Below are 57,671 nucleotides of genomic sequence, written 5' to 3'. Positions count from 1 at the left end.
CAACTTCGTGAACGAATGAAGGTGACAAATGCAGAAGTAACAGCACATGTTACCAAACCCCCAAAGCCACATACAGAAAAAACATTACTTAGAGTTATGGAAACCTGTGGGAAAAGCTTTAAAGAGGACGATGATGTCGAATTTGTGGGAAGCATTTTAACTGGTTTTAGCATTGGAACACCAGCAACTAGGGCGGAAACGATAAAGAAACTAAAGGATGTTGGTTATATTAACACACAAGGTAAAAGCCTATTATGCACGGAGTTAGGTAGAAATCTAGTGGAAACATTTCCTGTAAAATCTTTATTTGACCTGGAGTTTACAGGTCGTCTTGAAAAATCCTTATCCGATATTCAAAAAGGGGCTGTACCGAAAAGAGAGTTTTTAAATACTGTCTTTCAATTTACGAAGCAATCAGTAGAAGAAATTAAACTGGACCAAGAGGTAACAATACAGGAGGTTACCACAACATCGAGCGCTTCTCAATCTCATGAAGTTCTAGGAGCTTGCCCAGCTTGCGGTGGCAAGATAGTAGAAGGCAGTAAAGGATTTGGCTGCAGTAACTGGAAAAACGGTTGCAAATTTGCAATTTGGAAAAATGATAAGTATTTGCGAGCATTAAAGAAAAAGCCCACAAAAACAATGGTAAAGAGCCTGCTGAAGAACCAAAAGGCCTATGTAAAGGGATTAACGAGCAAACAAGGTAAGAAATTTAATGCATATTTAAGCTATGAAAAAAATCCAGATAATCAGTATTATTCATGGAGTATGGAATTTGAGAAGAAATAGAAAAGAGCTTGCAGTTTCAGACTAACTGCAAGCTCTTTTCATGTTATTCGTTTGATAGCTTTAGGATGTCAAATATTTTAAACATGATACTAAGGATAATGCCCACGACAGTTGCTAGACCCATTCCAGATAGTCCAACTTCTTCTCCAATTTGTATTTTTGCTCCACTAATCCCAATTACTAGGATGACACAAGTTAAAATTAAATTTTGGGACTTACTATAATCTATTTTAGCTTCTACTAGCATGCGAATCCCACTTGCGGCAATGATTCCGAATAATAGTAAGGAAATTCCTCCAAGTACAGCTTCTGGAATTGAAGAAATTAGTGCTGAAAGCTTTCCAATAAATGATAGAAGAATTGCAATTATTGCTGCTCCACCGATAATCCATGTGGAGTATACTCTTGTGATGGCTAATACTCCAATGTTTTCACCATATGTTGTATTTGGAGTTGATCCAACAAAGCTTGATAAAATTGTTGAAATCCCGTTTCCGAGGAAAGAGCGATCTAGACCTGGGTCTTTTGCTAGATCCTTCTTCACGATATTACTTGTTACAAATAAATGCCCAATATGTTCTGGGATTAAGACAAGTGCTGCAGGGATAATAATTAGTATAGCTGACCAATCGAATTGCATGGAATAAAATTCAGGAATAGTAAACCAGTCTGCTTCTTTCACCTTTTCAAAATTAACTAAGCCGTACATGGCAGCAAGGATATATCCTGCAATAAATCCAATTAGAATTGGAATTATTTTGAAGAACCCTCGAAATGTTACCCAACCTATAACCGTAATTCCTAGTGTTAATAAGGAAACTGTAACAGTAGTCGAGTCGATGTTTTCACCAATAATCCCAGCTTGACCGGCCGCAACTGGAACAAGCTCTAACCCGATAACGGCAACAATTGCACCCATGGCAGCCGGAGGAAACAGTACATCTATCCATTTTGTGCCAGCAAATTTCACCAATATACCTACAAGTGTTAAGATAATCCCTACTGCTAGGAATCCTCCTAATGCATAGCCATACCCAAATTGATCAATAACGATGCCAACTGGTGCTAAAAAGGCAAAGCTCGAACCTAGATATGCAGGAATCCTACCTTTGGTAAGAAAAATGTACAGTAATGTTCCTATACCGTTCATTAATAGAATAGTAGATGGGTTTACCCCAAAAATAATTGGTACTAAAACAGTAGAACCAAACATTGCGAATAAGTGCTGAAAGCTTAATGGTAAACTTTGAAGGAATGGTAAACGTTGATCCACTTGAATTTCATTATATTTTGCCATGTTTCTTCTCTCCCTTATCTCTTTTGTTCATCAGTTACCAGGTGAGAGATATAAGAAAAGCACCTTGCCTAGTATATTAGGCAAGGTGCTTATAAGTAAGCATATAAAAACAGAATAATGACTAAAGATTTCTGCTTTTATGAAGACAGCCGCACTGTCTATTACACCTTGCCAGTCTCACAGGACTGATTTAAAGGTAACCGTATGAACTTAATATGATATTACACAATTCTACACAGATATGTCAATCAATTTTTTTTATGGATGAATAAACCGAGGATACCATGAAAAAATATAGTCATGAGACATATTACATTTCTAGTAACTTTTCTAGTTTTATTATTAATTCCAACGTTTGTAAGTGCAGAGAATATGGTAACTGTTAAGCTAGTCAATTATGTTGGGTCAACGGATGAATTATCCATTGAAATAAAAGGAGAATATTTTACACTAGATCCAACGCTAAGCATCCAAGAAGGAGTGAAATATCAATTACTTTTAGAGAACGGTAATCTCTATGTCAAACAAAAAGGGGAGAAAAAACAGGAGATTAGAGGGGGGTTAATTCTTGTACCACAAACATATGATTATGAGCATATTGTTTATGTGAATGATAGACCATACTTAGGTGCAATGGAATTTGTGGTAGAAGGGAAAAACGTAATAAGACCAATGAACCAGTTACCTCTTGAGGACTATTTAAAAGGTGTGGTCCCATTTGAAGTATTTTCTTCTTGGGGAATTGAAACGTTAAAGGCTCAGGCCTTAGCAGCAAGAACTTATGCGGTATCAAAGCTTGGCCAAATTATTGATGATACCGTTAGCTATCAAGCATACGGTGGGTATGAGTGGGATACAGGTACAACACAAGCAGTTGAAGAAACGAAGGGTGAGGTTGTTACGTATAATAATCGGTTAATTGAAACCTTTTATTCAGCAAGCAACGGTGGTATTACCGAAAACAATTCGAATGTCTGGGGCGGAAATGCCTTGCAGTATTTTCCAATAAAGAAGGATCCATACGATCCGAGGAACCCTTGGGATTTTTCACTGTACCAAAATCAAATTGAGTATGACCAGATTGATTTCGAAAAGAAAGATTGGTGGGGGAAATTAGAGGAAAAGGATGAAGATATCATAACAACGATGAAGAGTTGGTTAAATCGTAACGGATATCCAGGCGATATCAAAATATTATCGATACCTGAATTTGAATTGAATGGTTCCGTTCTTGATTCTGGTAGAAGTGTTAAAGGTTCTATTACAATTTCATTTATGAGACGGTTGTTTGAAGGACTTGTGTTATTTGAACAAGTTGAGCTTGACGATGTTAACCTAAATCAAATTCGACCGATGATTGGTGGAACAATCTTTAAGAGCTATCTAATTGATTCCTTAGAAAGAAATGGTGACGTATACACCATGAAAGGTAAAGGCTATGGTCATGGAGTTGGAATGAGTCAATGGGGGGCACATTTTATGGGGGTTCAAGGAAAGAGCTATCGAGAGATACTTTCGTTTTATTACCCAGGAACAACAATTATGGACATTTCAAGTGAAGCATTAAAAATAAATCAGTAGTAGTTTCGTTAAACAGAGGTGTATGAGCACCTCTGTTTTCTCTTTTGTTCGTTTAAAGACAATTATTTGTTTTTTACATATAGATTAATATCGTATTCCTCTTTCATAACTTTTTTTATTAATGCTACCTGTTCCTGTAAGTTCATATTCTTTGAATCATCAAGATAATCAATAACCTCAATCCTGACGGCGTTTAATTTGTCTTTCTCTTTCTTGAGCTTTTTTTGATAATAATTATGATAAACAAAAAAAAGCGCAATTAGTGCCATAATTATTAAGTAGAATGGATTTACGATTATATTAGCGAAGGTAGAAAAAGGATCAAAGCTTGCTTCAATTTCGGCAAAATTAAGGAAAGCAAAGAAACCCAACAATAGCAATAAACTAGCTATTAAATAGGTATTACGTAAGAATTCATAGCGATCTTTTTTCTTTTTCTTTTTTATAACAGCATGTAAGCGTTGCTCTGTTTCAATTGATAGGTTTTTGATGTTTGCAATTGGCATTAAGATCCCCCCAATTCATATATATGCTAGTCCAACTCAAAATAGGAGTTTTATTGATGAAATTTCTAATTGAATTAGTGTATTTGGGGTTAAATGGAAATAATTACAGCTTGCTTATAGCGGACAGTCATTATCTAGGAGAACAGAAAGAAAAAACTATCCGTCAATTAATCTTCATTGAGATATGAAAGAAATCTGACGCGGAATGAAGTTTCGCTTTATGCATAATACTATATAGAGTAATCTTTAGTGATGGGAACTGTAAATAAACGATTTTAAATTGGTGAAAAGGGTGAATCGATTCATGAGTACAAAGCCTAGAATCGTTGTGCTAGGTGCTGGTTATGCGGGCATGATGACAACGAAAAAATTGATGAAAAATCTTTCTCCTGAAGAAGCAGAAATAATTCTAGTCAATAAACATAACTATCATTATCAAACCACTTGGTTACATGAGGTTGCGGCAGGAACAATCAATCAAAACCAAGCAAGAATTATGATTAGTGATATTATTAGTCCTAATCGAGTTCGTTTAATCTACGATACGGTCGTAGAAATTGTAAAAGATGAAAATCGTATTGTGTTGGAAAATAGTGAATTAACCTATGATTATTTGGTAATTTCTTTAGGCTATGAAACGAATACTTTTGGTATTGAGGGTATGCAAGAACATGCCTTTTTCATCGAAAATTTTGAATCCTGTCAGCTAATCCGTGAACATATGGAGTACCAGTTTGCGAAGTATAAAAATGATCCAGATGCAGACGAATCAAGTCTTACCATATTAGTAGGCGGGGGCGGATTTACTGGTATCGAATTTGTTGGAGAATTAGTGGAAAAAGTACCGAAACTTTGTAGAAAATATGATATTGATAGAGGAAAAGCAAAAATTATTAATGTAGAAGCATCTCCAACTATATTACCTGGATTTGATAAGAACTTAGTCGCTTATGCTAGAAAGTCCCTACAAGAACGTGGTGCAGAGATACGAGAAGGTGCAAGGATTAAGAAGTGTACAGAAGAAGGTTTTTTTGTTGGCGATGATAATGAATTAATCAAGGCCGGTACAATAGTCTGGACTGGAGGGGTAACAGGAAATTCTATCCTTGGTAAGTCTGGATTTGAACTAACAAAAGGTAAAGTAACGGTTAATAGTGATTTACGAGCACCTGGTTATGAAAATATATTCATTCTTGGAGATTGCGCTTGGGTCATGAATAAGGTAGAAAATAGACCATATCCACCAACTGCACAAGCAGCAATGCAGCATGCATCTACATGTGGTAATAATATAAAAGCACTTCTAAATCAAGAACCACTGGAGGATTTTGTATTCAGTGATAAGGGAACAGTTGCGAGTCTAGGAGTAACAGATGGAATGGGGACTATTTTTTCTGGAACTAAGTTATTTGGTAAAACAGCTGCAGCCATGAAGAAAGTAGTGGATGATCGATATTTATTTTTGCTTGGCGGCCCGAAGCTCTTTTTGAAAAAAGGAAAGGTTCGTCCATTTTAGCTAACATATAGAGAGGTGTTGTATGTCATGAGAAGGATGCTCTATTGGATGGTAACGGGAATGGCTTCTCTTATAGGATATATGATCGTATGTAGAAGCCTAGAAAATAAACGAGATTTTAGATGATAAAAACCACCTTACTTAAATAGTGAGGTGGTTTTTGTATACATGAAATGCTGGCTTTTTCTAATAATAAGATAAGGAGGGATAGCGTATGAAAAGGACTATTCTATTCTTATTTTTATTATTATTACTATCAACAGATGTTGCTTTTGCTAATGAACTCATTATCACCGATGACAATGTAAATGAAACTATTATTCGAGAACATTTTTCCTTACATTACATAGATTCTGGATTTATTGATCAAGAGAAATTGCGGTTATTGCTTAATCGAATTGAGGAACAGGTTTACGAACCTGGGGTAAATGCCACTTTAGATGACTCTTGGACAATAGTCCCTGAGAAAAAGGGGGAAACGTTGGATCGTGAGGGCTTTTTACGGTTTTTTTATGCGTTTTTTTATAGTGATGTTACATTTGAAATGAAATTACCCAAGAAGGCTGTCTATCCGAGAGTAGATAGTGAATTATTATCCGACATCCGAACCAATGAATTGGGGCATTATTTAACCTACTACCGTACAAGTAATAAAGAGCGAGCACATAATATCCAATTGGCAGCTGATGCCATTAATAATCAAGTTGTGTTCCCTGGGGAAAGTTTTTCGTTTAATAAGGCTGTAGGAAAACGAACAAAAGAGAGAGGATATAAACGTGCTCCAGTTATAGTCAGGGGAGAGCTCTCAGAGGATATTGGAGGTGGAATCTGCCAAGTTTCATCTACATTATTCAATGCTGTTTCGATTGATGGGATTAAAATTGTAGAACGCTACTCTCATAGTAGGAATGTACCCTATGTTCCACCAGGTAAAGATGCGACTGTCAGTTGGTGGGGACCAGATTTTGTATTTAAAAATGAATACAGTCACCCTGTTTTGATCCGTGCTAAAGCTTTAGATGGAAAAATGATCGTACGCATTTTTTCCTCTGATTCTGTAGAGGTGAAAAATAATTGAAATGAATGCTAAAAAAGCGCCCGTTAGGACGCTTTTTAACCTTTATGCTTGTTTATGAGCTTCTAATTCAATGTTAATTTTAACATCTTCCCCAACAAGTACTCCACCAGTTTCAAGTGCAGCGTTCCATACTAAACCAAATTCCTTACGGTTTAGTTTACCTTCTCCGCTAAATCCTGCTACTTCATTACCCCATGGATCCTTGTGTACGCCTTCCACAGTGACTTCAAAAGTTACTGGTTTTGTAACCCCATGAATAGATAAATCACCAGTTACATCATATTCGTTCTCATCTGTTTTCTTGATATTGGTTGCTACAAATGTCATGTTAGGATAGTTCTCCACATCGAAGAAATCCGCAGAACGCAGATGATTATCTCGGTCCTCTTTACGTGTATCAATACTACTTAGATCCACTGTAAACTCAATTTTTGCGTCAGTTAAGTCATTAACATCAGCTTCCACTGTAGCATCAAACTCAGTGAATACCCCTTTAACTTTAGACATCATCATGTGTTTTACAGTAAATTCCAATGAACTATGTCCTTTATCTACTGCCCATACTGCTTTCGTCATGTTAATAATCCCCTCCAAAAATAATATTTAATACTTTAGTTACTTTATGTTACTAAGTATATATTGATAATTAACTTAAGTCAAGACTCTTTAATTAAAATATTATTAATTAAGAATATATGCTGCTAATAGAATAGTAATGCTAGTTTCGCTCCGTAATGAATAAATTATACGATTATAGGAGTGATGAACGTGAAATGGGTATACACCGTTCCCGTAGAAGTATTAGTTGAAGATAATACCGTAGAACAAAAAAGGAGGTGAAAGGGTGGATAAAGGTACAGTAATTCGCACATCAGTTTTGTTTTTAGCACTTATGAACCAAATACTTGTTATTTTTGGAAAGTCGCCACTTCCGATTGATAGTGAAACAGTAGAACAGTTAATTGCTTCACTTTTTACTACAATTACTGCACTAATTGCCTGGTTTAAAAATAACTATATAACAAAGAGAGGTAAAGAACAGAGGGAGACATTACGAGAAAAGGGATTAATTAAGGTAAAGGAGAGGAAAACAAATGGTAAGATCGATCTTAATCATTGATCCTGGACATGGAGGTAATGACCCCGGAGGTGGCACCAATCGATTTTGGAAGGAAAAGGACTTAGCATTAAAAATTTCTTTATATCAATATGAAAGATATAAAGAGTTAGGTGTTCCTGTAGCCATTACTAGAACTACTGACCGAACCTTATCTCCCGAACAACGTACTAGAATTGTAAGGGAAAGCGGTGCAAAATATTGCCACTCGAATCATCTAAATGCAGGTGGTGGAGATGGTGCAGAAGTGATTCATTCTATTTATGATGGTAAGGCAATGGCAGAAGAAATAGCTTCAGAAATTCGTAGAGCAGGTCAAAATGTTCGCCGTGTTTTTACAAGAACATTACCAGGTAACCCGAATCAAGATTATTATTTTATGATTCGCGATACCGGAACGGTTGTAACAAATATTATCGAATACGGCTTTGCGGATTCACCTGGAGACGATGTACAACAATTACGAGAAAAACACCTCGTATATGCGGAAGCAGTTGTGAAGGCGTTTTGTGAGTTTTCTGGTTATTCGTATCGAAATCCTTCAGGTGACTTTGAACATGTTGAAATGCCAGTAAACCCTAGTCCTAACCAAACGGATAGTGAACCAGGTGGAAAAACGGGTGAATATATTCACTTGCCAGCATCTGCAAATTCATGGAGGGTATACCCCTTAGATGTAGCACCAACAAAGGGGAATGAAGTTGGTTTCCTAAACCCAGCAAAATTTGGTGGATTAACCTATGAGGTATTAGGAAGAACAACTCCACATGTTTATATCATTGAAACAAAGGATTTTGGAAGCGTGCAAATATATGGTCACTCCAGTACAGGTGCTACTATTAATCGAAGCAGTAGTCAACAATCGAATAATAATATTGAGACTCCGAACAGTCCGACCACAGATAGTTCAACAGGAAAGCATTTACACTTACCTGCAAGTGAAAATTCTTGGAGAGTATATCCATTAGGTGTTACACCGACTAAAGGAAATGAAAAAGGATTCCTTAATCCGGCTAAGTTTGGTGGCTTAACCTATGAAATTCTAGGAAGAACACAGGCACATGTTTACGTCATACAAACAAGTGATTTTGGCAGGGTACAAATCTATGCACATCCTAGTACAGGGGCTAGTATCCGTGATGATGATAACCGAACGGAAACTACAGATTCTCAAGCTACAACTGATCAAAGAATATTAAACTTGCCAGCTACTGAAAATTCCTGGCGCGTTTATCCATTAGATGTTGAACCTGTTAAAGGAAATGAAAAGGGATTTTTAAATCCAGCAAAATTTGGTGGATTATCCTATAAAGTATTAGGTACTACTCAGGCACATGTATATATTATAGAAACAAGAGATTTCGGTAGGGTACAAATCTATGCGCATCCTAATACTGGTGCAACCATTACAACGAGTTAAAATAAGTTCCCTCCTCATTCCGAATGAGGAGGGATTTATTTCGGATAAATAATATTTCGAGAAAAAAATATTTCGGAATTCCAAATATATCTAGTGAAAAATGTTAAACTTATTGTTAATATAGAAATAATTCTAACTATAAAAAATTAAGGAGAGATTAGATGCAATACACGAGAGAATACGAGAAAACTTGGGATTTGGATGTGATATTTCCAGGAGGAAGCGATTCAAATGAGTTTCAAACTTATTTAGAAGATGTACAATCTAGAATGGAAGAATTATCTACATCTGTACAAGATTTTGATCCAAATGATATAGAAAATAATATGTCTACGCTATCTAACATTGTGACGCAACTAGAAACTGCGATGAAAAAACTACGTGAATCATTTGCTTTTATAAGCTGCTTGAGTGCACAGAATGTAAAAGACGCAAATGCTAAACTATTAGTTGGGAAACGTACGGCATTAGGAGCGAAAATGGGTGGTATTCGTACCGTATTAAATCAAAAGCTTGCATCCATACCAGATGAAGCATGGAAGAATGTGTTACAACATGATTCCTTACAAGAGGTTTCATTTGTATTAAATGAAACAAGAGAGGCAGCTAAGGAATTACTAACATCAGAACAAGAAGTGCTAATAAATGACCTTGCAGTAGATGGTTACCATGCATGGGGGCAAATGTATGAAACGATTGTAGGAAATATGTCGGTCGACATCGAAGAGGATGGCGAAGTAAAATCGTATTCGGTAGGACAAGCAGCAAATAAATTAAGTAATCCTGATCCCGAATTTCGTAAGCATGTATTTCAACAAATTAGCAAGGCTTGGGAAAGTAATGCAGATTTGTTTAGTCAGACATTAAATCATCTAGCGGGATTCCGCATCCAAAAATATAAACATCGTGGTTGGGATAATGTACTAAAGGAACCACTTTCAATTAATCGTATGAAACAAGAGACATTAGATGCAATGTGGAATGCTATTACAAATAACAAGAAGCATTTCGTTAATTATCTAAATAAAAAAGCAGAGCTTCTTGGAAAAGACAAGCTAAGCATATACGATATTGGTGCACCTTTATCGAATTCAGTGAAGACATCTTCCTATACAGATGGAGCAAATTTCATCTTAAAGCATTTTGCTGAGTTTAGTCCCAAAATGGCTGACTTTTCTAAGAATGCTTTTGAGAAACGATGGATTGAAGCGGAAGATCGCGCTGGAAAACGCCCAGGTGGATTCTGTACAAGCTTCCCAGATAGTGAACAAACACGTGTGTTTATGACGTATTCTGGAACTTCATCGAATATCTCAACACTTGCCCATGAATTAGGTCATGCCTATCATCAGCATGTTATGAATGATATTCATGGATTAAATCAAGGCTATGCAATGAATGTAGCAGAAACGGCTTCAACCTTCGCTGAAATGATTGTTGCAGATGCGTCCGTTAAGAGTGCAGAAAGTAAAGAAGAAAAAAGAGAATTGCTAGAGGACAAAGTACAACGCAGTATTGCTTTCTTTATGAATATCCATGCAAGATTCTTGTTTGAAACTAGATTTTATGAAGAAAGAAAACAAGGAATGGTATCTGTAAATCGTTTAAATGAATTAATGTTAGAGGCTCAGAAGGAAGCGTACTGTGATGCACTAGAAGAGTATGATCCAAATTTCTGGTCATCAAAACTACACTTCCATATAACAGGTACACCATTCTACAACTTCCCATATACTTTCGGTTATCTGTTTAGTTTAGGAATCTATGCACATGCACAAAAGAGTGATAAGAGTTTTGAAGATGACTATATAGCATTATTACGAGACACTGGTCGCATGGATGTAGAAGACCTCGCTAAGAAGCATTTAAATGTTGACCTGACTAAGCCAGACTTCTGGGAAGATGCCATTGCACTTTGTGTGAAGGATGTAGAAGAGTTTATTTCGTTATAAACGGATAATCTTGCAAGAATTGGAAAAGTAATATACAATAGCGTTAACAAAAAAAGTGAATGAATAAGCCCACAGGGGGAGCCAAATGGCTGAGAGTGAACAGAACATGTTCAGACCCTTAGAACCTGTTAGTTAGTACTAGCGTAGGGATGGTGGCTTTTTTGATGGATATGAAAGGCAATGTGAGCGGAATTCCCCATCAGGAAGCTTCCCCTTGGCATTGCTTTTTTTGTGTTTGAAAATCTATTAGTAGATTTTTAGATTACAACAGGGGAGGAATTGATGTGAGTTCAAAACGCACATTGTTCATGGTTGAAGTGGCAATCTTCGCAGCTTTAGCTTTATTATTAGATTTTATTCCATCTATTCAAATGCCTAACGGTGGATCAATTTCTTTTGCTATGATACCAGTATTTATCGTTGCTTTTCGTTGGGGATTAAAGGGAGGACTATTAACAGGATTTATCTGGGGAGCACTTCAATTAGCTTTCGGTCCTGATATTAAGACGCCTTTACAAGCATTTATTGAATACTGCTTTGCATTTGCGGCACTAGGAGTAGCTGGTATTTTTGCTAGACATGTACAGCAAGCAATTAAAGATGGTAAAGTAGGGAAACGTTTCGTCTATATAACGCTAGGAGTATTTCTCGGCACGGCGCTAAGGTTTTTAGCTCACTTTTATGCGGGTATCGTTTTCTGGGCAGAATATGCACCAGAAGGTCAAGCGCTATGGTTATATTCTTTAATATATAACGGTTCTTACATGTTACCTTCATTTATTATCACAACCATTGTCGTTTTCATTTTATTTATCAAACAACCAAAAACACTACTACAATCAGCATAATTATTTTCCGCTCACAAAAGGGTAATCTCTTAAAAAGAGGTTACCCTTTTTTGGATTTCTTTTATAATGGAGATAAGAGGTGAAGTAAATGAAAGAATTAGTTGGTCAGTGCACTACTTGTAAGAAGAATGTTTTTTGTGAAAACGGATTTCTAGACGGTGTATATGAGAACGGTGTTATCCACTGTCATGAATGCGCAGAGAAACTATAATAGAAACTATAGAAGACTGGACTGTAAATACTAAGTCTACTGGCTTTCGATTCAATTGCTTTTACATCAACATCCGCTATCTCCCATCCAGATAAGTAATAAACTCCGCCTTACATAAATTAATTCTAGCAATCTTAATAATAAATCATTAGATGATCACCGTAATACAAACCTCTTTCAAATATAGAAGCAGAAACTACATTATCGTACATCTCCCTTTCACCGCTATGATTGTTCACGCATAGGCTATAGCACAACGGTAAAGAAAGGAAGATGAATGTGGAGCTTACATTTGCCCATTGGTTATACGGATTCTTTACACTCGTTATTATCGTCACGATGATTTTTCGAAAAGGTGTCGTACTTCCCACATTGCTAGGAACATTTATTATTGCTTCGGTTTATAACGGAAATATTATTGATGGGTTCACCGCAATTTTTAATGCCAATCTGATAGCGGCACAAGAATTGTTTAGTATCTTTTTAATTATTACATTTATGCTTGCTCTGTTAAATTCGTTAAAGGATTTGGGCGCAGATGTCCGGATGATTCAACCAATACAAAAGGTGATGGTTAATGGGCATATTTCGTTTTTTGTTTTAGTAGGTGTTACTTTTGTAATCTCCTTATTCTTTTGGCCAACACCAGCCGTTCCATTAATTTGTGCACTTCTTGTACCTGCTGCTGTAAGGGCTGGTTTACCTGCCATTACTGCTGCTGTTGCAATTGCTTTGGCAGGGCAGGGGATGGCATTATCCTCAGACTATATTGTGCAGGTTGCTCCAAGTCTGTCAGCAGCTTCAGCAGGAGTTAATGCTGGTGCAGTGGCAGATAAAGCACTAGTTCTATCCGTAATTGCTGGTGGAGTAGCAATTCTACTCGCATATTTTATGTACCGGAAAACCATTCGTTCGAAAGATGACCCACAAAATGAAACAGAGTTACAAACATTGAATTCAATAGAGAGCTCGAATAATGAGGCAAAAACATCAAATCTATCAAGGTGGAGTAAAACATTTGCGGTAGTAGTGCCACTTACACTTCTGATTGTTGTCATTTACATGATGTACTCTAAATTATTTTCTGATAGTGGTGGATTAATTGGCGGAGACGGAGCAGCTTTTGTTGGTGGTGTTGCAGTTATATTACTATTAATGTCAACTATTGCCTTTGGAAAACACCATGCTTTAGATTATATTACAAACCATATTACAGACGGATTTGTGTTTGCATTTAAAGCAATGGGACCAGTAATTCCAATTGCGGGATTCTTCTTCCTAGGTAGTGGTGATTTTGCCGGAGGAATACTAGGTGTTGAAGAAGGTCCATCGTTTTTATTTGGTTTAGTAGAGGCAACGCAGGATTTTCTGCCACAAAGTGCATTACTTGTAGCTTTTAGCATCTTAGTAATAGGAATTATTACGGGATTGGATGGCTCAGGTTTTTCAGGGTTACCTTTGACAGGAGCGTTGGCTGCATCATTAGAGACGAATGGAATCGATACCGAAACATTAGCAGCAATTGGCCAAATGGGAGCAATTTGGACTGGTGGAGGTACGATTATTGCATGGTCATCATTAATTGCGATTGCAGGTTTCTGTGGTGTATCCGTTATGGATCTCGTACGGAAAAACTTTATTCCAGTAATGTTAGGATTAGTAGTTATGACAGTAGCTGCGGTTATTTTCCTGTGAGTTATAACCATGCAAAATTGGTATAAGTATTTGATTTTGTTACAATTATACTAAAGTAAAAAATAATGGTGGAGGTTATATTGTGGCAAATCAAACAGTAGATATCGTAAAAGATTCCTTACGTGCATTAATGGATGATAAGTCATTCTTACCGGAATTAAAAGGGGAAAGAAGAAAAAAAGCATCAATTTCGTTGCTTTCAATTCTATCCACTCCCAATCATGTGAATAAATCTTATCTTCGCGTTACACTTGAGAATGGGCAGGTTGTTCGAATCCCGGCATTTCGCGTCCAACATAATAATATTCTTGGACCATATAAAGGTGGGATTCGATTCCATGAATCCGTTAAGGAAGAAGAAGTAGTAAATCTAGCATCACTTATGACATTAAAAAATGCCCTGCATGAAGTGCCGTTTGGTGGTGGAAAAGGCGGGGTTGTCATTAATCCAAGAGATTATAGTGAAAAAGATCTCTACCGAATTTGTAAGAAGTATGTGCAATATTTTAGTGATATACTTGGCCCAGACAAGGATGTTCCAGCACCTGATGTCGGTACTGGCGAGCGAGAGATGGACTGGATGATGGGGGAATATAAGAGCATTCGACCTGGGGAATCCTATCGAGGTAGCTTTACAGGGAAAAGCGTAGCAAATGGTGGGTCACTGGGACGGAGAGAAGCTACTGGTAAGGGTGTGTATTACACCTTCCGTTACCTCATGCATGACTTTGTTCAGGATCAAGAGAAATGGTTGTCTGAGCGTGAGAATATGTTTGCGAAAACCGCACTAGCGTTAAAAGAGAAATCATTATCCATTGCGGTGCAAGGCTTTGGAAATGTAGGCTCTGTAGCTGCGTTGGCAGCATATCAATGTAATCACTTAAACAATAAAGTCGTAGCTGTGAGTGACCGAAATGTAACATTACACAATTCCGATGGGCTTGATATTCCTGGTTTAGTAAAATATATTTCTGCTAATAAAGGAGACCTCCCATTAACAGAGGAACAATTAGAAAAAGCAGATGTAAATGCAAAAATACTGAATCGTGAAGACGTGCTAACATTAGATGTGGATGTTTTGTTTTTAGCTGCACTAGAGAATCAAGTACATCAAGAGAATATGAAGGAAGTACAGGCCTCCATTATTGTAGAAGGGGCCAATGCACCTGTTACTTCGGAAGCGGATGCGTATTTAAGTGATAAAGGTGTTATTATCATTCCAGATATTCTAGCGAATGCTGGGGGTGTCATTGTATCCTATTTGGAATGGTTACAGGGTAGAGAGACACAGTTTTATAAAGAGGATGAGGTATTTGAGAAGCTTTATCGTAAAATGAAAGGAACCTTTGATTCTGTTTTACCACAGTTCTTTGGTGATCCCTTCCCGTTAAGGCAGAATTGTTATATACATGCTGTGATGAAGCTTTCTGAAATCCTGTATCGACAAGGGAAACTGTATTAAGCAAATAGGCTTACACATTTTGTGTAAGCCTTAATTTTATCTCAATACTGTAAAAAAGGGTGATACGGCGATAGCCAATGCTATGATTAACACAATTATTGAACCCGCTCTGCTCTTTTCTTTCCAAAGCGTAATGGAGAAGCCAATTGTGTACGTGAACATAATTAACATTACTGCCCAAATAAGTAGCTTCAATCTCGAACCTCCTCGAGTCTAGGTAAGTCGCTCTGTCTTCCAAACTTACCAAGTTTAAGCTGTACGGAAACCTCTATTTTCATACCTGGGTAAGTCTTCATCCAATCAAAATTCTCCCAAGCTTTAATAGTGCCGAATTGCTTTCTTGCGATTAAGGACCATCCGAAGGGCTCTGTTTTGTATTCTTCCTGTGTTTTTTTTACGAAATCCTCAAACTTTCTCGTTATATCTTCTTTTAACGACTCTTTCAGTTTTTTTCTTTTTTTAGCATCCTTTGGATAGTCTGTCATACTATGATTGGACATGACTTCGAGTAATAATGGAATTTTCACATGGATACTTGGCTTATTACCACCATTCAGCTTCATGTCAAATTTTAACGGGCCATTTGCTTCAATACGGGTAACAATTCGATACTTGTCATCAAAGGGATCTGGAAATGTACCTAAGAAAAATCCAGGCTTCAATGTTGGGTTCAATAAATATGATAATCTTGTTTCTTCGATGGTAAGTGTATCAATCATTTTTCCTTCCTTAAAGACAGCTGATCCAACAAATTGTGTTGTATTTGTCTCACCTTCATATTTGAATTCTCCTGCTGTAATCTCGTCTGGATCACCGTCAGACTCTTTTTTTTCGCCTTTCTCGGTTGTGCCATATATTCCTAAGAATAAATCTGCATCAGCTTCAGTAATTCGAAAGAAAGTGTTCAGTTCAGATGGAGGAGTTGTACCAATTTCATTACCAATATCGAGTATTTTTTCAAAGTATTCATGTGGTCTTGTTTCAAGTACAGGTTTATTATTTTGTAAGAAAGTAGCAGTATCCTCCTTTGACACTAATAACCTAATATCTCTTCTTATCTCCATGGATTTAGTTGCGTCATAAATCCACCTGATAAAATTCTCATCTCGAGCAAAATCCTCGGAAACTATAATCATCCGTAACAGGTCATATGTAACATGTTTCGTAATAACCGTATTGGCTAAATTTTTGGAAGAAATGAAGTCATCTGCTTCAAATGAAATTATTTCCCTAGGAGGTTCTTGGGAACCACCACCTTCTGCTGTTGAACCAGCTTCTGGGTTAGCAATTAAGTAGCTAATCTTCACACGATTCTCATGATCCTCTGCTTTATCAATTCCAACAGCAATTACGTAAGCTAATTCCTCTACTTCCTTTTGATCCCAGCAACCACATAGGAAAAGTAAAATGAATAGAAAAACGGTAAACTTACTTGCGTTTTTTCTTATTTGCATGTTTAAACTCTCCTTTAAACATTGCAACGACCCACATCAGAACGGGTAAAAAGAAAAATAGCGGTGTCGCAATTAATAATATTTTTTCCTTTAAGTTAAAAATCGTAAAGGTAGGGCTCTCCGGGATCAGCCCAAGAAATACAATAAGTGTTGCTAAAGAGGGAATTAAGTATTCAAAATGCCGAATCCTAAATAAATGTCCGATTAAGAGAGCATTGATATATAAATAAATACTGAATCTAACAAAGGAAGCAATTAACCAAAAAGGCAAGAAAAATGTTTCCATGTTCGTTAGAAAACCCATCGATATAGTTCGTATAACCTCATGATAGGGATAACTCAATTGCATAATAGTTTTATAGTCAAATAAAAAAACAAAGCAAGTCATGAAAATAGCTATATTCAAAACAATGAAAACGAGCCCAAGCCATGTCCCCTTTATAAAATCCTTTTTGCTTTTAATAAGTGGAAAAAATAAAAATAGATAAAAGAAATCAGCGTATATTGATAGTCTGAGGGAGCTTTCTTTTGCAATCTCCCATGGTCCAGGGCCAAATAAAGGAAATAAAAACGCCGTATTTCCCTCTCTAATCGATAAAATTAGTGCCAATAATAAAGAGACCTGTAAATACGGGAAGACGGTCCATGCTGCAGAACCGATTTGTTCAAAGCCTCTTCTTGCGCCATATGCACATACCACAATTAAAATACCATAGATAATAATAGTGGGTGTTTTGGTAAAGTACATGGTTCCGATAATATCAGTATAAATTGCTGTATCCACAATAGTGGCACAAAATGCTACTACCAGGAGTGTAAACAAAATAATAAAACCGAAAAATTTGCCAAATAGATGGTCTGTTACTTCGGCTAAGCTTTTATCCTTATAATTTCCAACTACCTTCATTAATAAGTAAATTGGAATAATTGCTATTATCCCATTGATAATCGGTGCCATCCACCCAGCATTTTTAATTTGTTCAAATAATATGGCTGGTGTATCATCGGATAATTTGGTACCAATCATTAATATGACAATAGCAATATATTCTTTTATTCCAATTAATTGCTTAGATTGCTCCATATTTATTCCCCTTATCGCTTCGTCATATCTTTAGGTTTTAAATAGCCAGGCCTGAAGGTTTCTTTCTGTAGCACCCTTCTAAAAATAGTATCTTTTGAGGATTTGTAATTGGGTGTTAGTGGCGACAAATATGGAACACCAAAGGATTTAATAGAAACCATATAAAAGATCGCCATTGTAAATAATGCCGTTATGCCATAAAGGCCCATGAAACTAGCAGCAAACAATAGTAATAATCTGCCTATTCGAACGGTAAAATTCATACTGATATCACCAATAGCAAAGGAGCTTAGGCCACCTAGAGCTACAATGATAACAACGATTGGACTAACAATGTTTGCCTGAACGGCAGCCTGCCCTAAAATAAGTGCTCCTACAATACCAATGGTCGGTCCAATTGGGCTTGGGACGCGTAATCCTGCTTCCCTAATAAGTTCAAAGGCAATTTCCATAATAAATACTTCAATTGCAGCAGGAAAGGGGACTTTCTCCCGTGTTGCTGCAATTGCTAATAGCAGGTCAGGGGGAACCATTTCAGCGTGAAAGGTTACTACTGCTACATATAGGGAAGAGGTAAATAATGAAATAAATAAAGCTAAGATACGCAAAAATCGAGTGAAGTTGCCATAAGGAAATCGCAAATAATGATCTTCTGATGTGTGATAAAATGACCAAAAAGTTGCTGGGAGAACTAAGGAATCTGGTGAATTGTCCATTAGTAATACGATATACCCATCCTCAATAAAAGAAGCAGCACGATCTGGCCGTTCCGTGTATAAGATTGTTGGAAAAATTGAGTATTTTCGCTCTTCAATTTGTTGTTCTAGTAAGCTGAGATTTTGAATTGCATCAACATCTAAGGCATTTACTCTATCTTTGACGTTTTGCAATAACTTATCATTCACTAAGTCCTTTTCGTACACGATAAACAGATCGTTTTTTGATCGTTTCGAAATAATTAGGGACTCTACTACAAGACTTTCACTTTTAATTCGTTTGCGTATTAATGAAATATTCGTTGCTGATTTTTCATTAAATGCTTCCTTCGATCCCTTTACAACATTTTCATTTTCTGCTTTTTCTACATTTCTACCTTCAAAGTTAGTAGCACCAAGTAAATACGCTTTATTTTCACCTTCAACAAATAAAGCAGCATTTCCATTATTAATATGCGTAACAATCTCACTGATTTTATTTTTGGTTTGCAATGATTGAACGGTAATGATTTCATCTATTTGTTTCGAGGAATCCTGGTTTTGAAGTAATGGGCTAATCACATAATCCTCTATGGACTTTGCATTTGTTATGGTATTGATGAAAAGAATCGCTGCCTTTTTATTCGATCCGGAAATATGTATGTTTCGTAATACAACATCTTGGTTATCAGGGTAAGAATATATCGTTTTAAAGGAATCAACGGTTTTATTAAGGTTAGAATTAATATTGGATTCATTTAGTTTTATTTCTTCTTCTGACGATTTTTCACTATTTACCTTTTTATTTCTATAAGACCTTCTGAGTAATTTCTTCAACATATAGAGCAACAACTCCAGCTATTGTTTTCTTTTACGTTTCCACCAAATAGGTAAAATTATGTAATGTTAACAAAAAATAAAACCCTGTCACTTAATAAGGGTTTTATCGTAAAAAAGGTGCTATATGATCGATTGCTTTTTGTAGTTTTTCACTATTGCGCTGATACATTTGTTTGGTTAGTTCATTATCCGTTGCTAGAGCAAACAGTTCTAAGTCTGCTTGGCATTTTTTCATGGTAGCAAGTAACTGCGGTTTCTGTGTAGGACTAGGAACGGCTAATTTATCGTCGTACAAGTCTACTGTCAGTTGTCCATCACTGTCGACCTGACCTAGAAATACATTTTCAATACTAACATTCATTTTTTCTAATTCTGTTTCCAACCAAGTTGGATTTAATGAGAGATTAGCTAATGGCTCAAGTAGCGGCCTTCCATCCATAATCACAGTTTGAGGTTCACGATCGGGTGCTATATCTAGTCCAATATCCTTAGCTGTCAGTGGTCGATATTCTTTCTTGGGTAAAACACTTAATTTTCCGGTAGGCTCTAATACAGCGAATTCAACATCCGCCACTTTAAAGACATTCTTTTCTCGAAGGCTTTCAAGCAGGTCATCTGTTGAGAAATGCTCCTTTTTTAAATTGTCCTCCATAATCTTTCCGTTTTGTATTAATACTCTGCTCTTTCCTTGAGCAAAATTTCGAAAAGCTTTGCTCTTTAAAGATAATAATTCAACGATATAAGGAAAAATGAACCAAATGAACATGGCAAGCAGGGCATAGTAAAAGGGACTTTCTAACGTACTAACATGGATAGCAACAATGCCCCCTAATACAACACCAGAAATATATTCAAAAATATTTAATTGGGATAGCTGCTTCGTTCCAAGCCATTTCGTTAGTAGAAATAAAATGATAAGCAGTGAAACAGATCTAATAATAATTTGAATCCAATCTGGCATGACATTATGTCCTTTCTATTGGTTGTACTGTGGTTCTTCTCTTGCTAGCTTCAGAACTTGTTTTTCTAAATCCTGCTTTATTTCACTTATTAATGCTTCGGTTTCGTGGTAAGCATTTCGAGCATTTGCTTCATTCGTCTGAGCTCTGAGGATTCCCAAACCTGCTTCAATACCCTTTATGCTTGTATAACAGGTTTTCACTTGTGAACCAACTGTCATCTATTATCCCTCCTAAAAACCTTACCCTTTTGGTTTAAAAATAAGTGCACCTATCATTCCGAAGATGATAGCTGCAGATATACCTGAGCTTGTTACCTCAAACATACCTGTTATAACACCAATTATTCCGTGTTTTTCTGCTTCCTGCATTGCACCATGAACTAATGAATTACCAAAGCTAGTAATCGGGACAGTTGCTCCTGCCCCAGCGAAATCGATTAACGGTTCATACAATCCAAATCCATCCAATATTGCACCAGCAACGACTAATATACTTAATGTGTGACCGGGTGAAAGTTTGAATACATCAAACATGATTTGACCAATCACACAGATGATTCCACCTACAACAAATGCCCATAAAAATATCATCATGTATTATCACTTCCTGATTCAATTGATACAGCATGAGCGATACAAAGTATCGGGTCCTTTTGGTTAATACTTAAAGGGGAGTGAAGGGCTCCAGTGGCAACAACAAGTATTTTATCCAATTCACCTTTCTTCATGAGTTCTAAAAAATGGCCATAAGTAACAATTGCTGAGCATGCTGGTCCACTTGCTCCTGCCAATACTGGTTGTCCCTCTCTGTAAATCGTTAAACCACAATCGACAAATTTTTCTTGTGGTAAATTTATTTCGTTTTTGTGGAGTAAATCAAGTGCGACTTCTCTTCCAATATGGCCTAAGTCCCCGGTAATAATTAGGTCATAGTATGAGGCGTCTACATTCCTTTCCCTTAAATGCGTTAAAATGGTGTCTACTGCAGCTGGAGCCATAGCGCCACCCATATTAAATGGGTCAGACATTCCCATATCGACGATTTTACCAATAGTAGCTGAAGTTACACGAGGACCTTCTCCATTTTTTGCTAGTAGTGCACAGCCAGCACCTGTTACAGTCCATTGTGCAGTGGGTGGCTTTTGTCCACCATATTCAGTAGGATAACGAAATTGTTTCTCAGCTGCAGAATTATGGCTTGAGGTACCACTTAGGATATAATCAGCACCATTATTATTTAGTAAAAAAGCTGCGAGTGCTAAGCTTTCCATTGAAGTTGCACAAGCACTAAACAGTCCAAAGTATCCCGTACCAATTGATTTTGCAGCAAAACTCGTAGGAGTAATTTGATTAATTAAGTCACCACTGATAAAGAAAGAGACCTGTTCTTTTTCAATTGAACTATTTTTTATGGCATATTGGCATGCTTCCTCCATCATGATTTGCTGGGCTTTTTCAAAGGAAGCCTGTTCCAACCATATATCATCATGTAATATGTTAAATGCTTGTGGAATATTACCATTTGCCTCAAAAGGTCCGCCTACTGTACCAGTTGAAATGATGACCGGTTTATTTTTAAATAACCAAGTACGATGACCGGTAAGCATTAAATTCCACCCCATTGAATAATGATTGTTTTTATGAGAGCGACTACAAATGCAGCGAATACACCAAATAAGATAACGGAACCAGCTAATTTGAACATGTTTCCTCCGACACCTAGAACAAAACCTTCTGTTCGGTGTTCAATGGCAGCGGAAATTACGGCATTACCAAACCCTGTAACTGGTACGGCAGAGCCAGCACCTGCAAACTGACCAATTCGATCATAAAATCCAAAACCAGTTAAAATCATAGTAATGAAAATTAGTGTCGCTGTAGTAGGATTACCAGCAGTTTGCTCGGTGAAATTAAAAAAGTAAATGTAAAATGTGGAAATGAGTTGGCCGATAAAACATATAAAACCACCTACGAAAAAAGCTTTCATACAGTTTTTAATAATAGGTCGTTTAACCTCTCGTTTGTCTTGAAAGGATTGATACCGTTGCGCTTCGGGTGGTAGGTTCTTTTTCTTTTTATCTGCCATCTATAATCCCTTCTTTCCAAATTATGTTTGCTCTTTCATGAGCTTACTAATTCGCTTGATTTCCTTCTTTAGTTCTTTATTAGAAATGTTGTTTTTTTGCAATTTCTCTTCCAATTTCTCAAGCTCCCAAATTATCTTTTGATCTGTAGAAAGTTCAACTGTAATCTCTTCTTGTTTAAACTGTTTCTTCAATTCCTTTGTTAGCTTGTCTCTAATGTCTTTTAATTGAAATCGTTCATGATGTGGTACTTCAATCGCGATTATCATTTTCTTATCTGTATTGACCGCATCTATAGCAGTCACATTCTTTTTTGCTGCTAAAAGTTTTTTTGCTTTGTTTGAAGGTTCCTGATCATAAACATTTTGATTGGAAATGTTTGTAATGTTTACCGAATTTTTTGTGCCGGATTGTTTTCCTGTTTCATTTCCACAGCCAGTTAGCAAAAGTGAAATGAGACCAACTATAATAAGAAATCGGTTTGTAAACATTTTTTCACCTAAATTCCATTAAGTATAGAAGGGGAGAGAGGACTCTCCCGCTTGTCATTAAAATCCTTTATATTGTGGCTCCTCTTGCTCGATTTGTTGTACACGTGGTTCAACAGATTGAAGAATACTTTGAGTTTGTTGAGCAGCTTGCTCATATAACTTCTTGGCTTGCTTGTTTTCTGTTTGCAAGGCAAACTGTTCAAAGCTTGCTTGAACACTCTTTAATCCAGCAACAGCTTGTTTCATTTGGCTACCTACAGTCATTAGAGAGATCCTCCTTTAAAGTAGCGTTACATTATATAGCTTTCTGATACGCAAGGGAAATATACGTACTAAGTCTTACCAAAAAAGAAAAAAGATGTTCCATATTGGAACACCTTTAGTTATTTGCCGAAAGCTTACATTTATCCCGGTAAAAAAATGGGAATTAGCTTTCATTTTCTATCTGGAATAAAATATCGTTTGTTGCATTATTATGTAACTCCCAATACTCCAATTGTTCAGTAGTCAGTTGTAGAATATCAGGAATTGAAATTGATATCGTTTCATCGTTCACCCAGTCTGCTCCCAGTATAGGCCATTGGAAGTCAAGGATATCATTTATTTCATCTGTATTTTGAAGTGATAACTCTTCCCAATTTTTTAAATCAATCACTACAATATCAGATACAGGAAGCTTTAGGGTGGATTGTCGATTAAATTTTAATAGCAACTTTGTCTGGTCGGGTGATAAACTGGAGGTTTCAAAAGACGCTAAATCAGCAACAAGAAATCCAGAATTCTCAACCGTTTCATCAAGTAACAGGTAGGAGCATTGCAGATTTTTACAGGAAAAAGCTAATAAATACATATTTGTTTCATCATTACTAGTTATTCGTTCGATTTTCATTGTTTCAATTACATTTTGTCTATTGGAAGCAGCCTGCAGATATGCTTGTAATATTGGTACGCGATTCAAATTTACTCGGACGACCTCGTCTTCTAAAGGAAATTCAATAAACTCATCAACTTCTTCCTCATCCTCTGAAACTTCTTCAACGAGCTCTGGTTCTTCAGAAACCTTATCTGGTGGTGTATCAACCTTTACAATTGCTGGTTGGTCGTTGGAACATCCAGTTATACCTAATAGTAGCAATAATAAGAAGCCAAGTAATTTTTGCATCATTACACTCCTGTACATGAAATTCAACTTTTTTGAATACTTACTATTATACATTATTGCTTGGCTTCTGTAATAATGAAAGAAGATTATGTTTGATGATATGTCTATAACTTTTTAGGATCTTCAATATTTTTGCGAGTGCCATGTGATAGATAATCCTTCTGTAAGGCATCATTATCAGCAATCGTTAAAGCTTGGTTTTTTAAATTCAAACGATTAGCGCGTATAACGAGGAATAATATTAGTGATACGACAATTACTATGGTAATAAACACTGATAACATAGTAATACCTCCTATTTTTTATTTAGTATGTGTTAAGGAGAAAATAGTTATCATTCATTCATGAATTTTGTTACACTTAATTAAAAAAGGAAAAGGAGGGAGCGTATGAAGACTTTTAAGTTAAAGTCACTTCAAGTAATAGAAAGTGAAAATGAAGAAATAAGTAAGAAAGATACCACGTTAGTGGATGGCTTAATTATTAATCGGGAGGACGATAAAAGTAATTGGCTGATTGAAGCGTTTCTTGAAGTAGATTACTTAGATTATTTCAATGAATTACGCCAAAGGCAGGAGCAGGTATTAGTTGAAGTTAGAATTTCTAAGGATACAAATGATCCAGCTACTTTTATTACAACGATTGATAGCTTAAATAATATTAATGATTATATTAGTGTTATTTTAATTGGAACAATAGTCGATAAACGAAAAAGTAAGATTGAAGAGATGTTAGGGGAGTTGATTGAACAGGGGTATCAGGGAGAGGAGCTTCTTGAAAGATTTAAGAAGCAACTATGACCAAAAAGGCTAGACAAAGTAGCCTAGCCAACTTATTATTTTCAAATTGCTTGTGTTGACAATCCATACACCACAATAAACTAATTTTAATGATTGGTTTTATATGCTTCTAGTAAGAAGTCTACGATGTGTACTGCTCGCATCGTACTAGAAAGTCCTTCACGTTCGATTCCAAGCTTCATTTGTAGTAGGCATCCAGGATTGGCTGTAATAACGGTCTTTGCTTTTGTTTGTTTCGTTTGTTTCATTTTATGATCTAATATCTTCATCGACATTTCAGATTCTACGATGTTATAAATGCCAGCAGATCCGCAACAACGGCTTGCTTCCTTCATTTCAACATAATTGACACCACGGATAGATTGAATAAGCTTCCTTGGTTCTTCATACGTTTTTTGACCATTTTTCAGGTGGCAGGAATCCTGATACGTAACAATCTGTTCTTCAAGTTCTAAATTCTCATGGTGAAAATCCAAGTCATACAATATACTGGTAATGTCCTTGATTTTGTCTGAGAATAAACCAGCACGAATGGACCACTCTGGATCATCCTTTAACAAATAGCCATAATCGACTAAAAAAGCTCCGCAACCACCTGCGTTTGTTATAATATAATCGGCTTTTGTATGTTCAAATGCGATGATGTTTCTTTTTGCCATTTCTTTGGCTTTTTCTCGTTCACCACTATGACCATGGAGTGCACCACAGCAATTTTGCGTATGAGGCACAACAATTTCACATCCAGCATACTGAAGCAGCGTCATGGTTGCATCATTGGTAGCCATAAAAATGGTGTCCATTAAACAGCCTGAAAAGAATGCAACCCGTTTCTTTTTTTCTTGAAGAGCAGGTAGATTTGATGGCCGATTTTTTAATTCTTTTCGCTTCGGGACGGAAGGAAGGACTTTTTCCATTGTTTGTAGTGATTCAGGAAAAAGCTTCATAAATCCGATACCTCTTGCAATCTTTTGTAATCCAGAGTGCTGATAAAAACTAAGTAAGCTTGTTGCATTAATGACTTGTTTTTGGTTTGGAAACAGCTTGTTAAAAACAATCCCTCTCGCAGTCTTTTCAGCTAATGATTGCTTCTTATTTTGATAAATAATATCTCTTGCTTGTTCTAAAAGATGACCATATTTAACGCCAGATGGACAGACCGGTTCACATGCACGACAACCTAAGCAGAGGTCGAGTGATCGTTTTACATCATTGTCAGGTTCAATTACACCATCAACTACTGCTTTCATTAGTGCGATTCTTCCCCTAGGTGAATGTGCTTCATCATTACCCGATTCAATATAGGTAGGGCAGCTTGGAAGACAAAAACCACACCTCATGCAGTTTAGAAGCTCGTCATAATCCATTTTCTCTTTAAATTCCTTCTGTATTCGCTCTTTTTTAGCTAGAGTGGTCATCGGTGAATCATCACTCTTTTACGATCAGCCTTCGCAAGTACTTTTCCAGGATTCATAATGTTGTTTGGATCAAATGCATGTTTTAGTTTTCGCATGATTTCAATTCCAGCATTACCTACCTTTAAATGAAGATAAGGAAGCTTCATAGCTCCAACGCCATGCTCACCGGTAATTGTGCCACCTAATTCAATCGCTTTTTGAAAAATTTCTTCAAAAGCTTTCTCAACTCGTTCCATCTCTGATTTCTCTCTAATATCGGTTAAACATGTAGGATGCAAATTTCCATCTCCTGCGTGACCAAAGGTACAAATCCTAATATCATGTTTTTTCGCTATTTTTTCAATAGCCTTTACCATATTCGCAATTTGCGAACGGGGTACTGTTGCATCCTCTAGTATCGTGGTAGGACGTAATCTGGCAAGAGCAGATAATGCAGATCTTCTAGCTGTTGTTAAGGCTTCGGCTTCCTCTTTTGTTTTTGCAATCGAAACTTCAATTGCTTCATATTCACGGCAGATATGTGCAATTTTCTTCATATCTTGATCAACAATCGATTCTGTCCCATCCTGTTCTATTAATAAGACCGCCTTTACAGTGGTAGGAAGACCGACTTGAGCAAAGTCTTCAACTGCTTGCAACGTCGGTTGATCGAGAAACTCAAGTGTTGCTGGAATTATACGATTGGCAATTATAGCGGACACAGATTTAGCGGCTGCATCTAAGTTTTGGAATAGAGCTAGCATTGTTTTCTTGGTCTCTGGCTTCGGAATTAATTTTAGAGTAGCCTCCGTAACAATTCCCAAGGTTCCCTCAGAACCAACAATAAGGCGAGTCAAGTCATACCCAGCAACGTCCTTTGCCAGCTTTCCACCTGTAGAAATAATATCCCCATTTGGAAGGACAATTTCAAGACCAATAACATAATCTCGGGTTACACCATATTTTAAACCACGAAGTCCCCCTGAGTTTTCGTTAATGTTCCCACCTATTTGTGATATTTTCATGGAACTAGGATCAGGGGGATAGAAGAGACCTTTTTCCTCAACCGCTTGTATTAGATCTACTGTGATGACACCTGGTTGTGCTCGAACAGTCAAATTTTCCTCATCAATTTCTATAATTTTGTCCAAATGCTTCATTAACAAAACAATACCGCCATGTAAAGGAGTCGTTCCAGCACTTAAGTTTGTACCAGATCCTCTCGGAACAATTGGTATTTCATGTTCATTACAAATCTTCACAATTTGTGAGATTTCAACTGTATTTCTTGGTGAAATGATTAAATCAGGCATGGATTGGAAACCTGGTGTTGCATCATAGGAATATGCTAGTAAACTAGCATTAGAATCTTGAACATTATCGGCTCCTACTATCTTACGGAGCTCCTTTTTTATAAACTCATTTAACATAGGCATTCTCCTATATAACAGTTTGTGTTTCCACCAAATAAACGATGGTAAGGGGGAAAACAATTCCCATTTCATACAATTTTGATTCTAAAGCATATTCATACGCTTTCATATGTTGAATCATACAAATAATGCAATGGCAATTCGTGTTATTTTGTGTAATTGTCTAAAAAGTAGAATGCGGTATAAAATAGTGCAATGGAGTAAGTGTGCTTTGGATTTAAGCCGGTTAACTGTTTAATTCGATTAAGCCTATAATGTAGCGTGTTGATATGGATATGTAATTCAGTTGCGGTTTCGGTTAGATTCATATTGTTTTTTAAATAGATTTTGAGTGTATTCATTAATGCATCTTCATTTTTAAATTTAGATATAATTTTATCGAGAAATTCATGTCGGATATCTGTTTTAATGTCATCAAGGCAAACTTCCAATAATAGATCCTCGTAATATGTCATATTATTTTCTCTACCAATTGAAAGTGCTTTATTCGCTTTTTGAAACGATTCCTTAATCTGATACGTATTTATAGATGTACCGATTCCAATAGAAAAGGATACATGAAGAGTCGATTGAATATAGTTTTGGGCTGATTGTAACTGATGCTGTAGATTTACTATTGCTTGAGGATGGACTTCTTCGGTAATGAGTATGAGCCGACTATTGCCCCAACGAATTACTGGGCAATTTAATTTCAATCTGAACAATTTCAAGACATCATCCACGGTCTTTGCTTGTATATGATTTCCGTTTAGGCTTACAATAGAACATCGAAAAGGCGGGGATAACGTAATTCCTAGTAATTCACCACGATGCAAAAATTCATTTGGAATGTCATCCATTTGAATCCATTCTAGAAAGTATGTTTCAAGTGCTCTTGCATGCCATTCGTTCTCTTGTATATAGATGTTTTCCTGAATAAGCAGCTCTGTCATTTTTTGCATGAGAGAAGCGAAAGGAATAATCTCTTGAGGATTTCCGGTAATCCCTATAACACCTATGACAGTATTATTAATAGAAATGGGTAAGTTGACACCTGGACGAATTCCTTTCATCGTTTGAATATGGTCTTCAGTTAGAAGTGTAACGGAATTGTTTTGGATGGTCATTTGAGCACCTTCATGAAATTTGTCAATTCTAGTGGGGTCTGTGCTTGCAATGATAATGGCGTTCTTATTTACGATAATAATATTCTCATCAATTAGCTTTCTTGTTTCATTAATAATTTTTTTACCTAGCTCACGGGTTAATTCCATTTCATTTCCTCCAAAAGTAGGGGTTTTTACATAATGGCTTTCCAAATGTATGCTTGTACGTTATAATTTTTGAATATTGTACTATTATTGTATAAGGATTATGTTGAATTGTCGAAAATGAAGGAAATATTTGATAATCATTGTTATAATAAAATGTAAGATTAGCTATTTTCAGACAAAATAGCTAACTGAGGAGTAATAAGCTTTATGATTTTACCGAAATCATTCTTTCGCTGGTTGAACAATTTATCACCAGTCCGTATTATTTTATTCTTTTATTTAATTGCTGCAATTTTTTCTACAGCACTTTTATGTCTACCAATCGCATATCAAGATGGGGTAGATGTAGCTTTTATTGATATCGTATTTACTGCTATTAGTGCTTTAAGTGTTACAGGATTAAGTACGATAACCATCGCTGATACTTTAAGTACACCAGGAATATTTATTCTTGCACTTATTTTACAGTTTGGCGCTGTCGGTGTAATGGCTATTGGTACTTTTATATGGCTGTTGTTAGGTAGAAAAATAGGCTTGAAAGAAAGACGATTGATTATGACTGACCAGAACCAGACTAGTTTTGAGGGTATGGTGCGATTAATCAAGCAAATTCTTTTGGTACTTCTAACTGTCGAGACAATGGCATTTTTGATTTTAGGTACATATTTTTTAAATTACTACCATACTGCTTCTGAAGCCTATCTTCATGGTTTTTTTAGTACAATTAGTGCAGTAACCAATGGTGGCTTTGATATTACTGGACAATCATTAATTCCATATAAGGATGATTACTTTGTTCAGTTTATAAATATGTTACTTATCATTTTTGGGGCAATTGGCTTTCCAGTATTAATTGAGGTAAAGAATTTTTTATTTGCTCGATACGATAGTCGAATGTCCGTGCACTTTAGCTTGTTTACAAAGCTAACCACCCTAACGTTTTTGATTCTAATTGTAACAGGGTCAATCATTATTTACTTACTAGATATGAATCATTTCTTTGCGAATAAATCTTGGCATGAAAACATCTTTTATTCGTTGTTTCAATCTGTTACAACTAGAAGTGGTGGATTATCTACAATGGACGTAAGCCAACTAACAGAACAGAATCACTTGTTTATGTCCTTCCTAATGTTTATTGGTGCTTCACCTAGTAGTGCAGGTGGTGGTATTCGAACAACTACCTTTGCACTAGTTATTATATTTATCATTACATATGCTCGAGGTGGCAATAGTATACGAATATTTAGACGAGAAGTACATGAAGAAGACCTAATGAAAGCTGTAACTGTAACGTTTATGGCTATGCTATTAGTTTTTATTTCCGTTCTTCTTATTATGATTGTTGAGCCGTTTTCCATTACCCAGATAATGTTTGAAGTAACATCAGCCTTTGGTACAGTTGGTTTATCCTTAGGCATATCAGGTGAGTTATCAACCTTTACAAAGATTATTTTGATGATATTAATGTTTATAGGTAGGGTAGGGATTATAACGTTTCTATTTATGTTTAAGAAAACACGAAAAACTGGGGATTATCATTATCCGAAGGAACGAATAAGTATTGGATAATAATACTGTTAACAAGTGAGGAGAAATCATTATGAAAAATGATCAAGTAGCTTTACCTTTAGATAATCAGCTATTATCTTTTTTTAGCGAAGCCATATTGTTCGTAAAAGATGATGGCTCTATCATAAATGGCAACCATGAGGCTTGTTCTATCTTAGATATGGATTTAATGAACAATAAATCAATAGCAGACTATTTAGATTTTGAATTACTAAGAGGAGCGAAGGAATCTCACTTGTTAATGGAATTAAAGAACTCGAGTCATACACTACTCGAGGTGAAATCCCTCCGAGTGAGTGAAGAAATGTATTGCCTAGTCTTACATGAATTGTCAATCCAAGATAAAGCAGATGAGATTAAGCGATATATCAATAAACTAATGAACTCAACCTTAGAAGGAATTGTTCTTTATGGTGAGAGTCAAATAATTGATTGTGATGATACATTTGCCGCAATGTTTGGATATACGAGAAAAGAAATTATCGGAAAAGCAATGGAACAATTAATTGATCCAAAAAGCTTTGAAAAACTAGCTGATTTTGAACACCTAGCTATTGAAGGGGTATTGGAGCTAAGAGGTATTAAGAAGGATGGAACAATATTTCATATTGAAATTTTAGAATATCCTTATAATGACAATGGCACGGTAGTCCGACTAGCAAGTGTTAAAGATATTACAGAACGAATTGAAAATGAAAACAAAATAGAATATATGGCTTATTATGATGAATTGACGGATTTACCCAATCGTAACTTTTTTAACAAGGTACTAAAAGAAGCTGTTCAACAAGCTAATAATAGAGAGGAATCACTTGCGGTATTCTTTTTGGATCTTGATTATTTTAAAGAGATAAATGATACCTTAGGCTATTCATTTGGTGATGAACTGTTAAAAGCTTGTGCGAAAAGATTAAAAACATTTCAGCAAATGGACACCTTTATTGCTAGATTAAGTGGAGATGAGTTTTTAATATTACAGCGTAATACGTCGAAGGACGAAGCCGTTCAGCTTGCAGAATATCTCATTGCTGAATTTGAGAATCCAATTAAAATTAATGAATATGAGATTTATACGACAGTAAGTATAGGAATAAGTGTTTTTCCGGAAAATGGAACGAATGCATCAGATTTAATTAAGCATGCTGATTCAGCAATGTACGTTATTAAAGAGAAGCATCGCAATTATTATAAACTTTTTGAATCTTCTATATCAGAAAATTTCAAAATCATGCTAACGATGGAATCGGAGCTAAGGAGAGCCTTAAAGGAAGGACAATTTGAGCTGCACTACCAACCGCAGAAGAATTTATTGAATGATGAAGTTGTTGGACTTGAGGCTTTATTACGATGGAATCACCCTGAAAAAGGCTACATTGGTCCCACTGAATTTATTCCGTTAGCTGAAAAAACAGGCTTAATTATTGATATCGGGGATTGGGTCCTTGCAGAAGCTTGTCGACAAAATAAAGAATGGCAGGATAAAGGGTACAGACCGATAACAGTGAGTGTCAATTTATCGGCAAAGCAATTTCACCAACGTAATCTTGTTGAAAAGATTGGAGATATTCTGGATGAAACTGGCCTTGATCCATGTTATTTAGAACTTGAAATTACAGAGAGTATGGCGATGTCAAATGAAGAAGTCATATTACAGACATTACATGCTTTAAATTCTATAGGTGTATTAGTATCCATTGATGATTTCGGTACAGGATACTCATCCTTTAAGTATTTAAGTACGTTCCCAATTGCTAAATTAAAGATAGATAAAATGTTTTTAAATGAGCAGCAAAAAGAAAACCAAGCAATTGTTAAATCAATCATACATATGTCCCACTCCTTAAACATGAAAGTAATAGCAGAGGGTGTAGAGACAATGGAACAATTGACATTCCTAACAAATGAGCGCTGTGATGAAATGCAAGGGTATTTCTTAAGTAAACCCTTGCCAGCTAATCAACTAATAAAATTCTTCGCTTAAATAAATGAAGCCTGTGCATTTCGTGCACAAGCTTCTTCTTTATCTATCAAAACAGAATGGGGAATGCCCCATAAAACAAAAATGTTCATCTGATTAATTATAATAGGCTGCACCAACTATAATAAGCAATATAAACAAAACAACAATTAATGCAAACGTGTTACCCGTGTTACCATATCCACCGTAACCGTAGCCACATCCACAATATCCAACGTTATGCATATCATCACCTCCCAAACTACAGTAATACTATATGATAATCACCCAAATATGATTGGACGTTTACCTAGTTACTGATTCCTTCTTATGGGAGTGGATAACATGTTATTCTTGGGTGGTCTCTAGCTTAATAATTTTTAGCTGGTCATTTTCATAACCAATTGTAAATTGATATTGATAATTTTCGTCGATTGTTTCTTCTTCATTTGGTTGATTCTTTGTTAGATTTATATCGACGGTAACGATAGCTTGATTGTTTTCTTTAATTTCTGTTGAAAGATGGGTGTATTTAACATCCATTATTTGGATATAGCCTTCACGAAAGCTTGAATAAGATGTACTAGACTGCATGGTATCACCCAATAATGAGTATGCACCAACATAATCTCGAATAATAATACTGTCTAAAAAGTATTCCATCACATATTCCGCATCAAGTATAAATTGCTCTTCATCAAGTGAGTTTAGTAGCTCTTCTGTATTTGTGAATGTCAATTGATCATTTTGTGCTTCATTTGACCAAGTTTCGATATCATTAATCACATCTAATATCGGAATGCTAAATCCTATCGTCCCATCCTGTGTGCCGACAGAGTTAATTCCGACTACTTTACCGGTTGTTCGATTTATTAAAGGTCCACCACTATTCCCATGTGTTATTTGTGCAGAGATTTGATATACGTTATTATAGTCAAATCCATCAACTGAAAAATCTCTTTCAGTACCAGAGATAATTCCAAGTGTCACTGTGTTTTGAAATCCATGTGGACTCCCTAGCGCAATTACCTCATCACCAGTCTCTGCTAAAGAATCTTTATCGAGCGTTAATCCAGTTTCACCAGCTAATTGTGGTACACGGATAACAGCTACATCTGTGGTATCTCCACTTCCTATTACAGCAGCCGGATATATTCGAGCATTTGCTGTACGGACATGGATCGTTTCAGCCCCCTTAATCACATGGGCGTTTGTAATGATATCCCCTTTTTCATTAAAGAGAAATCCAGACCCAGTTACTGTGCTATGCTCATTTTGAGCTTCAATTTGGACCACATTCTTTTCAGCTTCATGAATAATCGTCTTTAAATCTACTTCTGTTTCATCTAAATCAAGCTTTTCAATAATCGGATTATTTATGGTCAAATCCTTTGCTTGCCAGGAGAAATAAAGGTAGACAAGAGTCCCAACCCCCATGACTATGATGGCGATTGCGGCTATTATTGGTAGTTTTCGTATTGATTGCATTATATTATCACTCCGTAAACTCGCTTAATAGTTTGTATACCAGGTAATTTTCTTAACGTTAATATCCATTTCCTTAACATTTTCTTTAATGTCATAGTGAGTAAATTCAAATTTACCTGTTTCATTCGGGTAAAGGGTATCTGGATACACATAAACAGTATTGGATAAAAATTCGTTTTCATTTGTTAATAATGAATATTCTACAAGCACGGAGTTAATAGGAATCGTAGCGACGCTTTTCACTTCGCCCTTTACAACTAAGTTACCTTGTTCATCGTTTTCAATGTCAACAGAAATTAATTCCACTGCATCATTTTCATTCATTTCGCGTTCTTCTTCAGCGGTATCAAGAGCTTGCTGTATTCGCTCTTGCTGTGTAACTTCAAAAGACACCTTTTCCTTTTCAATCGTGGTCTTTAAGCTAAGGAGTTTCTCAGAATTAGGTGCATATTTTAATCCGTCTTCTACAATTAATTGCGCATCACTAAATTGCTTCATAGAGAGTTGCTCACTGGCTTTGGTATAGCTGAAGTCAATAATTTGATTTCGGATGGATTCGGTAATTTGAACTGCTTCATCTGACTTAATGGCATCAGCTTCCCATAGTAATACTTTGAGTTCATCAATTGATGGATTTTCCTCAAGGAGAGCTTTTAGTTGTTCTAGCTTTACAGTGCTGCGTTGTAGGACGATATCATCGACAAGATTTGTAGTCGCAGCACCATTATAATTCTTTAATGATGCTTCAGCATCATTTAATAGTGTAAGTGCAGATTGAAAATTATTTTCTTCCAGTTCTTTTGTTGATTCTACTATACTATCTTTAATCGCTAATGCGTTCTTTACAAATTCAAGTGCGGTCTTGCCTTGTTTGAAATTTGACTTTTCATCAAGCGCTTTTGTGAAGTAATCTTTTGCAGCATCATAATCTTCCTCTGCTAGACTTTTCTCACCAAGCTCATAATTTTGTTTTGCTTGCGATGTTTGCTTTTGTAAGTAACCCTGATATAAGCTAACTGCTAGTAATACCATAACAAGTGTGATAAATGGCATCACCCAAAGCTTCTTATAATGTTTCTTATTCGTATAGCGTTCATTAATATCCTCGGGAAGCTCTTCTCCACAACTAACGCAAAATTGTTCTTCTTCCTTTACAACTGAACCACAATAAGGACAGTGTAACATGTTATCACCCGCTTCCTGATTTCGCTATAATACTACAATTATTTTATGTCTATCTTAACATATTTTTCTTTATTTAGGCATTGGAAATTGGTATGATAGAAAAGGTTGATATCATTTTTAAAATAGAGAATTATACATAAGCTATTATTAGGAGGTGCTCTTAGTCATGTGGGAAACAGTTTTTGGAGTAATTTGTTTTCTAGTCTTACTAATGAATATAGGGTTCTGTATATTGGATAATGAAAAGTAAGACAGATTTGTAATACAAAAAAGGTCCATGTGTAGAATGGACCTTTATCATCTTCTGTGGATTGTCATCTTGTCTTGGCTATTTCAGTAAATGGGTAAAAGACAAACTCAGATTTACCAATAATTTCATCCTCCATGATAAATCCTAGCCCATTTCTAGAATCTTTACTTATAGATCGGTTATCACCCATCACGAAATAACGACCTTCAGGAATTGTGATTGGACCATAATTTCCAGTATGATTTTTTGCATCCTCTGTTAAGAATCGTTGATCATATAGTTCATTGTTTACATAGAGCTGATGGTTTTTGATTTCGATGGTTTCACCTGGTAATCCAATGATTCGCTTAACATAATTCTTTTCTGGGCGTTGGATAATGACAATATCTCCTCTGTTAGGTTCACCTATTAGATAAACGAATTTATTAAAAATAACGCGCTCTCCGTCTTGAAGGGTAGGATCCATACTATCACCTTCAACAATAGAAGTCGCAAATATAAATGATCGTAATAAAAACGCAAGAATGATGGCAATTACTATTGCTTTGCCCCATTCAACCCATTCGTTTTTTCCTTTCTTTTTGGCCAAAGAAGACATTCCTTTCTCATTTTAACAATTCTTGTTATTCATTTGGAATAAAGATATGTGTAGCTGTTATCTTATTACTAATTCAATTATACCAATAAATTAGGTATAACAACGTTAATAAATATTTTTGTTTTAGAAAAATAATTTACAAATAATTAATATTCAATTGTTTTTGATAGCTTTTCTATGCTAAAGTAATATAAATAGTAAAGGAGGTATTGTAATATATTTATGTACGATACTGACAAGCTACTAAAGAAGATAGAATCACTTCGGAAGAAAATGAGTAATACTGCATTAACACAAGGTATTACGAGTTTAGAATCAATTGCACTTAGTCAAGAGTTAGACCGTTTATTAAATATTTATGAAAAGGTTAGAGAAAATGATTTTGATTCTTTAGAATCAGAAAAAGAGAAAATAAAACTGCAATAACTATCATATGGCTAATAGGAGGGATATGCAAATAGGAAGCATTATCCCACTATAGCTATGGCCACATTATGTTAATTTTACTTTGCTAAGATAGCTTTCTATGCGGTTAAGTCCAACTTCCAGTGTATTAAAATCATAAGCATAGGATAGCCGCATATATCCTTCTCCAATCTTCGAAAAACTGTCTCCTGGTACGAGAGCAACTCTACCCTTCCTTACTAAATCAAGCCCTAATTCAAATGAAGTTGTTTTTTGTATTGGAAATTTTGGTAAGAAATAAAAAGCTCCATTCGGGTTGTTTACGATTAGGCCCATTTCAACCAGACGATTATACACATAATCTCTTCTTTTCTTATAATTTTCCCGCATCATTTGAGGGTCTGTTAATCCATTCGTCAATGCTTCTAGTGCTGCGTACTGACTAATGGAAGACGCACAGGAAACATTATATTGGTGAACCTTAATCACATGAGTGGCGATCCACTTTGGTGCTAATACATAACCAATTCGAAAGCCTGTCATGGAATGAGACTTGGACAATCCATTGATTACGATTGTACGGTCTTTAACCTCACTAAAACTAGAAATTGATGTATGCTCATAGTCATAAACCAATTCACTATATATTTCATCAGCTAGAATAAAGATATTTTTATCTTTCAAAACTTCTACCAGTTCCTTTAATTCAGATGCTGTAAATGAAGCACCTGTCGGGTTGGAAGGGTAGGGGAGAACAACACATTTTGTATTTGCAGTGATTGCAGCTAATAAGGTTTGCTTAGTTAACTTAAAATTGTCTTCCGTTGTATCAACATATTGAACCTTCGCACCAGCCAGGGTAATCAATGGTTCATATCCCGGATATATTGGTGCTGGTAAGATCACCTCATCACCGGGGTTTAGAATAGTACGAAATACAATATCAATCGCTTGTGATGCGCCTGTTGTTACAATAATTTCGTTTTCTGGATGATAGCTTACACGGTATTTTGTTTCATAATAATCTGAGATTGCTTTTCTTAATTCTATAATCCCTGCATTATTAGTATATGTCGTTTTATTAGTTTGTAATGCATTTATCCCAGCTTTCTTTATATGCTCTGGTGTATAAAAGTCTGGTTGACCAATGGTTAGGGAAACAACGTCTTTCTCTTCTGCGACCATGTTAAAGAACTTTCGGATCCCCGATATTTCAATAGCTTTCACTTGTTTATTTAGTAAATTATCCACTTGTTTTCCTCCAAGATTATATTAAGCAACAAATTTTGAGTGTAGTGTATTACTTTTTTTCATTTGCATGATGATTACTGCACCTATTATACAAGTCATTCCTATTATTTGTACAAACGTAAATGCTTCATTAAAAATAAAAATTCCAATTAGTGTTGCAACAACAGGTTCAATTGTCGTTAAAATAGCTGCTTTTGAGGCTTCTGTTTCGTTTAGTCCATATGTATAGATAATGTATGCTATAGCTGTCGGGAACAGTCCAAGACCAAACGCATAAAAAAGCATCTCTGGCTCAAGTAATAAAGGTAGTTTTTCATGAAATGGAAAGAAAGGTATTAGAGTTATAGCTGCCACAATAAATGTAAACGTCGTAATACATAGACTAGAATATCTACGTAAGGCAAATTTACTAAAGATACTATAAAATGCATATCCGAGCCCTGAACCTAGTCCAAATAGGATACTATCTAATTGAACAACACTTAAATTTATTGGGATTAAGCCTACCACTAAACAAGTTCCGAATAAAGTACTCATAAGAGCGATAGCTTTCCATTTAGTAAAGGCTTCTTTAAAAAATATAAAGGAGAATATAGAAACAAACGCTGGTGCTGTATATAATAGAGCTGTTGCAATTGGAATGGAAGACAGTTCTATCGTCGTAAACATGCAATAATTAAAGAAAATAATACTACAGATACCTGTACCTATAAAGTATTTAAGATCTGTTACTGACTTAAGTATTAAAGCCCTCGGAGATACTATTAGTAAATACAAGACTAATATGATTGCAGTAGTAACTGCTCTCAATGTCACAACTTCCATTGGCGTAAATCCATAATCGTAGAGATTTTTAACAAACCATCCTATTGTTCCCCATAGTGCAGCACCTGTCATGATGAATAGAATTGCTTTATTCAAGATGATTACCACCTCTCCTGCCGGTATAACCCAATATTATAATTATATCGAAAAATTAATAAAATAGCAGACAAATAGGTATATATTATACGTTCTTCGTGCAAAATGGTTGCTACTAGAGAAAAAGGGTGCGATAGAATGTTTTACATGATTGGAATTGTTGATTGGATTAAATTCTCCCATTTAAACTCACTTGGAATTGAAAAAGAGGTATTGTACGTAATTTTAATTTTTATAGGGATTCTTGCTAGCCATATCGTTATACGTCCACTTACAGCATTCCTTATTACATTACAGTCAGAGAGACTATTAAGCTATGTACTTAGTAGCCTTTCATATATTGTATTATTCTTTATTGCTGTACTTTTTATCGGAAAAATTGATCCACTAACGTATCAATTGTTTAAATTTTCCCTTCAAATACTTGGAATTTTAGGGTTTGTTATCTTAATTATTCAGTTGTTAAAGCAAGTATTAAAGCGGAGAAGAAAGGTATAAAAAAAAGCATATCTCATGTATGCTTTTTATCGGAAGGTTTTTTTGGGAGGCCATTCCATTTTTCCAAGAGAAGAAGGAGTAAAATAGGCTGATGATGAATATTGATTTTTCGGTGGTTTTTTTGTAACTGGTTTCCAATCAATATATTGATAAATTATTTTTTTTGCCTGCGATAAAGACATTTTTGTTTGAGGGTTTCGAAAATTATGGTCGAGAGTACCCAAATGTTCTAACTCCTTGAAATCTTCTTTTGATGGAGGGATGTGAAAATAATAATCATCTACCTTCACAAGTAGGGTAGAGTGTTGGTTACTCCGTTTTGGATGATCAGAAAAGTGAAGTCCAATTTTTTTTGCTCGTTTTTCTTTGAGAAGAAGTTTAATGGATTCTTTTTTAATCGAATATAAATGCTGAGGCTCAGGTGCCGTTTTAGCATGACGATTAATAGTATAAATTGCACGTGCAAGATCTCGTAATGATACGTTCGCTTTATTTGTCATCTTAATACCCTCCTTTCTAACATAGCTGTAGTTTGTTTTAATAGTATCTTAAAGCTTGTACACTTTCAATACATAATATCTAGAACCTTTACAAAAAAGCCCTTTATGAGAAGAATTCACATAAAAAATAGAAGCCGAAATAGGCTTCTATTGCATTCCTTCAATAAACGATACTACGTCACCAACTTGTTCATCAGTTAAGTAATATCCATTAAAGTTCTTTATTGCGTTTCCTTCGGGACTAATGACAAAAAAACTAACACCGTGAGCAAATGTATCATCTTCCATTTTTTCAACAGGTGTTTTAAAGGATTCAATTGCAAATTCTTTTATACTTTGAAAATCATAGCCAGTAAGAAATGTCCAATTGTCGAAATCAAGTCCACGAACTTCTCCATATTCTTTTAGAACTTCAGGTGAATCATGCTCTGGATCAATACTAAAGGAAACAAATTCTATATCCGTTATTCCAGCATCCTCTAATGCACGTTCAACTTTCTGCTTATTATAAGTCATTTGTGGGCATTCTGTTTTACAATTTGTATAGATAAAGTCTGCAATCCAAATTTTCCCTTCAAAATCACTTTTACTAACCGATTCACCATCTTGATTGGTGAAGGTGAAGTCTTCCACCTTATATGAAAAATCTCCTTCATATTTTGGGTCACCGCACCCTGAAAGTATCGTAATTATAATGACTAGAAACAATATTGGTTTTAATTTCTTCATCACTGATTCCTCCACTATGTAAAATCAATTTAATTGTATCATGTAAGTTGTTATGAAACTATGGATAATCTGTTACAAACATAATAAAAGAGAGGCAGCTAAATCAGTCCTCTCTAAATTGTTTACTAATAGTTCTCCCAATAATCATGTTCGTAATCAAATAGAGAAGGGGATGATGGGAAATACGGTTGAAACGTATTATAACAAAATGGTCCAATTAATAGTCCTGTTACTATAGGTAATACAGGACTATTCTTTTTAGTTTCTAATCCATCAATTTCGTAAGCATTAGGTAAATGATCATTATCCAATAATAATCTCCCTTTCTTTACGAGCTTATACTATCCTATGCATCCATTCTGAAATAGGGGCTTGTTTATGCATTAGCTCTTCAAGGTAAAGAGATGGATTTCTGGTTTACATAAAAAACGATAAGGAAGACGAGTAGTCCCAATTCCACGACTAACATAGAGATTCAAGTTGCTGGATTCAAATGTATACTTGCCTTCTACATATTTTTCAGCATATATTGGTGTATATAGATGTCCAACAAAAGGAAGGCGCACTTGTCCACCATGACTATGGCCGGAAAGCTGTACTTCAATCGGATACTGAACAGTAATATCAGCAAAATCAGGTTCGTGAGCAAGAAGAATGGTAAATAGTTCTGGATTTGTATTCTCGATTGTTTTCGTTAAATCTGGTCTACCCAGCATTACATCGTCAATACCAGCAAGAATAATACGATCTTGGTTAATCTCGATAGCCTGATGACTATTTTGAAGTAGGTTAAATCCGGCTGAATGCATGACCTTTTTTATGGTTTCAGTACCATATCCTCCATGATCATGATTTCCATAAACCCAATACTTTCCATATGGCGCATTAAGCGTTCCAAGTAAATCTGTAAGCCTATTGTCCCAACTATATTGGTTCGGTTCATCCACTAGATCACCAGTGAAAACAATTAAATCTGGCTTTAATTGATTAATTTGTTTAGTTAATTCTTCAAACTGATCGAGATCATAATGAAAACCAATATGCGTATCGGAAAATTGTAAAATTGTAAAATCATTGAATGATTGAGGAATATTAGTACCTTTTATTGTTTCTTGCTGGATGGAAAGGAGTCCTGGTTCAATATCCCTTGCATAATAATAGGTTCCACCACTTAAGCCTAATAGGGTGAGTGCACCACCAAAAAACCTTTTTAGAAAAGCTCTTCTATTCATAATGTCACCTTTCGTGAACGATAGTAGTAAATGATAATTTGCTTCTTTCAAGTGCAGGATAAAATAGTTAACGTATAGAATTATAGCATAAATTATTGGAAGCTTTCATTGTTTATTACTTCAATTACGTAGTGTTTTTTGACTTTTTATATAAATAGAAATAGTATGAACATATAGGGCGTTTACTATATTGTGAGAGGAGAATATAAATGAACACGAAGACGGTAATCGTTACTGGAAGCTCTAGTGGCATGGGGAAATACATGGCAAAAAAGCTTGCGGATGAAGGGGCAAATGTTGTGCTAACAGGTAGAGGAGAGGAGAAGCTTCTTGCTGTTAAGGAAGAACTTGAGAAAACGGCGAAAGGAAAACTCCACATATTTCCGATGGATGTGCGAAATCCGGATGATGTCGAACGCATGGTTACGGACACTATTAATCATTTTGGAAGAATTGATTCATTAATTAATAATGCCGCTGGGAACTTTATATGCCCAGCAGAAGATCTATCTGTTAATGGTTGGAACTCTGTGATAGATATTGTGTTGAACGGAACCTTTTATTGTAGTAGAGAAGTAGGTCGATATTGGATAGAACATGAGATAAAGGGTTCCATTATTAATATGGTTGCTACATATGCGTGGAACGCTGGAGCCGGAGTGATACATTCTTCGGCAGCGAAGGCTGGTGTACTTAACATGACACGTACGCTAGCAGTAGAATGGGGTACCAAATATGGTATTCGAGTAAATGCCATTGCGCCAGGTCCAATTGAACGAACAGGTGGAGCTGAAAAACTTTTTTTATCTGAACAAGCTGCAAAAAGGACCTTGGAATCAGTTCCATTAAAACGACTTGGAGAGCCAGAAGAAATAGCAGAATTGGCATATTTCTTACTTTCTGATAAAGCATCTTATATAAATGGAGAAGTTGTCACGATGGACGGAGGTCAATGGTTAAATAAATTTCCTTTTTAATCAAAAATGGACAATACGGCTAATTGTATTGTCCATTTTTGATTAATTACAATGATCACACGTACCGTGGGATGTATTTTTACCTTCAATTTGTAGAGTGCAGTGACTAATTTGGAAAAGCTGTTTTATGATGTCCGTTCCCTTGGCAACTAGTTTATCGCGATCAACATTTTCTTCAACTATAATATGACAGCTTAACATTGGTAGTTCGGAAGTGATAGACCAAATGTGTAAATCATGCACATTGATAACTCCTTCAAGATTTCTCAGCTCAGTAATAATATCGTTTGGGTTAATATTTGATGGTTTTCCTTCCATGAGTACATGTAGTGAATCTTTCGTAACACGATAACCAGAAATAATAATTAGAACTGCAACAATGATACTTGCGATTGGATCTGCAAGATACCATCCAAATGCCAAAATTAAAATCCCTGCAAGGATTGCTCCAACTGAACCTAATAAATCTCCAAGCACATGAAGAAGTGCACTTCGAATATTCAAGTTATCTTTGGAATCTCCACGCATTAGTAAGAAAGCTACACCGATATTTACAAGAAGTCCGAGACTTGCAATGATAATCATATTAGCACTTACTTCTTCGGGCTCAACAAAACGAGTTATTGCTTCATAGAATATATAGAGTGAAATAACGATTAACGTAACACCGTTTAAAAATGCAGCAATAATTTCAAAGCGCTTATAGCCATATGTCTTTTCGGATGTTGCTTTTCTTTCTCCAATTTTAAATGCAAGTAAACTTAATCCTAGTGCTGCAGCGTCACTTAGCATGTGCCCAGCATCCGATATTAAGGCAAGACTATTTGTGAGAAACCCACCGATAGCTTCTACAATCATAAATGTAAAAATAGCAATGAAGCTAATTAACAGTACTCGTTTATTAGTAGAATGGTGATGATGATGTCCGTGTCCATGTTCGTGCCCATGGTGGTGATGATGACCCATTTCTTAATTCCCTCCTATCGTATGTTTCGTATGATCAATGGTTTGTTCTAATAAATTCATGACATGATAATCATCAATAGAATAAAAGTACATGTTTTTCTCACGACGATTTTTGATTAAGCGAAGTTGCTTTAAGTATTTTAATTGGTGTGAAATGGTGGATTGCTGCATATTTAGCGCATTTGCAATTTCTGTAACCGATTGCTCTTGAAAAAATAGTAAGTGAAGAATACGAATTCGGGTTGGATCAGATAAAGCTTTAAAGGTCTGAGAAACTTGCTCAATCAAAGCTTCGTTCAACGGTTCATAATTCAATCGTTAACAACTCCCTTTCTATAATATGAGCATATGCTCATATTATAGAATAAGTGACAATTATTTTCAATTTATTCTTAACAATGTTGTACATGCTAATTCAGTTAGAAATATGGTAAACTATGGTTAGGGAAAGAGAACTTTATTTTCTCAAGTATCTAATCGTTAATGCTGTACTGCTAAGATGGAACTAAAACTCCTTTATCGTGAAGAGAATTACTAGGCTTTCTGATTTGTTATTTACACTTACTTGTTAGTTGTTTTTGAGAGCCTTTCACCAAGAATGAGTATTTAAGTAGTATTTAAGAGGAGCGGGTATTATGAGTTTATTACAAGATAAGGATTTGACAGCGGTAACAATTTCTGAGTTAATGATTTCATCTGAAAAAGTTGCGCATGTCCAAGTTGCCAACCCATTAGAACATGCATTATTAGTTTTAGTAAAGTCGGGCTATTCAGCTGTCCCGGTACTAGATGCAACGTATAAATTACAAGGTACAATAGGTAAGACAAAAATATTAAATGAAATACTTGGTCTTGAACGTTTTGAAATTGAACGTTTATCGAGCTTACAAGTTCAGGATGTAATGAATACAGATATTCCAAGATTATATAAGGAAGCTTCCATAATTGATGGATTAAAAGCATTAATTGATTTCCCGTTTGTTTGTATTGTCGACAAGGATGGATATTTTGATGGCATTCTAACAAGAAGGGCATTACTAAAAGAATTAAGAAAAGATGTATATGCTGCTAGAAACAAGTAAGTTGAATTTTTAAAGCATCCTTCATGAAGATGGGGGATGCTTTTTACTGTAATAATTGCTCGATTTGGTGCAGTCTGTTAAAGTGAAGATTAGAAAAAATAATAGGGGGTTATTCCATGAACATGATGGATGCCAATGAGATTATTAATTTTATCTCTAATAGTAAAAAGAGTACACCAGTAAAGGTATATATAAAAGGTGATGAATTAAAAAGCTTAGAGTTTGGGGGAATCCAAGCTTTTGTAGAGGAGAAGACGGGTGTATTATTTGGTGAATGGAAGGAAGTTTCGACTTTCTTAGAAGCAAATAAATCTGTTATTTCTGAATTTGTGGTAGAGAATGATCGACGTAATTCGGCGATTCCATTATTGGATTTAAGAAATATCAATGCTCGTATCGAGCCAGGTGCAGTTATTCGCGACCAGGTTGAGATAGGTGATGGTGCTGTAATCATGATGGGTGCCATGATTAACATTGGAGCAGTTGTTGGTGAAGGTACAATGATTGATATGAATGCTGTATTAGGTGGTCGAGCTACAGTTGGAAAGAATTGTCATATTGGTGCTGGAACAGTATTAGCAGGCGTTATTGAGCCTCCATCTGCAAAACCAGTAGTGGTAGAAGATGATGTTGTTATTGGAGCCAATGTAGTCGTTTTAGAAGGCGTAACAATTGGAAAGGGAGCAATTGTCGCAGCTGGTGCAGTTGTTACAAAAGATGTAGAGCCTTACACATTAGTTGCAGGTACTCCAGCGAAAGTACTGAAAGAAATTGATGAGGGTACCAAGTCAAAAACTGAAATTAAACAAGAGCTACGGAAATTGGACAATTAAATAGGTGACCCAAGATGGAGTTAACTTCACTTAGACAAATTAGACGTGATTTACATCAAATACCTGAACTAGGATTTCAAGAATTTAAAACTCAAGAATACTTATTACAGAAGATCAATGACTTGGTCACCCCCAAAGTTACAGTTAAAACGTGGAAAACAGGTATCTTAGTAAAAGTTTCTGGTAAAAACCCTCGAAAAACAATCGGATATCGAACAGACATTGATGGATTACCAATTGATGAACGAACAGGCTTTGATTATTCATCTAAACATCCCGGTCGAATGCATGCATGTGGCCATGACTTTCATATGACAATTGCATTAGGGTCTCTACAGGCTGTAATTGAACATCCAATACAAGATGATGTGGTTTTTATTTTTCAACCGGCCGAAGAAGGTCCAGGTGGCGCTTTACCAATGATTCAATCCGAGGTCTTTACACAGTGGAAACCGGATTGTATCTTCGCATTACATATTGCTCCGGAATACCCTGTTGGAGTAGTTGCCACAAAGCCTGGTTTATTATTCGCTAATACTAGTGAATTGTTTATTGACTTTAAAGGTAAAGGTGGACACGCAGCATATCCGCATTTAACAAAGGATATGGCAGTAGCGGCTGGGAGTTTTATTTCACAGATTCAAGAAATTGTATCTCGTAGTCTAGATCCATTGGATAGTGCTGTTGTAACAATAGGAAAGCTGACAAGTGGTCATGTTCAAAATGCTATAGCGGAGACTGCAAGGCTTGAAGGGACTATTCGAACGCTTAAACCAGAGGCTATTCATACTGTGAAGAAAAGAATAGAAGCAATTGCGAAAGGGATTGAGATTAGCTTCGACTGTAGAATCGCAATTGATTATGGCTCAAATTACTATCAGGTTTATAATGATGAGAAATATGTCCAGTTATTTGAGAAAGTGATGAAAGAGAGTAATATTACATTTCTCAAAGCGAAGAAAGCAATGACAGGTGAAGACTTTGGTTTTATGTTAAAGGATATTCCAGGATTTATGTTTTGGTTAGGGGTAGACTCTCCTTATGGCCTTCACAATGCCCAGTTAAATCCAAAAGAGGATGCCTTAATGATTGGTGTGAAATCAGTTGTAACAGTGCTACAATCATTATCATCTAATCCGAATTAATTCGCATATCTTCCTTACTTTCGGTCAAACTAAGCATGTAAATATGCATAGATTAGAGGAGTGAAGAAGATGGCAAGAATCGGGGTTGAAGAGTCCCTTACAGATGTAAAAGAAGCATTAATGGAAATGGGACATGAGGTCATTGAACTGAAATCTGAAGCAGACACAGCGCATTGCGATTGTTGTGTAATATCTGGTTTAGATAAGGATGTAATGGGTATGTCTAACACTAGTATTGCTGGTCCAGTAGTAAATGCATCAGGTGAGGATGCGCAGTCGATCTGTCAAATGGTTAATGACAAATTAAGTTAGTTAAACAAGGCTTCTCTATAGAAGCCTTGTTTTTTTATATATCTAAAAAGAAAAAAGAATTTATCCTATTTCTTTAGTGAAAATACGTTTACTTTCGTTAATAAAAAAATTTTTAAAAAATTAAGCAAAATTTATAGCAATTTATTTCGGAAACCGTTATATTAGTAATTACGTGAAAGATATACACTTCATGGGGGAGGGACACATATGGATACATTTAAAAAACTAAAACAATTTTATTGGCCTTATAGAAAGTATTTCTTTACTTCACTAATCTTTCTATTTTTTGTAACGGTCATTACGGTTGTGTATCCAATTATCTTACAGATTACGATTGATACTGTTGTAGGGGAAGAGAGATATGAATTAATACCTTACATCGCCGGAATTTTTGTTGTATTAATGCTAATTAAAGGAATTGCAACATTTTATCATCAGTATTTAGGGGAATTATTTGGAGTTACGACGGTATATCATGTTCGTGATGCATTGTATAAGAAACTTCAAGTTCTATCCTTTAAATATTATGATAATGCGAAAACAGGAGATATTATGTCGCGACTGACATCGGACGTAGAGGGATTTCGTTTCTTTCTTTCGTTTGGCTTTGCGGAGCTTCTTCGCATTGTTTTACTAATTGGTATTAGTTTAAGTGTCATGTTTTACTATTCCGTACCGCTTGCTCTAGTAACAATGGCAGCGATGCCTTTCTTAGTTGTTGTAGTAATGCGGTTTGAAAAGCTGGCACATCCAGCGTTTCGTGGAATTCGTAAATCCTTTGGGAAATTAAACACAAGGGTTCAAGAGAATATTAGCGGAATGCAAACAGTAAAGTCATTGTCACGTGAAGACTTTGAAATTGGTAGATTTTCCACTAGCAATGATGATTATCGTCAGAATTATGTTAAAACCTCAGAAATTTGGGCAAAATTCTTCCCGCTTATGGAATTTATTGGGAATGTATGTGCTGTTGCACTTCTTGGTTTTGGAGGCTACCTCGTAATAAATGGAGGACTTGAACTTGGTGAATTAGTTGCCTTTTTTAGTTTAGTTTGGTACATTATGGGGCCGCTTATGAACGTTGGGTATGTCATTAACCAATTTTCACAAGCAAAGGCTTCCGGAGAACGCCTAAGGGAAATTTTAGAAGCACATGAGGATATCGTTGTTCAAGAAAATGCGAGCGCAACTTCCATAAAAGGGCATGTTACTTTTGATAATGTGACATTGACGTATACGAAAGATGATGATTCTGCATTAAAAAAAATCAGCTTTGATGCGCCACCTGGTAAAACAATAGGGTTAATTGGTGCCACCGGATCTGGTAAAACAAGTATTACACAGTTAGTAACAAGGTTTTACGAGCCTGAGCTTGGTGAGGTCCTTGTGGATGGAAAACCAGTTGCAGATTATGATTTAAAAACATTACGAAAGCATATTGGTTTTGTATTACAAGAATCATTTTTATTTTCCACTACGATTCGTGAAAATATTGCCTATGGTAATCCAGATGCAACTGAGGAACAAATCATTGATGCGGCTAAGCGTGCGCAAGCCCATGATTTTATTATGGGAATGCCTAAAGGATATGATACGTTACTCGGTGAAAGGGGAATGGGGCTTTCTGGTGGTCAAAAGCAACGTATAGCGATTGCTCGTGCAATCTGTATCGACCCAAGTATTCTCGTTTTAGATGATGCGACATCGGCTGTCGATATGGAAACTGAATTCCAAATTCAAAAAGCGTTAAAAGAGGTCATGAAAGGAAGAACGTCATTTATTATTGCTCATCGTATTTCTTCTCTCAAGCATGCTGATGAAATATTAGTACTAGAAGATGGAGAGGTCGTTGAACGTGGAACCCATAATGAATTAATGAAAAATAATGGTGTCTATGAACGTATCTATCGAATTCAATATCAGGACCATGATGTGATTATGAAAGCGACGAACTAAGGGGGGAGAGCGAGTATGGCTAAGAAAGAAGATAATCAAAAAAGTAAGCGTCATTTAAAACGGTTTTATTACACAGTTGATCAAGCAATTGAAAAACCTTTTAACTGGAAACAAATCTGGCGCCTACTTGTTTACTTAAAACCATATACAAAAACATACTTACTTGGTGCTATTATCGCCATGATTGTTTCGACTGCAATTCGTCTAGCTGTTCCAATATTAATTAGTAAAGCAGCAATTGATATCGCGATTGCGAATAAAGATACTTCGCTACTAATTAACCTGGTAATTGTTATTGCGGTTTTATATTTACTAAGCTATGTAGCAAACTATTTCCGAATTAAATGGGTTAACCTGCTTGGACAGAATGTCATTTATGACTTAAGACAACATCTTTTTACCCATGTTCAAGGTTTATCACATCGATTCTTTGATTCGAGATCAGCAGGGTCTATCTTAGTTCGAATTATGAATGATACGAACTCATTACAAGAGCTGTTTTCAAACGGTATTATTAATCTATTAATGGATATTGCAACATTACTTGGTATTGTAACCATCTTGTTTGTACTTAGTCCGAAATTAGCGTTAGCTGTAATGGTAGTATTACCTTTAATGTTTTATGTTACAAGTGTTCTCAGAAGAAAGATTCGTCGTTCGTGGCAGGATGTTCGTATCCAACAATCGAGAATGAATTCTCATTTAAACGAAAGTATCCAGGGAATACGTATCACGCAATCCTTTACACAGGAAAAGGAGAATACGGAGTTCTTTGATGGTTTAAATACAGATACATTTAAGGCATGGTTGAACGCAACGAAAAAGAGTGCCATGTTCCGACCATTTGTTGAGATGAGTAATGCAGTAGGTACTGTAATATTAATTGCTTATGGTGCACATTTGATCATTGGAAATGACATCTTACCAGGTACTTTCGTTGCCTTTGCCTTCTATCTAGGAATGTTCTGGGATCCAATTTCTCGTCTAGGTCAAATGTATAACCAATTACTTGTTGCAATGGCTTCATCCGAACGAATTTTCGAATATCTAGATGAATCGCCAAATGTCGATGAGATTGAAAATGCCTATGAATTTGAAGAGATGAAAGGCCATATTGAATTTGACGATGTGCAGTTCTCCTATGATCAGGAGCGTATTGCTTTACACGAAGTATCTCTTGAAATGAATGCAGGTCAAACGATTGCATTGGTTGGGCATACTGGTAGTGGAAAGTCCACAATAGCAAACCTAATAAGTAGGTTCTATGATCCAACAAAGGGTGCTGTCAAAATCGATGGGCATAATCTACGAGAAGTATCGTTAAATAGTTTACGCAGACATATTAGTGTGGTATTACAGGATACGTTTATTTTCTCAGGTACGATAATGGAAAACATCCGATTTGGTCGTCCAGATGCAAGTGATGAAGAGGTAATAGAAGCAGCAAAAGTTGTAGGAGCGGATGATTTCATTCAACGACTAGCCAATGGATATGAAACTGAGGTTGAGGAAAGAGGGAATATTCTTTCTGCTGGTGAGCGTCAATTATTATCCTTTGCTCGTGCATTACTAGCAAATCCGAGTATTATTATACTAGATGAAGCAACAGCAAGTATCGATACGGAGACAGAGGTTAAAATTCAAGCAGCACTACGTAGATTGTTGAAAGGAAGGACGGCAATTATCATTGCCCACAGACTATCAACCATTCGTGAAGCAGATAATATTTTTGTATTAGAGCATGGTAAAATATTAGAAAATGGTAGCCATGATCAGCTAATGGAATTAAAAGGAGAGTACTATGAATTAGTGCGTTCTCAGTTTCAAATGCTAGATGCTATCTAAAAAAGGGAGAAGCAATTTCGTAAATAGAAATTGCTTCTTTTGCTTTCTATTGATAAAGTATTACTTACCAGAGTATTTTCTATGGAGGAACTATAAATGAAAAAAGAATTTGCAGTGATTGGATTAGGCAGATTTGGGGGAAGTATTTGTCAGGAACTGAGTAGGGAAGGGATGGAAGTATTAGCGATTGACAAGAATGAAGAACGTATCAATGAGTTTAAGAACATCGCTTCTCATGCCGTAATAGGTGACTCCACCGATGAAACGGTATTGAAAGAATTAGGGATAAAAAATATAGATCATGTCATCGTTGCAATTGGTGATAATATTCAAGCGAGTATCCTAACGACGGTTGTATTAGTCGAACTAGGTGTAAATAAAATTACGGTTAAAGCTCAAAATGATTATCATGCCAAAATATTAGATAAAATTGGGGCGCATCATGTTGTTCATCCGGAAAGGGATATGGGAAGAAGGATTGCCCATAGTATTATTTCTAATAATATAGTAGATTATTTAGAGCTATCCGATGATCACAGTATTGTAGAGGTAAAAGCAGGTAAAAAGATGATTGGGAAATCTATTATAGGATTAGATATCCGTGCTAATTATGGGTGTACAGTTGTTGCGATTAAGCAAGGGAAACATATCAATGTATCTCCAACACCAGAGGATACACTAAGAGAAGATGATATTCTTGTTGTCGTTGGAGCCGATAAGGATATTGCAAGGTTTGAAAGACAACTTGTAATAGACGATTAAATTGAATTAAAAACATGAAAAAGGATGAAATTCTTATGAATTTCATCCTTCTCTCATTTATACTTCCATAATAATTGGTAAGATCATCGGTCTACGCTTTGTCTTTTCATACAAGAACGGTGCAATTGTATCAGTTATTTCATTTTTGATTTCAGACCATTGCGTTGTTTTACGCTCCATCACTTTATTAAGGTGTGAGGCTACTAATTTTTGTGCTTGATTTATCATGTCCTCTGATTCTCGCATGTATACAAAGCCGCGTGAGATAATGTCTGGACCAGCAGCAATTTTGAATTCCTTCATATTGATGCTGACTACAACAATAACTAGTCCTTCTTCTGAGAGGATACGACGGTCACGTAACACGATATTACCAATATCGCCAATACCGCTACCATCTACATAAACTGAGCCAGAAGGTATTTTTCCTGCAACTTGTGCACTATCCTTACTAAGGGCAAGCACATCGCCATTATCCATCACAAAGGTATTCTCAATATTAACATCACACATTTTTGCTAACTTTGTGTGCTCCACTAACATTCGATATTCACCGTGTATAGGCATGAAGAACTTTGGTTTCATTAATCGAAGCATCAATTTTTGTTCTTCTTGACTACCATGCCCGGAAGTATGAATATCATTAAGTTTACCATGAATAACTTCAGCACCAGCACGATATAGCATGTTAATCGTTTTACTAACACTTATTGTATTTCCTGGGATTGGTGAGGAAGAAAACACAACTGTGTCACCTGGTATAATTTGAATTTGTCTATGTGTACCGTTAGCAATACGTGATAATGCTGCCATCGGCTCACCTTGTGAACCTGTACAAAGAATCGTTACTTCTTGTGCTGGAAGTCGATTAATTTCATTCGCTTCAATAAAAGTATCCTTTGGCGCTTGAATATAACCTAATTCTTGGCCAAGATTAATAGCATTTTCCATACTACGACCAAAAACAGCTATTTTACGATTAAAGCGGATTGCTGATTCCACAACTTGCTGTAGTCGATAAATATTAGAAGCAAATGTGGCGAAAATAATACGACCATCTACTCGACTAAATATGTCATTAATACTTGATCCAACCACTTTTTCGGACATTGTAAAACCAGGAACTTCACTGTTTGTACTATCGGAAAGTAGACACAATACTCCTTCTTTTCCGATTTCTGCCATTTTTGCTAAGTTTGCAGGGTCACCAACAGGTGTGAAATCAAACTTAAAGTCACCAGTGTGAACGATATTCCCAGGTGGCGTTTTAATTACGATACCATAGGAATCCGGGATACTATGTGTTGTACGGAAGAAACTTACAGATGTTTTACGGAATTTAATAATGTCATCTTCTTGAATGGTATTTAATTTTGCATTTCTTAACAAGCCATGTTCTTCTAATTTATTTCGAATTAATCCAATCGCAAGCTTACCTGCGTAGATAGGTATATTAATCTCACGCAGTAAATATGGAATTCCACCAATATGATCCTCATGACCATGAGTAACAATTAATCCTTTAATTTTCTCTTGGTTCTGCACAAGATACGTATAATCAGGAATTACATAATCGATTCCTAGTAGTTCATCTTCTGGGAATTTAATTCCTGCATCAATAAGAATAATCTCATCTTGGAATTGTACGGCATACGTGTTTTTTCCGATTTCGCCGAGTCCACCAAGTGCAAATACCGCTGCTTGATCATTTTTAACGAATTTCATATGTTAGACGGTCTCCAATTTAAAGTTTTCGGATTGTTTTTCGTACTCTAAATGAGCATCGTCTAATAATTGGATTAATTCGATATTATAGCTGCGATCACTTAATTTCTGTCTTACTTCTTTTTGAGAATCAGCCTCAACATATAGGCTCTTCGTACGTTCACGTACGGGAACTTCATTTGAAGTTTCTTGATAAATTACTTTATAAATCATGTTATCTCTCCTGTCTCTCTCTAACTTTCTTATATTTATTACCATTCAATGTTTTGTAAAAAGAAATGTCTTCATGTAAATACCTAGATTAATCCTATGTAATCAATCTCCAGAAAGGTTTTATATCTGGAGATAATTGATTTCATTATTTTATACAACAAATTACCGTAGGTCCATCATACATAATAACTAAATTAAGGTGAATTTTTCTCCGTAAATTATCCGCACAACTTTACAGTACCTTACTTGCTTAACAAAATGTTGGCAGGGTTATCCTTTATAGATTCATCATTATCGGTAGATAGGCTTGCGTTTATACTTCCTGCCATAAAAACTTCTTTATTCTTTTAAAGTTGTAGGTACACGTCCTTGGCCTAAAAAATCCTTCCAACGCTTCTTTAGCTTCTCTTTTAGGCGACGTAACATAAGGACATACACTCCTTTCCTAGATTAAAGAAAAGCATAAAAAAGTTCTACCGTCCAATCCCTCTTATCTATAGTATAGTATGGATTAGGAAATATTGAAATAAAAATCACTGATTTGAGCCAAAAATTTCTAATTAATGCTTCAATCTGTTGTAAAAGGTTTCTAAAAAACGTATAGGTAATAGCTTCTGAAGCAGTAGAAAGATTCCAAGGTCTTTTCTGTATATAGGTATTTTTCTCTTATCCATGATTTCTATTCAGGGTGGTAGTGTTAGTGAAATAAAAAACAGCATGCTTAATGCTGTTTTCGTGGTAATTTTTATTCAACTGGTTTGGCGTTTTCGGGAATAGCATATGGATTTTCTTTGTTGATATGGTCATAAAACATAATTCCATTTAAATGATCTAATTCATGCTGGAATACAATTGCTGCATAGTCCTTCAATCGAAGTTTCACATCATCACCGTTGATATCAGTTGCTTTCAAAGTAATTCGGGCGTAACGGGGGACGTAGCCTTCTACACTTCGATCAACTGATAGGCAACCTTCACCAACTGCTAAGTATGCTTTTTCAACAGAATGACTCACAATCTTAGGATTGAATAATCCATAACTATATTGCTTTCCATTTCCGTCCTCGAAATGTACTGCAATCATGCGCTTATTAATTCCTAGTTGTGGTGCTGCCAGTCCAACTCCAGGTCTAAGATTGTAGGTTGCACAAATCTTTTCGTCCTGACTATTCTTTAAGAATTCTAGCATGTCTTGTAATAATGCTTTTTCTTCTGGATTAGCTGGTAAAGCTACTTCATTAGCTACTTCTCTTAAGGAAGGGTGTCCTTCCCTCACAATGTTATCCATTGTTAACATTATCTTCACTCCAAATCTTTATGTACTCTATATTATTCCTTATTAATTTACAATGTGCAAACCATTAAATAGTTTATCATATATTTACTCTATCAGGCATATTTTAACTATAGGACAAGATATAATTTAATAAAACATACAGGTACTTTTATGATATACTAAAAGACGTTCAACACATACTAGAAACTGCATCATGTACGAGGGGGAAATGATTGTGAAATTTTCTAAACGAATACTGTTATTAATATTGCTTCTTCCACTCTTTTTAACAGGTTGTGGTGATACACCTGAAACTCAAATATATAGCCACCTGGAAGAAGCGGTTAAATTAGAAGAGGGATTCCAGGAACAACAGTCTGTTATTACGCAATTAGAAAAACAGGAGCAAGAATTATATAAACAGATTATTGAACTGGGCGTAGGTGAACTGGATAAAATTAAGCAATTATCACAAGAAGCTATTACATCAATTGAAGAGCGTACAGAAAAGATAAAACTTGAGAAAGATAGCCTGGATACCTCACAGGAAGAATTTACTAAGACAAAGCCAATAATAGAAGAAATTAAGGATACTGAAATAAAAGAAAAGGCATTAAAAATGTATGATGCTATGGTAAAAAGGTATGAAGCGTATGAAAAGCTGTATAAAGCCTACAACGAATCGTTAACACTTGAAAAAGAATTATATGAAATGCTACAGCTTGAAGAGCTTAATCAAGAAGATTTACAAGCGCAAATCGAAGAAGTAAACAAAAAGTATCAAGAAGTAATTGAGGTTAATGACGAATTTAATGCCTATACTACCGAATATAATGAATTAAAAAAGGGCTTCTATGAAATTGCTGATATTCAAGTGAAATATGTGGAAAGCTCCAAAAAATAATAAGAAAGCGTAATACCCAGTGTAATTTGCTGGGTATTTTTTTATTGCGATAAGAAATACACAAAATAATACAGTATTTGTATTAGACTATAACAGTTTAGTTGTCTGGAAAATTCTCTGGTGTCATTCGTTTATTTGTATGAAAAAAAATAATAAAAACAAAAGACAAAGTAGTTGACCGATTGGATTTATATAAGCTACACTTTAGATGTAATCATAATTGTACCAGTAATTTTTGCGTAATATATGTAACAGTTTGTGGTTGTTTCTCAGCTTACTGATTAATCGAAGATTAAACATACACAAATACGAGCAAATCGGTACAGATTTTCCTTTTTTTTGGGAAGGATAGTAAAGATAATCTAAAAAGGATAAATGAAAGGAAGAGGTGAACTATTTTGAAACACGTTTTAGAAAGTGTTGAAAGTCAGTTCGAAATGTTCCAGATTCTTAATGAAGATGGGAAAGTTGTCAATAAGGATGACATGCCTGAATTGTCGGATGAGGAATTAAAAGAATTAATGAAAAGAATGGTATATACTCGCATTCTTGATCAACGTTCAATTGCATTGAATCGTCAAGGACGTCTAGGATTCTACGCTCCAACAGCAGGACAAGAAGCTTCTCAACTAGGAAGTCATTTTGCTTTAGAAAAAGAAGATTATATATTACCAGGATACCGTGATGTTCCACAGCTTATTTGGCATGGACTTCCACTTTATCAAGCGTTCTTATTTTCAAAAGGACATTTCCACGGAAACCAAATGCCTGAAGATGTAAATGCATTACCACCACAAATCATTATTGGTGCGCAATATGTTCAAGCTGCAGGTGTTGGATTAGGTCTTAAATTACGTGGTAAAAACGCAGTAGCGATTACTTACACAGGTGATGGTGGTACGTCACAGGGTGATTTCTACGAAGGTATTAACTTTGCTGGTGCGTATGGTGCTAATAATATCTTTATTATTCAAAACAATGGATTTGCGATTTCAGTTCCTAGAGAGAAGCAAACTGCAGCGAAAACATTAGCTCAAAAAGCTGTAGCGGCGGGTATTGAAGGGATTCTAGTAGATGGTATGGATGTTCTAGCGGTATACGCTGCAACAAAGCATGCTCGTGAACGTGCTATTGAGGGCAAAGGCCCAATGCTTATTGAAACATTAACCTATCGTTATGGTCCACATACAATGGCTGGGGACGACCCAACACGTTATCGTTCAGCAGATCTTGATACTGAGTGGGAGAAAAAGGATCCGTTAGTACGTTTCCGTAAATTCCTAGAAAGTAAGAAATTATGGTCTGAAGAAGAAGAGAACCAAGTAATTGACCAAGCTAAAGAAGATATTAAAGAAGCAATTAAAAAAGCGGATCAACATCCTAAACAAAAAGTAACTGATTTTATTTCTAATATGTTCGAAACACTTCCAAGTAATCTACAGGAACAAATGGAAGAGTATAAAGCAAAGGAGTCGAAGTAAACGATGGCACAAATGACTATGATTCAAGCAATCACTGATGCGCTACGTACAGAACTTAAAAACGATGAAGATGTGCTAGTGTTTGGTGAAGATGTCGGCCAAAACGGAGGAGTATTCCGTGCGACAGAAGGCCTACAAAAAGAATTCGGGGAAGACCGTGTATTTGATACGCCATTAGCTGAATCTGGAATTGGTGGCCTGGCAATAGGTCTTGCTTTACAAGGATATCGTCCGGTACCAGAAATTCAGTTCTTCGGCTTTGTGTTTGAAGTAATTGATTCCATTAGTGGGCAAATGGCACGTATGCGTTACCGTTCTGGTGGAACAAAATCTGCTCCAATTACAGTACGTTCACCATTTGGTGGTGGTGTGCATACGCCTGAGCTACATGCTGATTCATTAGAAGGTTTAATGGCTCAACAACCAGGATTAAAGGTGGTTATTCCATCAACTCCATATGATGCAAAAGGTCTTTTAATCTCATC

61 protein-coding genes and 1 riboswitch (2 of these 62 running past the window's edge) are annotated in these 57,671 nt (G+C 35.8%); of the genes, 27 read left to right on the top strand and 34 right to left on the bottom strand.

The genetic code is table 11. From position 1 onward, the window contains the following. Positions 1-789: the final stretch of a type IA DNA topoisomerase gene (locus ABC228_RS05585; protein WP_345824099.1), read on the top strand. The gene continues 1,377 nt to the left of window position 1, outside the view; only the last 789 of its 2,166 coding nucleotides appear in the window; the start codon falls outside the window, past its left edge; it ends in the stop codon at positions 787-789. A 43-nt stretch (positions 790-832) separates the two neighbouring features. On the opposite strand, the gene uraA is transcribed toward ABC228_RS05585, so the two are convergent. Next, positions 833-2,086, bottom strand: coding sequence for a uracil permease (gene uraA / locus ABC228_RS05580; protein ID WP_345824098.1), 1,254 nt, complete (start codon positions 2,084-2,086; stop codon positions 833-835). 300 nt (positions 2,087-2,386) lie between these two features. Here uraA and ABC228_RS05575 point away from each other — a divergent pair, with 300 nt between their 5' ends. After that, positions 2,387-3,667, top strand: a complete 1,281-nt coding sequence (locus tag ABC228_RS05575) for a SpoIID/LytB domain-containing protein (protein WP_345824097.1) — start codon at positions 2,387-2,389, stop codon at positions 3,665-3,667. Positions 3,668-3,729: 62 nt separating this feature from the next. Here the strand turns inward: ABC228_RS05575 and ABC228_RS05570 are convergent, their stop codons facing one another. Beyond that, the gene (locus tag ABC228_RS05570; RefSeq protein ID WP_345824096.1) at positions 3,730-4,173 is read right to left on the bottom strand and encodes a DUF2663 family protein; all 444 of its coding nucleotides are present in this window, start codon (positions 4,171-4,173) and stop codon (positions 3,730-3,732) included. A 56-nt stretch (positions 4,174-4,229) separates the two neighbouring features. Here ABC228_RS05570 and ABC228_RS05565 point away from each other — a divergent pair, with 56 nt between their 5' ends. The 3 genes from ABC228_RS05565 to ABC228_RS05555 all read left to right on the top strand — a co-directional run bounded on the left by ABC228_RS05565 (position 4,230) and on the right by ABC228_RS05555 (position 6,767). Continuing rightward, on the top strand, positions 4,230-4,361 hold the full coding sequence (locus ABC228_RS05565) for a hypothetical protein (protein ID WP_345824095.1): 132 nt from the start codon (positions 4,230-4,232) through the stop codon (positions 4,359-4,361). 116 nt (positions 4,362-4,477) lie between these two features. After that, positions 4,478-5,689 carry an NAD(P)/FAD-dependent oxidoreductase gene (locus tag ABC228_RS05560; protein ID WP_345824094.1) on the top strand — a complete coding sequence of 404 codons (1,212 nt, stop codon included), beginning with the start codon at positions 4,478-4,480 and terminating at the stop codon, positions 5,687-5,689. A 214-nt stretch (positions 5,690-5,903) separates the two neighbouring features. Next, positions 5,904-6,767 carry a VanW family protein gene (locus ABC228_RS05555; RefSeq protein ID WP_345824093.1) on the top strand — a complete coding sequence of 288 codons (864 nt, stop codon included), beginning with the start codon at positions 5,904-5,906 and terminating at the stop codon, positions 6,765-6,767. 42 nt (positions 6,768-6,809) lie between these two features. Here the strand turns inward: ABC228_RS05555 and ABC228_RS05550 are convergent, their stop codons facing one another. Beyond that, a complete protein-coding gene (locus ABC228_RS05550; RefSeq protein ID WP_345824092.1) occupies positions 6,810-7,343 on the bottom strand; it encodes a YceI family protein in 534 nt (177 codons plus the stop codon). 268 nt (positions 7,344-7,611) lie between these two features. Between ABC228_RS05550 and ABC228_RS05545 the strand changes: the two genes are divergently transcribed. From ABC228_RS05545 to ABC228_RS05520, 6 genes are all read left to right on the top strand, one after another. Next, positions 7,612-7,887 (top strand): phage holin, encoded by a 276-nt coding sequence (locus ABC228_RS05545; RefSeq protein WP_345824091.1) that lies wholly within the window; start codon positions 7,612-7,614, stop codon positions 7,885-7,887. Next, entirely contained in the window at positions 7,862-9,304 is a 1,443-nt protein-coding gene (locus tag ABC228_RS05540; protein ID WP_345824090.1) for an N-acetylmuramoyl-L-alanine amidase family protein, read from the top strand. Before ABC228_RS05545 ends, ABC228_RS05540 begins: the two co-directional genes overlap by 26 nt. A gap of 161 nt (positions 9,305-9,465) precedes the next feature. After that, positions 9,466-11,256, top strand: coding sequence for a M3 family oligoendopeptidase (locus ABC228_RS05535; RefSeq protein WP_345824089.1), 1,791 nt, complete (start codon positions 9,466-9,468; stop codon positions 11,254-11,256). A gap of 64 nt (positions 11,257-11,320) precedes the next feature. After that, a riboswitch (TPP riboswitch) is annotated at positions 11,321-11,424 on the top strand. Positions 11,425-11,540: 116 nt separating this feature from the next. After that, positions 11,541-12,104, top strand: a complete 564-nt coding sequence (gene thiT / locus ABC228_RS05530) for an energy-coupled thiamine transporter ThiT (protein ID WP_345824088.1) — start codon at positions 11,541-11,543, stop codon at positions 12,102-12,104. Positions 12,105-12,594: 490 nt separating this feature from the next. Further along, positions 12,595-14,010, top strand: coding sequence for a hypothetical protein (locus ABC228_RS05525; RefSeq protein WP_345824087.1), 1,416 nt, complete (start codon positions 12,595-12,597; stop codon positions 14,008-14,010). Positions 14,011-14,092: 82 nt separating this feature from the next. Beyond that, a complete protein-coding gene (locus ABC228_RS05520) occupies positions 14,093-15,472 on the top strand; it encodes a Glu/Leu/Phe/Val family dehydrogenase (RefSeq protein ID WP_345824086.1) in 1,380 nt (459 codons plus the stop codon). Positions 15,473-15,508: 36 nt separating this feature from the next. Here ABC228_RS05520 and ABC228_RS05515 read toward each other — a convergent pair whose 3' ends face one another. The 13 genes from ABC228_RS05515 to ABC228_RS05455 form a co-directional block, all read right to left on the bottom strand. Beyond that, positions 15,509-15,667: a hypothetical protein gene (locus ABC228_RS05515; protein ID WP_345824085.1), complete on the bottom strand. Its 159-nt coding sequence runs from the start codon at positions 15,665-15,667 to the stop codon at positions 15,509-15,511. Then, a complete protein-coding gene (locus ABC228_RS05510; protein ID WP_345824084.1) occupies positions 15,664-16,926 on the bottom strand; it encodes a Ger(x)C family spore germination protein in 1,263 nt (420 codons plus the stop codon). The genes ABC228_RS05515 and ABC228_RS05510 overlap by 4 nt, the downstream gene beginning before the upstream one ends. Further along, positions 16,901-18,010 carry a GerAB/ArcD/ProY family transporter gene (locus tag ABC228_RS05505; RefSeq protein WP_345824083.1) on the bottom strand — a complete coding sequence of 370 codons (1,110 nt, stop codon included), beginning with the start codon at positions 18,008-18,010 and terminating at the stop codon, positions 16,901-16,903. The genes ABC228_RS05510 and ABC228_RS05505 overlap by 26 nt, the downstream gene beginning before the upstream one ends. Positions 18,011-18,021: 11 nt before the next feature. Further along, positions 18,022-19,545: a spore germination protein gene (locus ABC228_RS05500; protein WP_345824082.1), complete on the bottom strand. Its 1,524-nt coding sequence runs from the start codon at positions 19,543-19,545 to the stop codon at positions 18,022-18,024. Positions 19,546-19,648: 103 nt separating this feature from the next. Further along, complete coding sequence (locus ABC228_RS05495; protein ID WP_345824081.1) at positions 19,649-20,506, bottom strand: DUF421 domain-containing protein; 858 nt, start codon at positions 20,504-20,506, stop codon at positions 19,649-19,651. Positions 20,507-20,521: 15 nt separating this feature from the next. After that, positions 20,522-20,725: a DUF1657 domain-containing protein gene (locus ABC228_RS05490; RefSeq protein WP_345824080.1), complete on the bottom strand. Its 204-nt coding sequence runs from the start codon at positions 20,723-20,725 to the stop codon at positions 20,522-20,524. Between the two features lie 21 nt (positions 20,726-20,746). Beyond that, entirely contained in the window at positions 20,747-21,097 is a 351-nt protein-coding gene (gene spoVAE / locus ABC228_RS05485; protein ID WP_345824165.1) for a stage V sporulation protein AE, read from the bottom strand. Further along, a complete protein-coding gene (spoVAD, locus tag ABC228_RS05480) occupies positions 21,097-22,113 on the bottom strand; it encodes a stage V sporulation protein AD (RefSeq protein WP_345824079.1) in 1,017 nt (338 codons plus the stop codon). Before spoVAD ends, spoVAE begins: the two co-directional genes overlap by 1 nt. Then, complete coding sequence (gene spoVAC, locus ABC228_RS05475; RefSeq protein WP_345824078.1) at positions 22,113-22,592, bottom strand: stage V sporulation protein AC; 480 nt, start codon at positions 22,590-22,592, stop codon at positions 22,113-22,115. Before spoVAC ends, spoVAD begins: the two co-directional genes overlap by 1 nt. A 21-nt stretch (positions 22,593-22,613) precedes the next feature. Continuing rightward, complete coding sequence (locus ABC228_RS05470; protein WP_345824077.1) at positions 22,614-23,081, bottom strand: YhcN/YlaJ family sporulation lipoprotein; 468 nt, start codon at positions 23,079-23,081, stop codon at positions 22,614-22,616. A gap of 57 nt (positions 23,082-23,138) precedes the next feature. Beyond that, positions 23,139-23,345: a DUF1657 domain-containing protein gene (locus ABC228_RS05465; RefSeq protein WP_345824075.1), complete on the bottom strand. Its 207-nt coding sequence runs from the start codon at positions 23,343-23,345 to the stop codon at positions 23,139-23,141. A gap of 163 nt (positions 23,346-23,508) precedes the next feature. After that, entirely contained in the window at positions 23,509-24,246 is a 738-nt protein-coding gene (locus tag ABC228_RS05460; protein ID WP_345824074.1) for a hypothetical protein, read from the bottom strand. Between the two features lie 101 nt (positions 24,247-24,347). Then, positions 24,348-24,527, bottom strand: coding sequence for a hypothetical protein (locus ABC228_RS05455; protein ID WP_345824072.1), 180 nt, complete (start codon positions 24,525-24,527; stop codon positions 24,348-24,350). Positions 24,528-24,632: 105 nt separating this feature from the next. Here ABC228_RS05455 and ABC228_RS05450 point away from each other — a divergent pair, with 105 nt between their 5' ends. Then, positions 24,633-25,043 (top strand): YwpF family protein, encoded by a 411-nt coding sequence (locus ABC228_RS05450; RefSeq protein WP_345824071.1) that lies wholly within the window; start codon positions 24,633-24,635, stop codon positions 25,041-25,043. Between the two features lie 86 nt (positions 25,044-25,129). Here ABC228_RS05450 and ABC228_RS05445 read toward each other — a convergent pair whose 3' ends face one another. The 3 genes from ABC228_RS05445 to ABC228_RS05435 form a co-directional block, all read right to left on the bottom strand. After that, positions 25,130-26,458 carry a (Fe-S)-binding protein gene (locus ABC228_RS05445; RefSeq protein ID WP_345824070.1) on the bottom strand — a complete coding sequence of 443 codons (1,329 nt, stop codon included), beginning with the start codon at positions 26,456-26,458 and terminating at the stop codon, positions 25,130-25,132. Beyond that, positions 26,455-27,867, bottom strand: a complete 1,413-nt coding sequence (gene glcD, locus ABC228_RS05440) for a glycolate oxidase subunit GlcD (RefSeq protein ID WP_345824069.1) — start codon at positions 27,865-27,867, stop codon at positions 26,455-26,457. Before glcD ends, ABC228_RS05445 begins: the two co-directional genes overlap by 4 nt. 149 nt (positions 27,868-28,016) lie before the next feature. Continuing rightward, on the bottom strand, positions 28,017-29,123 hold the full coding sequence (locus ABC228_RS05435; RefSeq protein WP_345824068.1) for a CdaR family transcriptional regulator: 1,107 nt from the start codon (positions 29,121-29,123) through the stop codon (positions 28,017-28,019). Between the two features lie 207 nt (positions 29,124-29,330). Here ABC228_RS05435 and ABC228_RS05430 point away from each other — a divergent pair, with 207 nt between their 5' ends. Together ABC228_RS05430 and ABC228_RS05425 are read left to right on the top strand one after the other, a co-directional pair. Beyond that, on the top strand, positions 29,331-30,695 hold the full coding sequence (locus tag ABC228_RS05430) for a TrkH family potassium uptake protein (protein WP_345824067.1): 1,365 nt from the start codon (positions 29,331-29,333) through the stop codon (positions 30,693-30,695). 31 nt (positions 30,696-30,726) lie between these two features. Then, on the top strand, positions 30,727-32,676 hold the full coding sequence (locus ABC228_RS05425; protein ID WP_345824066.1) for an EAL domain-containing protein: 1,950 nt from the start codon (positions 30,727-30,729) through the stop codon (positions 32,674-32,676). 93 nt (positions 32,677-32,769) lie between these two features. Here the strand turns inward: ABC228_RS05425 and ABC228_RS05420 are convergent, their stop codons facing one another. The 4 genes from ABC228_RS05420 to lepB form a co-directional block, all read right to left on the bottom strand. Continuing rightward, on the bottom strand, positions 32,770-32,898 hold the full coding sequence (locus ABC228_RS05420; RefSeq protein ID WP_345824065.1) for a YjcZ family sporulation protein: 129 nt from the start codon (positions 32,896-32,898) through the stop codon (positions 32,770-32,772). Positions 32,899-33,000: 102 nt separating this feature from the next. Then, complete coding sequence (locus ABC228_RS05415) at positions 33,001-34,140, bottom strand: S1C family serine protease (protein ID WP_345824064.1); 1,140 nt, start codon at positions 34,138-34,140, stop codon at positions 33,001-33,003. 24 nt (positions 34,141-34,164) lie between these two features. Continuing rightward, complete coding sequence (locus ABC228_RS05410; RefSeq protein WP_345824063.1) at positions 34,165-35,325, bottom strand: zinc ribbon domain-containing protein; 1,161 nt, start codon at positions 35,323-35,325, stop codon at positions 34,165-34,167. 314 nt (positions 35,326-35,639) lie between these two features. Next, positions 35,640-36,164 carry a signal peptidase I gene (gene lepB, locus ABC228_RS05405; protein ID WP_345824062.1) on the bottom strand — a complete coding sequence of 175 codons (525 nt, stop codon included), beginning with the start codon at positions 36,162-36,164 and terminating at the stop codon, positions 35,640-35,642. A gap of 231 nt (positions 36,165-36,395) precedes the next feature. On the opposite strand from lepB, the gene ABC228_RS05400 reads away from it, so the two are divergent. Further along, positions 36,396-36,599 (top strand): Spo0E family sporulation regulatory protein-aspartic acid phosphatase, encoded by a 204-nt coding sequence (locus ABC228_RS05400; RefSeq protein WP_345824061.1) that lies wholly within the window; start codon positions 36,396-36,398, stop codon positions 36,597-36,599. 66 nt (positions 36,600-36,665) lie between these two features. Here the strand turns inward: ABC228_RS05400 and ABC228_RS05395 are convergent, their stop codons facing one another. Together ABC228_RS05395 and ABC228_RS05390 are read right to left on the bottom strand one after the other, a co-directional pair. Continuing rightward, positions 36,666-37,829, bottom strand: coding sequence for an aminotransferase A (locus ABC228_RS05395; protein WP_345824060.1), 1,164 nt, complete (start codon positions 37,827-37,829; stop codon positions 36,666-36,668). A gap of 21 nt (positions 37,830-37,850) precedes the next feature. Beyond that, complete coding sequence (locus tag ABC228_RS05390) at positions 37,851-38,750, bottom strand: DMT family transporter (RefSeq protein WP_345824059.1); 900 nt, start codon at positions 38,748-38,750, stop codon at positions 37,851-37,853. Positions 38,751-38,888: 138 nt separating this feature from the next. Between ABC228_RS05390 and ABC228_RS05385 the strand changes: the two genes are divergently transcribed. Then, positions 38,889-39,248, top strand: coding sequence for a hypothetical protein (locus ABC228_RS05385; RefSeq protein WP_345824058.1), 360 nt, complete (start codon positions 38,889-38,891; stop codon positions 39,246-39,248). 26 nt (positions 39,249-39,274) lie between these two features. Here ABC228_RS05385 and ABC228_RS05380 read toward each other — a convergent pair whose 3' ends face one another. The 4 genes from ABC228_RS05380 to ABC228_RS05365 all read right to left on the bottom strand — a co-directional run bounded on the left by ABC228_RS05380 (position 39,275) and on the right by ABC228_RS05365 (position 41,709). Further along, positions 39,275-39,748, bottom strand: coding sequence for a YkyB family protein (locus ABC228_RS05380; RefSeq protein ID WP_345824057.1), 474 nt, complete (start codon positions 39,746-39,748; stop codon positions 39,275-39,277). Positions 39,749-39,895: 147 nt separating this feature from the next. Then, positions 39,896-40,477 (bottom strand): SCO family protein, encoded by a 582-nt coding sequence (locus ABC228_RS05375; RefSeq protein WP_345824056.1) that lies wholly within the window; start codon positions 40,475-40,477, stop codon positions 39,896-39,898. A gap of 125 nt (positions 40,478-40,602) precedes the next feature. Further along, positions 40,603-40,788 carry a hypothetical protein gene (locus ABC228_RS05370; RefSeq protein ID WP_345824055.1) on the bottom strand — a complete coding sequence of 62 codons (186 nt, stop codon included), beginning with the start codon at positions 40,786-40,788 and terminating at the stop codon, positions 40,603-40,605. Between the two features lie 72 nt (positions 40,789-40,860). Further along, the gene (locus tag ABC228_RS05365) at positions 40,861-41,709 is read right to left on the bottom strand and encodes a metallophosphoesterase (protein WP_345824054.1); all 849 of its coding nucleotides are present in this window, start codon (positions 41,707-41,709) and stop codon (positions 40,861-40,863) included. 209 nt (positions 41,710-41,918) lie between these two features. On the opposite strand from ABC228_RS05365, the gene fadH reads away from it, so the two are divergent. Beyond that, positions 41,919-42,686: a 2,4-dienoyl-CoA reductase gene (gene fadH / locus ABC228_RS05360; protein WP_345824053.1), complete on the top strand. Its 768-nt coding sequence runs from the start codon at positions 41,919-41,921 to the stop codon at positions 42,684-42,686. 42 nt (positions 42,687-42,728) lie between these two features. Here fadH and ABC228_RS05355 read toward each other — a convergent pair whose 3' ends face one another. Both ABC228_RS05355 and ABC228_RS05350 read right to left on the bottom strand, forming a co-directional pair. Next, the gene (locus ABC228_RS05355) at positions 42,729-43,652 is read right to left on the bottom strand and encodes a cation diffusion facilitator family transporter (RefSeq protein WP_345824052.1); all 924 of its coding nucleotides are present in this window, start codon (positions 43,650-43,652) and stop codon (positions 42,729-42,731) included. A 3-nt stretch (positions 43,653-43,655) separates the two neighbouring features. Beyond that, positions 43,656-43,967 (bottom strand): ArsR/SmtB family transcription factor, encoded by a 312-nt coding sequence (locus ABC228_RS05350; protein ID WP_345824051.1) that lies wholly within the window; start codon positions 43,965-43,967, stop codon positions 43,656-43,658. A 320-nt stretch (positions 43,968-44,287) separates the two neighbouring features. Between ABC228_RS05350 and cbpB the strand changes: the two genes are divergently transcribed. The 7 genes from cbpB (at position 44,288) to ABC228_RS05315 (ending at position 51,587) form a co-directional block, all read left to right on the top strand. Beyond that, entirely contained in the window at positions 44,288-44,734 is a 447-nt protein-coding gene (gene cbpB, locus ABC228_RS05345; RefSeq protein WP_345824050.1) for a cyclic-di-AMP-binding protein CbpB, read from the top strand. Between the two features lie 116 nt (positions 44,735-44,850). Further along, positions 44,851-45,567, top strand: a complete 717-nt coding sequence (gene dapD, locus ABC228_RS05340; RefSeq protein ID WP_345824049.1) for a 2,3,4,5-tetrahydropyridine-2,6-dicarboxylate N-acetyltransferase — start codon at positions 44,851-44,853, stop codon at positions 45,565-45,567. Between the two features lie 14 nt (positions 45,568-45,581). Beyond that, positions 45,582-46,712, top strand: coding sequence for an N-acetyldiaminopimelate deacetylase (locus tag ABC228_RS05335; RefSeq protein ID WP_345824048.1), 1,131 nt, complete (start codon positions 45,582-45,584; stop codon positions 46,710-46,712). 69 nt (positions 46,713-46,781) lie between these two features. Continuing rightward, the gene (locus ABC228_RS05330; RefSeq protein WP_345824047.1) at positions 46,782-47,024 is read left to right on the top strand and encodes a YkuS family protein; all 243 of its coding nucleotides are present in this window, start codon (positions 46,782-46,784) and stop codon (positions 47,022-47,024) included. A 207-nt stretch (positions 47,025-47,231) separates the two neighbouring features. Next, entirely contained in the window at positions 47,232-48,980 is a 1,749-nt protein-coding gene (locus ABC228_RS05325; RefSeq protein WP_345824046.1) for an ABC transporter ATP-binding protein, read from the top strand. A gap of 15 nt (positions 48,981-48,995) precedes the next feature. Next, complete coding sequence (locus ABC228_RS05320) at positions 48,996-50,825, top strand: ABC transporter ATP-binding protein (protein ID WP_345824045.1); 1,830 nt, start codon at positions 48,996-48,998, stop codon at positions 50,823-50,825. A gap of 96 nt (positions 50,826-50,921) precedes the next feature. Further along, a complete protein-coding gene (locus ABC228_RS05315) occupies positions 50,922-51,587 on the top strand; it encodes a potassium channel family protein (RefSeq protein ID WP_345824044.1) in 666 nt (221 codons plus the stop codon). 57 nt (positions 51,588-51,644) lie between these two features. Here ABC228_RS05315 and rnjA read toward each other — a convergent pair whose 3' ends face one another. From rnjA to def, 3 genes are all read right to left on the bottom strand, one after another. Beyond that, entirely contained in the window at positions 51,645-53,312 is a 1,668-nt protein-coding gene (rnjA, locus tag ABC228_RS05310) for a ribonuclease J1 (protein ID WP_345824043.1), read from the bottom strand. A gap of 3 nt (positions 53,313-53,315) precedes the next feature. Then, positions 53,316-53,525: a DNA-dependent RNA polymerase subunit epsilon gene (locus ABC228_RS05305; protein ID WP_345824042.1), complete on the bottom strand. Its 210-nt coding sequence runs from the start codon at positions 53,523-53,525 to the stop codon at positions 53,316-53,318. 745 nt (positions 53,526-54,270) lie between these two features. Continuing rightward, positions 54,271-54,822: a peptide deformylase gene (gene def / locus ABC228_RS05300; RefSeq protein WP_345824041.1), complete on the bottom strand. Its 552-nt coding sequence runs from the start codon at positions 54,820-54,822 to the stop codon at positions 54,271-54,273. Positions 54,823-55,036: 214 nt separating this feature from the next. Between def and ABC228_RS05295 the strand changes: the two genes are divergently transcribed. From ABC228_RS05295 to ABC228_RS05285, 3 genes are all read left to right on the top strand, one after another. Then, the gene (locus tag ABC228_RS05295; protein ID WP_345824040.1) at positions 55,037-55,705 is read left to right on the top strand and encodes a YkyA family protein; all 669 of its coding nucleotides are present in this window, start codon (positions 55,037-55,039) and stop codon (positions 55,703-55,705) included. A 437-nt stretch (positions 55,706-56,142) separates the two neighbouring features. After that, on the top strand, positions 56,143-57,186 hold the full coding sequence (pdhA, locus tag ABC228_RS05290) for a pyruvate dehydrogenase (acetyl-transferring) E1 component subunit alpha (RefSeq protein ID WP_345824164.1): 1,044 nt from the start codon (positions 56,143-56,145) through the stop codon (positions 57,184-57,186). A 3-nt stretch (positions 57,187-57,189) separates the two neighbouring features. Continuing rightward, positions 57,190-57,671, top strand: the start of a protein-coding gene (locus ABC228_RS05285) for an alpha-ketoacid dehydrogenase subunit beta (protein ID WP_345824039.1). Its footprint extends 496 nt past the window's final position; 482 of the gene's 978 nt are visible here — the first part of the coding sequence; its start codon is at positions 57,190-57,192; its stop codon lies beyond the right edge, outside the window.

Origin of the sequence: Ornithinibacillus xuwenensis (assembly GCF_039614845.1) — a bacterium.
Lineage (GTDB): Bacteria > Bacillota > Bacilli > Bacillales > Amphibacillaceae > Ornithinibacillus > Ornithinibacillus xuwenensis.
This window is presented reverse-complemented; position numbering and strand designations above follow the sequence as displayed.

Excerpts from the sequence above, each read along its gene's own strand:
- uraA (WP_345824098.1), bottom strand. The coding sequence starts at position 2,086 with ATGGCAAAATATAATGAAATTCAAGTGGATCAACGTTTACCATTCCTT.
- ABC228_RS05575 (WP_345824097.1), top strand. The coding sequence starts at position 2,387 with ATGAGACATATTACATTTCTAGTAACTTTTCTAGTTTTATTATTAATT.
- ABC228_RS05570 (WP_345824096.1), bottom strand. The coding sequence starts at position 4,173 with ATGCCAATTGCAAACATCAAAAACCTATCAATTGAAACAGAGCAACGC.
- ABC228_RS05565 (WP_345824095.1), top strand. The coding sequence starts at position 4,230 with ATGAAATTTCTAATTGAATTAGTGTATTTGGGGTTAAATGGAAATAAT.
- ABC228_RS05560 (WP_345824094.1), top strand. The coding sequence starts at position 4,478 with ATGAGTACAAAGCCTAGAATCGTTGTGCTAGGTGCTGGTTATGCGGGC.
- ABC228_RS05555 (WP_345824093.1), top strand. The coding sequence starts at position 5,904 with ATGAAAAGGACTATTCTATTCTTATTTTTATTATTATTACTATCAACA.
- ABC228_RS05550 (WP_345824092.1), bottom strand. The coding sequence starts at position 7,343 with ATGACGAAAGCAGTATGGGCAGTAGATAAAGGACATAGTTCATTGGAA.
- ABC228_RS05540 (WP_345824090.1), top strand. The coding sequence starts at position 7,862 with ATGGTAAGATCGATCTTAATCATTGATCCTGGACATGGAGGTAATGAC.
- ABC228_RS05535 (WP_345824089.1), top strand. The coding sequence starts at position 9,466 with ATGCAATACACGAGAGAATACGAGAAAACTTGGGATTTGGATGTGATA.
- ABC228_RS05510 (WP_345824084.1), bottom strand. The coding sequence starts at position 16,926 with ATGCAAATAAGAAAAAACGCAAGTAAGTTTACCGTTTTTCTATTCATT.
- ABC228_RS05505 (WP_345824083.1), bottom strand. The coding sequence starts at position 18,010 with ATGGAGCAATCTAAGCAATTAATTGGAATAAAAGAATATATTGCTATT.
- ABC228_RS05500 (WP_345824082.1), bottom strand. The coding sequence starts at position 19,545 with ATGTTGAAGAAATTACTCAGAAGGTCTTATAGAAATAAAAAGGTAAAT.
- ABC228_RS05495 (WP_345824081.1), bottom strand. The coding sequence starts at position 20,506 with ATGCCAGATTGGATTCAAATTATTATTAGATCTGTTTCACTGCTTATC.
- ABC228_RS05490 (WP_345824080.1), bottom strand. The coding sequence starts at position 20,725 with ATGACAGTTGGTTCACAAGTGAAAACCTGTTATACAAGCATAAAGGGT.
- spoVAE (WP_345824165.1), bottom strand. The coding sequence starts at position 21,097 with ATGATATTTTTATGGGCATTTGTTGTAGGTGGAATCATCTGTGTGATT.
- spoVAD (WP_345824079.1), bottom strand. The coding sequence starts at position 22,113 with ATGCTTACCGGTCATCGTACTTGGTTATTTAAAAATAAACCGGTCATC.
- spoVAC (WP_345824078.1), bottom strand. The coding sequence starts at position 22,592 with ATGGCAGATAAAAAGAAAAAGAACCTACCACCCGAAGCGCAACGGTAT.
- ABC228_RS05470 (WP_345824077.1), bottom strand. The coding sequence starts at position 23,081 with ATGTTTACAAACCGATTTCTTATTATAGTTGGTCTCATTTCACTTTTG.
- ABC228_RS05465 (WP_345824075.1), bottom strand. The coding sequence starts at position 23,345 with ATGACTGTAGGTAGCCAAATGAAACAAGCTGTTGCTGGATTAAAGAGT.
- ABC228_RS05460 (WP_345824074.1), bottom strand. The coding sequence starts at position 24,246 with ATGATGCAAAAATTACTTGGCTTCTTATTATTGCTACTATTAGGTATA.
- ABC228_RS05455 (WP_345824072.1), bottom strand. The coding sequence starts at position 24,527 with ATGTTATCAGTGTTTATTACCATAGTAATTGTCGTATCACTAATATTA.
- ABC228_RS05450 (WP_345824071.1), top strand. The coding sequence starts at position 24,633 with ATGAAGACTTTTAAGTTAAAGTCACTTCAAGTAATAGAAAGTGAAAAT.
- ABC228_RS05445 (WP_345824070.1), bottom strand. The coding sequence starts at position 26,458 with ATGACCACTCTAGCTAAAAAAGAGCGAATACAGAAGGAATTTAAAGAG.
- glcD (WP_345824069.1), bottom strand. The coding sequence starts at position 27,867 with ATGTTAAATGAGTTTATAAAAAAGGAGCTCCGTAAGATAGTAGGAGCC.
- ABC228_RS05435 (WP_345824068.1), bottom strand. The coding sequence starts at position 29,123 with ATGGAATTAACCCGTGAGCTAGGTAAAAAAATTATTAATGAAACAAGA.
- ABC228_RS05430 (WP_345824067.1), top strand. The coding sequence starts at position 29,331 with ATGATTTTACCGAAATCATTCTTTCGCTGGTTGAACAATTTATCACCA.
- ABC228_RS05425 (WP_345824066.1), top strand. The coding sequence starts at position 30,727 with ATGAAAAATGATCAAGTAGCTTTACCTTTAGATAATCAGCTATTATCT.
- ABC228_RS05420 (WP_345824065.1), bottom strand. The coding sequence starts at position 32,898 with ATGCATAACGTTGGATATTGTGGATGTGGCTACGGTTACGGTGGATAT.
- ABC228_RS05415 (WP_345824064.1), bottom strand. The coding sequence starts at position 34,140 with ATGCAATCAATACGAAAACTACCAATAATAGCCGCAATCGCCATCATA.
- ABC228_RS05410 (WP_345824063.1), bottom strand. The coding sequence starts at position 35,325 with ATGTTACACTGTCCTTATTGTGGTTCAGTTGTAAAGGAAGAAGAACAA.
- ABC228_RS05400 (WP_345824061.1), top strand. The coding sequence starts at position 36,396 with ATGTACGATACTGACAAGCTACTAAAGAAGATAGAATCACTTCGGAAG.
- ABC228_RS05385 (WP_345824058.1), top strand. The coding sequence starts at position 38,889 with ATGTTTTACATGATTGGAATTGTTGATTGGATTAAATTCTCCCATTTA.
- ABC228_RS05380 (WP_345824057.1), bottom strand. The coding sequence starts at position 39,748 with ATGACAAATAAAGCGAACGTATCATTACGAGATCTTGCACGTGCAATT.
- ABC228_RS05375 (WP_345824056.1), bottom strand. The coding sequence starts at position 40,477 with ATGAAGAAATTAAAACCAATATTGTTTCTAGTCATTATAATTACGATA.
- ABC228_RS05365 (WP_345824054.1), bottom strand. The coding sequence starts at position 41,709 with ATGAATAGAAGAGCTTTTCTAAAAAGGTTTTTTGGTGGTGCACTCACC.
- fadH (WP_345824053.1), top strand. The coding sequence starts at position 41,919 with ATGAACACGAAGACGGTAATCGTTACTGGAAGCTCTAGTGGCATGGGG.
- ABC228_RS05355 (WP_345824052.1), bottom strand. The coding sequence starts at position 43,652 with ATGGGTCATCATCACCACCATGGGCACGAACATGGACACGGACATCAT.
- cbpB (WP_345824050.1), top strand. The coding sequence starts at position 44,288 with ATGAGTTTATTACAAGATAAGGATTTGACAGCGGTAACAATTTCTGAG.
- dapD (WP_345824049.1), top strand. The coding sequence starts at position 44,851 with ATGAACATGATGGATGCCAATGAGATTATTAATTTTATCTCTAATAGT.
- ABC228_RS05335 (WP_345824048.1), top strand. The coding sequence starts at position 45,582 with ATGGAGTTAACTTCACTTAGACAAATTAGACGTGATTTACATCAAATA.
- ABC228_RS05330 (WP_345824047.1), top strand. The coding sequence starts at position 46,782 with ATGGCAAGAATCGGGGTTGAAGAGTCCCTTACAGATGTAAAAGAAGCA.
- ABC228_RS05325 (WP_345824046.1), top strand. The coding sequence starts at position 47,232 with ATGGATACATTTAAAAAACTAAAACAATTTTATTGGCCTTATAGAAAG.
- ABC228_RS05320 (WP_345824045.1), top strand. The coding sequence starts at position 48,996 with ATGGCTAAGAAAGAAGATAATCAAAAAAGTAAGCGTCATTTAAAACGG.
- ABC228_RS05315 (WP_345824044.1), top strand. The coding sequence starts at position 50,922 with ATGAAAAAAGAATTTGCAGTGATTGGATTAGGCAGATTTGGGGGAAGT.
- rnjA (WP_345824043.1), bottom strand. The coding sequence starts at position 53,312 with ATGAAATTCGTTAAAAATGATCAAGCAGCGGTATTTGCACTTGGTGGA.
- ABC228_RS05305 (WP_345824042.1), bottom strand. The coding sequence starts at position 53,525 with ATGATTTATAAAGTAATTTATCAAGAAACTTCAAATGAAGTTCCCGTA.
- def (WP_345824041.1), bottom strand. The coding sequence starts at position 54,822 with ATGTTAACAATGGATAACATTGTGAGGGAAGGACACCCTTCCTTAAGA.
- pdhA (WP_345824164.1), top strand. The coding sequence starts at position 56,143 with ATGTTCCAGATTCTTAATGAAGATGGGAAAGTTGTCAATAAGGATGAC.